The following is a 57,671-nucleotide window of genomic DNA, read 5'->3' as shown; positions in this document are numbered from 1 at the left end:
GACTATCGGCTACAGGTCAGCGAGCTGGGCGATGTAGCGCGCCCGAAAAGTGCCGCTGCCCCGGTGGCAAAACAGGCCGCGCAGACTGCCGCCATTCCCAGCGAGATCTGGGACAGCCTGGCGCAGGAGTTCTCCATCTCCGATAACCTATCCAGCCGCCAGCAGAATAAAAGTGCAGAGAGCTATGCAAACCCGCTCACCGCGCCCGCTGCCGAAGAGCGTAACCCGGCCGACCCGCTGGCGCATCTGGTGCAGTCCAGCGAGCCGCTCAAATTCGATCGCCGCCAGCAGACGCCGGAGAGCCTGTTCGAGTCTGACCCGCTGTTCAAGCAGGAAAGCATCTTCGATGACAGCACCCCGAGCACGCTGTTCCAGCAGCCCGGTGCTAAAAGTCCGCTGCCGGATAGCAAGCCGCAGGTTGAGCAGGACCCGCTGGCACTGTTTGGCGTAGGCAGCAGCCCTGCGCAGGTTAACAGCGACGACCCGCTGTGTCTGATGATGGGTAGCGCCGTGCCGCTGGCACTGCTGTATGAGGAGCCGGGCCAGCAGAGCGCGCCAGCCGACGATCCGCTGCCGCCGCTCGCCAGTAACTTCTCGCTGTTTGGAGCTGATGCCAGCCAGCAGCCTGACAACGTCACTTTTGCCAGCTCGCCGCTGTTTGATGAGCCTGTCGATGCCGCATCCGCACCGCCGCCGCCGGAGTACAGCGGGATTGCGCTGCCGATCCCGCAGGCGATAGTGCGCCAGAACGCCCCGGTGCCAAAAGGCCGCCTGCGCATTGACCCAGTCGCCAACAGCAGCCAGCAGAGCAGCGCCGCAGCGGGCGGTAAAACCCTGGATGGCGACCTGCTCAATGCGCTCATCAGCGGCATGGGTTTGCAGGACCTGCAGCCGACGCCGCGTTTTGACCACGACTCCATCCAGGAGCTGGGGCAGATGCTGAGCATGTTCTCGCAGGGCACAGTTGCGCTGCTGTCGTCGTGTTCGATCCTTAAGCGCGCGGTGAAAGCAGAGATGACGGTGAGCCTCGACGAGGCCAACAACCCTTTCAAGCTGCTGCCTTCCGGTAAATCGGTGCTGATGCAGATGTTTGGCAGCCGCATGCCCTGTTTTATGCCGCCGAAGCAGTCGGTGCGCGATGCGCTTGTGGAGCTGCAGGCGCATCAGCTGGGGATGATCGCCGGGATCCGCGCGCTGATCGCCTCCATGCTGCAGTTGTTCAACCCGCAGCAGCTGGAGGAAGAAGCATGGGCTGAGGGAGCCACCTCGCGGCTGTCGCTGCCCAGCAGCCGCAAGGCCGCACTGTGGGATCACTTCACCAAACGCTATGGCGAAACCACCGGTGAGATAGAAGACGACTTCCACACGCTGTTTGGCGAAGCCTTTCTCCACGCCTACGACATGGAAGTGAACCAGTACAAAGACACTCAGATCAGATCGGAAGAATGATGAATATCACCATTGCCTGAATGTCGAACCAATATGAACGCGTCAGCAATCAGGATAAGATCGGCGAGATCGTCGGTGGGCGCTCGGCCTGCTTTGTGGTGTGCTATAGCTTTGCGGGGCTTCCGGCGGGCGATATCGCCGCGAGCATGACGCGTAACACCATGATGCAGCGCTTTGACGTGCAGCACTATCTGAATGTCCAGTTGATCCGCCAGCAGCAGAAAAGCGAACTTTTGCCCTCGGTATGGGTGATGAAGACCGCCATGCCAGCTACAGCAACGTGGTGCCGACGGACGAGTGGCTGACGCTGATGCTGCAGGTCACTAAGAAAAACGAACAACGATCGGAGGGCAGCCAGGATAACTAAAGCGCCTTTGCCGTCTGTGTCGGGGAGCCGCAGGACACCATGCTGCTGCACTCTCTGTCGGAAGCGGCGCAGTTTATTGCGCTGCGTGATTGAAACAGGAAAAGGATGTTATGAAATATTTGCTGTCAGGTGCGTTCACATTCCTGCTCGCGTCCAGCGCCTGAGCGCAGGATTATCAGATTGTGCAGCCCCACTCGCTCAAGCTGGATATCTGGATCGACAACGTTAAAAGCAACAGTCCGGAAAACTTGTGTGCGCGCGAGCTGCCGCTGCGCATCATCGCCAACGGCAAGAAAGACACGGCGCTGCTGGGTGATTTTCAGCCGCGCGTTCCCAGCCTGGTGCGGCGGATAAAACGCTGCTGCAAAAGCGCCTGAATGAGATACGCAATCAGTGGTCACCGTACCTGGGTAACAGCACCGACCTGACCAACAAACTGCTTGACGTGCTGCATCCGCAGCTGCAGGACCCGGAAGCCGGGGCATTCAGCACGCTTCATCAAGGAAAGACCATGCACTCATTACAACAGCTCGTGGCCGGACAGTCGCTGAATGAAGCGCTGGCCCAAGTGGAAGGCCAGATCAAACGTCAGCCTGCAGATGCCGACCTGCGCGCCAGCTTCGTCCAGCTGCTGTGCCTAGTTGGGAACTGGAGCCGGGCTCTGACCCAGCTGAAAAGCTGGCGGGCGCTGAAGCCGCAGGCGCAGCCGGCGGTCAACCTGCTGGAGCAGGCGATCGGCGGTGAGTTAAAGCGCGCCCTGGTGTTCAGAGGCCTGGCCACACCGCGTATGCCGGGCGACGATGACCGTTACCGGCTGGGATCGCTGACCGAATGGCGGCCCCTGAGCGGCGATGAGCAGCAGTTGAGCGGGCACGGCCAGAAAAGCTGGCTCAGCGCGCAGGATGACTTTCCGCTGCTGAACCTGGAGACGCTGACCTTTGCTACTGCGGAGTCTGCATCATGAGCCAGCACAGCAGAGACGCGTACGACCTGCTGCATGGCGGCTATCGCCAGCGGTGCCAGCAAAGCTTAAGCGCGCGCGACAAAATGCAGGCCTCGCTGCTCGACCGCCTGACCGATAATGCGCCCGATAAGCAGCAGGAAGCGGCTTACCACACGTTGATCTCACACAGCTCGCTGCGCCGTAACGTACTGCGCGACCTGCAGTGGCTGTTTAACACCATCAACAACGAAGCCCAGCAGGTACTGCAAGCCTTTCCGCAGGTTAAACGCTCCACGCTCAACTTTGGTATCGCGCCGCTGGCCGGACAGCGCATGTCGGACATTGAGTGGCTGGATATTCAGCGCAAGCTGACGGCGGCGATCCTCAACTTTGAGCCGCGCATTCTGCCAGGTGGACTGCAGGTCCGCTGCGTCTCCGACACGGGATCGCTCGACCTGCACAACGTGCTGTCTATAGAGATTAAGGGCCGCCTGTGGTGCGTGCCGTACCCGCTTGAATTCCTGTTTCGTACCGATGTGGACCTGGAAAACGGTCACTTTGAGCTGAAAGATATCGATTAATAAAGAAGGTCATTGTGATGGACAGCAAGCTGCTTGATTACTACAACCGAGAACTGACCTACCTGCGTGAGATGGGGGCAGAGTTTGCCGGGCGCTATCCCAAGGTTGCCGGGCGTCTGGGGATGCGCGGCGATGAAGTGGCGGACCCTTACGTTGAGCGGCTGATGGAGGGTTTCGCCTTTCTCACCTCGCGCGTACAGCTGAAGATGGATGCGGAGTTCCCGCGTTTTTCCCAGCGAATGCTGGAGATGATCGCGCCGAACTATCTCGCGCCGACGCCGTCGATGGCCATCGCCGAGCTGCACCCGGACAGCCGCAAAGGCGATATCAGCGGCGGATTCTGCGTGCCACGCGGCACCATGATGGACAGCCAGATCCTCAAGCAGAGCGGCGTGACCTGCAGCTACACCACCGCCCACGACGTGATGCTGCAACCGCTGGAAATCAAGCAGGTCGAGCTGGGCGGCATCCCTGCTAATATCTCGCTCGGCCAGCTTGGTTTGAGCCAGCTGGGGGCGGTGAGCGCTCTGCGCATCCGCCTGGAGTGCGATGAAGCGGTGACGCTGGCGCACCTTAACTTCGACAGCCTGATGTTTTTCCTCAGCGGCCCGGATATGCAGGCGCAGCAGCTGCTGGAGCTGGTGATGCAGCACTACGTGGGCGGCTTCTGCCAGAGCGTGACGGCCAGCCCGCGCCGCACGCTGCTGGATGATGGCGCGGTGCAGCAGGAGGGCTTCGCGCCGGAGCAGGCGCTGCTGCCGGATGACCTGCGTAACTTTGATGGCTACCGCCTGCTGCAGGAGTATTTTGCCTTCCCGGCGCGCTTCCAGTTTATAAGCATCAGTCAGCTGCGCCCGCTGTTGCAGTGCGCAGGGGATGGGGAGCGTGAATTTGACATCGTGCTGCTGCTGGATAAAAGCAGCGAAGGGCTGGAGCGGGTGATTGACCGCAGCCACCTGGCGCTGCACTGCACCCCGGTGATCAACCTGTTCCCTAAGGTGGCAGCGCGCCAGAAGCTGAATGACAGCGTGCATGAGTATCACCTAGTGGTGGATAACATTCGCCCGCTCGATTACGAGATCTTCTCGGTGCAGAAGCTGTATGCCAGCGGTCATAACCAGCACGAGGAGCAGCTGTTCCGCCCGTTCTGGAGCACCTTCAGCGATGACGGCGGTAACTACGGCGCCTATTTTTCGCTGCGCCGCGAGCAGCGCATGCTGTCGGAACACGCGCAGCGCTACGGCACACGCACCGGCTATGTCGGCTCGGAAGTCTTTCTCTCGCTGGTGGATGAACAGCATGCGCCGTGGCATGAAGATCTGCGCCACCTCAGTGCTGAAGTGCTCTGTACCAGCCGAGACCTGCCGCTGCTGCTGCAGGAGCAGCAGGGCAACTTTGTGATGCCGGACTCGGTGCCGATCCGCCAGCTGACGCTGCGCAAAGGGCCAACGCCGCCGCGTGCAGCGCTGGCCGAGGGCAAAATCGCCTGGCGGCTGATCAGCCATTTGCAGATGAACTACCTCAGCCTGATGGACGGTCATGACGGCGAGGGAGCTGCTGCGCTGCGCCAGATGCTTGGGCTGTACGCCAATCTGGCCGATGCCCCGGTGGCCCGCCAGATTGAGGGCATTCGCCACTGCCAGCTCAAGCCGGTGTTCCGGCGGATGCCGGAGCCGGGACCGATTGTGTTTGCCCGCGGCATTAGCGTTGAGCTGGAGATGGATGAACAGGCGTTTTCCGGCGCCAGCCCCTGGCTGCTGGGCAGCGTGCTGGAGCGGGTTTTCTCACGGCTTGTAGCGATTAACACCTTCACCGAAGTGACGCTCAACAGCCAGCAGCGTGGGGAGGTCGGCTACTGGGCGCCGCGTATGGGTAAAAGGACGCTGATATGACCGCGCAGGCTGCAGAAATTCATCGTTTGAAGCGCCTGCCCGCCGACTTCTGGCACGTGCTGCAGGCCGCGCCCTGGCGTTACGACCTGTTCCAGCTGCTGCGGCGCATCGATGCGCAGGGCGGTGAGCGCTATCCGCTGGGGCGTGCGCCGCTGCCGCGCCATGAACCGCTGCGCATCGGCCAGCTGCCCTCGCTGGCCTTTTCTCCCTCGACCATTGCCAGCGTTACGCCGCGCGACTGCAGCACGCTGCATGAGGTGTCGATCTACAGCTTCGGGCTGTTTGGCCCTAACGGACCGCTGCCGGTTCACCTGACCGAGTACGCGCGCGAGCGCATCTATCACCAGCAGGATTACAGCTTCACCGCCTTTGCCGACATGTTTCACCACCGCCTGACGCTGCTGTTCTACCGCGCCTGGGCCGATGCGCAGCCGACGGTGGCGCTGGATCGCGCTGAGCAGCGCCATTTTGAGCAGTACATCGCCAGCCTGATCGGCATGGGCCAGCCGGGCCAACTGAAAAAGGGCAGCCTGAGCGACCACGCCCGCTTCGCCGTTGCCGGGCACCTGGCGCGTCAGGGGCGCGACGGAGAAGGGCTGGAGAAGGTCCTGCGCCACTATTTTCGCGTGCCGGTAAAGCTGGTGGAGAACGTGCCGCACTGGCAGCCGATTGACGAGCGAGAACGCGCCAGCCTCGGGGCCGGACGACGTAAACCGCGCCTCGGCGAGTCGGCTTTCCTCGGCTTAGCGGTGCGCGACGTGCAGCATAAGTTTCGTATCGAGCTGGGGCCGCTACAGCTGGATAAGTATAATCGCCTGCTGCCCGGCGAACACTGGGCCGTGCAGCTGCGCGACTGGGTGCGCCAGTATCTCGGCATCGAATATGTCTGGGACGTGCGCCTGACGATGGCCGCGTCGGACGTTCAGGGCATCATCCTCGGCAGAAACGGGCGGTTGGGCTACAGCAGCTGGCTTGGCCAGCCCGCGACGCCGCAGCCGCGCAGTGACTTAATCTATAGCCCTGAAGCGCAGGAAGAAACCGTCAGCTGACCCCTTGCCTGAGGGCAGGATCCTATCCCATTAGATCTATAACCACTGAGAATAATCATGTCAGAGATAAGCCGCGCCGTACTGTTCGGCAAACTGGATACGCTGTTATTTACCTCTCTGGAAAGCGCCACCGCCTTTTGTAAGCTGCGCAGCAATCCTTATGTGGAGCTGGTTCACTGGTTGCATCAGCTGATGCAGCACCAGGACGGCGATATACAGCAGCTGATCCGCTATTTTTCACTGGATGAAGAGGCACTGACACGCGACATCGTCGAGGCGCTCGACCGGCTGCCGCGAGGGGCCAGCACGGTTTCTGACCTTGCTGAACATATCGACAGCGCGGTGGAGCGCGCCTGGGTTTACTGCTCGCTGAAGTTTGGTGTGCAGAAGATTCGCGGCGGCCACCTGCTGATCGGCATGCTAAAAACCTTCAACCTCGCCAACCTGCTGAAGGGTATCTCGCCTCAGTTCAGCCGCATCAGCATGGACGTGCTGCTGGATCAGTTCGACGCGGTATTCGACGGCAGCAAAGAGGCGGGGGAGGTTGCTGCCGCGCCGCAGGGAAACGCGGGTGAGGTGCCGCAGCATCAGGGCACGCTGGCGCAGTATGCGCAGGACCTGACTGCGCGAGCGCGCGACCGCAAGATTGACGCGGTGGACGGGCGTGATGAGGAGATCCGCCAGATGGTCGATATCCTGATGCGCCGCCGCCAGAACAACCCGCTGCTGACCGGGGAAGCGGGCGTCGGCAAAACCGCCGTGGTTGAAGGGCTGGCGCTGCGTATTGCTGCCGGCGACGTTCCGGCCCCGCTGCAGGAGGTGCAGCTGTGGCTGCTGGATATCGGCATGCTGCAGGCGGGCGCTGGGATGAAAGGCGAGTTCGAGGCGCGCCTGCAGGCGCTGATTAAAGAAGTGCAGTCCAGCCCGACGCCGATCGTGCTGTTTATCGACGAAATCCACACCCTGATCGGCGCGGGCGGCCAGCAGGGCACCGGTGATGCCGCCAACCTGCTGAAGCCGGCGCTGGCGCGCGGCCAGCTGCGCACCATCGGCGCCACCACCTGGGCGGAGTACAAAAAGTATATTGAGAAAGACCCTGCGCTGACCCGCCGCTTCCAGACCGTACAGGTCCACGAGCCTGACGAAGAGAAAGCGCTGCTGATGCTGCGCAGCACCGTCAGCCCGCTGGAGAAACATCACCGCGTGCTGCTGCTGGATGAAGCGGTGGCGGCGGCGGTGAAGCTGTCGCACCGTTACATTCCTGCGCGCCAGCTGCCGGATAAAGCCGTGGCGCTGCTGGATACCGCCTGCGCGCGCGTGGCTGTCAGCCAAAGCGCGCAGCCGCCGCAGCTGGAAGACTGCCTGCACCGCATCCACGCGCTGGAGATCGAGCGCCATATCGCCGGGCGTGAAGCGCGTCTCGGAATCGGTGAAAGCGGGCGCGTGGCGGCGCTGGAGCAGCAACTAAGCGAGCTGGCCGCCTTGCGTGACCAACTGAGCGCGCGCTGGCAGCAGGAACAGGCGCTGGTCGATGCGATTATCGCCTTGCGGGCGCAGCTGCAGGATAAAAGTGTGGAAGAGCCTGAAGCGCTGCACCAGCAGCTCATAGCCCAGCAGCAGGAGCTGCGCGAGCTGCAGGGGGAAAACCCGCTGCTGTTTGCCGCGGTGGATGCCAACGTCGTGGCGGCGGTGGTTTCCGACTGGACCGGTATCCCGCTGGGACGCATGGTAAAAAATGAGATTGACGCGGTGCTCAAGCTGGCCGATACCCTCAACCTGCGGGTGATAGGTCAGCACCACGGGCTGGAGCTTATCGCCCGCCGCGTGCGCACCTCACGCGCGCGTCTTGATGACCCGAACAAGCCGGTCGGCGTGTTTATGTTGTGCGGCCCGTCAGGGGTCGGTAAAACCGAGACTGCGCTGGCGCTGGCGGAGACGCTGTACGGCGGCGAGCAGAACATCATCACCATCAATATGAGCGAGTTCCAGGAAGCGCACACTGTCTCCACTCTTAAGGGCGCGCCTCCCGGCTATGTCGGCTACGGCGAAGGCGGCGTGCTGACCGAGGCGGTCCGCCGCCGTCCTTACAGCGTGGTGCTGCTCGACGAAATTGAAAAAGCGCACCCGGACGTGCACGAGATCTTCTTCCAAGTGTTTGAAAAAGGCTGGATGGAGGATGGTGAAGGGCGGCATATCGACTTCCGCAACACCATTATCATCCTAACGTCCAACGTCGGCACCCAGCTGATTGACGCAATGTGTGCCGACCCGGAGTTGATACCGGAGCCGGAAGTGCTGGCCGGGGCGCTGCGCCCAACGCTGCTGGAGGTGTTCCCGCCTGCGCTGCTCGGTCGCCTGCTGGTGGTGCCGTACTACCCGCTGAGTGATGCGATGCTGGCGCAGATTGTTCGCATGCAGCTGCAGCGCATTCAGCGCCGCCTGGAGGAGAACCACGGTATCGCCTCGGTGGTCGACGACAGCGTGATTTCGCAGATTGTGCAGCGATGCACCGAAGTGGAGTCCGGCGGCCGCATGGTCGACGCCATCCTCACCAATACCCTGTTGCCGCAAATGAGCCAGATGCTGCTGTCTGCCAGCTCGCGCGACGAACAGTATCGACGCCTGCACGTCTCAGTGCTTGAGGGTGAGTTCCACTGTCAATTTTCTTAAGCCATCAGAGAGTCTAAACATGATAACAAGCGCACGGAGCCGAACGCACTGCCGGTCGGCTACCGCTTCAATGAGTTTGAGATTGAGCAGGTGATGGGCGGCTGCCGCTTTGGCATTTTCTACCGCGCCCGCGACCATCAGCTGGAGCGCACCATCGTTATCAAAGAGTTTATGCCCGCTTCGCTGGCGGCGCGTAACAGCGACCTGACGCTGGTGCAGCGCATTGAGCACTTCAGTAAAACCTTCCACGCCGGGCTGAACAGCTTTATTCAGGAAGTACCACCCGAATCTGCTGCACGTGCTGCGCTTCTGGATGCAGAACGACACCGCCTATATGTGTACTGCCTTTTACAGTGGCACCACGCTGTCGTAGCTGCATCAGCTGCGCCCGCAGATCATCTACGAGGTCTGGATCCGCCGCCTGCTGCCGCTGTTTGGCGCGATTAACGCCATCCACCAGAAGGGCTACCTGCACAGTGATATCTCGCTGGATAACATCCAGACCCAGGATAACGGGGTGCAGGTGCTGCTGCTCGACTTTGGCTCGGCGCCTAAGGTGATCGGCAACCTGGCCGACGAAACCGAAACCATGCTCAAGCTGGTGGCCGCAGGGGTGCTTAAGGGGGCATCCGGCGGCGATGATGCCCCGGTGGGCGCGCAGTCGCCTGGCAACTACCAGTTTGAGGTCAGCAATCGCCGTGAAACCTGCAGTCAGAGCATTACTATTGAGCAGAAAGGTGCGTAGCTGCTGAACCCGCAGAACTGACGCTAACGCCTGCAGCGTGCGGGCACCACATTAAGGGAGCAAGATAATGTTTGATCGTATTACCGCCACTACCCCCGCCGGAGACGGCACCCTGCAGTTCTGGAAGCTGGAGGGGATGGAAGTGGTCTCGCGCAGCTTTGAGCTTACCGTGACGCTGCTCAGCACCGACGCGCGCCTTGACCGCCGGGCGATGCTCGGCCAGCCTATCACGCTGACCATTCCGACCAGCGCGCTGAACGCTGCGCCGCGCTACCTCAACGGCAAAATAACCTCGGTGAAGGTTCACAGCGCCGACCTTAACGGCACGCGCTACGCGGTGTACACCCTGGTGATGGAGTCCGACCTGTGGCCGCTGAAGCGCGACCGCAATCAGCGCATCTTCCAGAACCAGCGCCTGCCGGACATCATTAAAACCGTGCTCGGCGAGTACGGGGTCAACGTGGAGGACAGGCTGGCGGGCGACTACCGGACGTGGGAGTACTGCGTGCAGTACCAGGAGAGCAGCTACGACTTTATCTCGCGTCTGATGGAGCTGGAGGGGATCTACTTCTTCTTCCGCCACGACGCGGAGCAGCACACGCTGGTGATGTTCGACGCACCTCAGCAGCACAAGCCGTTCTCCGGCTATGAGACCATTCCTTATCACGCCACCGCCTCTGGCGGCTCGACGGATGAAGAAGGAATTGGTGCATGGTCGATAGCCGAGCAGGTCACGCCGGGCATCTACAGCCTGGACGATTACGACTTCCGCAAGCCGAACGCGTGGATGTTCCATGCGCGTCAGAACCCGTCGTCGCCGCAGCCGGGCAAGATTGACTACTACGAGTGGCCGGGACGCTTTGTCGAGCACAGCCACGGCGAGTTCTACGCGCGCATCCGCCAGGAGGAGTGGCAGGCAGAGCACCAGCGCATCGACGCTAAGGCGACCTCGACAGGCATCGTGCCGGGCTGCACCTTCACGCTGACCCAGCCGCCGTTCGCCAGCGACGCCGACGACTACCTGATCCTCAGCGCGCTGTACCACTTTGAAGAGAACACCTACGCGTCCGGCGGGGGCGAGAGCAACCACACGGTGTGGCTTACGGTGATCCCGTCGGCCACGCAGTTCCGCTCGGCGCAGCGAACCGCGTGGCCGCGCACCCATGGGCCGCAGACGGCGAAAGTGGTGGGACCGCAGGGCGAGTCAATCTGGACCGATAAATATGGTCGGGTGAAGGTGAAGTTTCACTGGGACCGTCACGCGAAGGGGGACGACACAAGCTCGTGCTGGGTGCGCGTGTCGAGCGCGTGGGCGGGTCAGGGGTTCGGCGGGGTGCAGATCCCGCGCGTCAATGACGAGGTGGTGATCGACTTTATCAACGGTGACCCGGACCGGCCGATGGTGACGGGCCGCGTCTATAATGAATCCAGCATGCCGCCGTGGGCGCTGCCGGCCGCCGCTACTCAGATGGGATTTATGACGCGCAGTAAAGACGGCACGAAAGACAATGCCAGCTATCTGTTTTTTGAGGATAAGCTGGGCAGTGAAAAGCTGGACATGCACGCCGAGAAAGACATGAAAATCTCGGTCGAGAATGATATGGTCGTGACGGTGCATGGCAACCGCATCACTGAAATCAAAAAAGAGCAGAAGGATGCTGTGACCGGAAACGCGACCTTTGATTACAAAGCCCAGCGCACCACCACCGTGGATAAACTGGAGACAAAGATCTTTAAGGAGGGTGAGAAAACCAGTATTACTAACGGTCGTGTGCTGGATATTACCAGCGGAGGGGATAAGATCACAGTCAAAGGCGATAAGACAACTATTGTTGATGGTAACGAAGAGCATCATGTCACCAGTAAGATAACTGAAAATTATGATGGTGGTCAGGATACGACAATTGCTTCAGGTGGCATGAAAGTAAATGTGAACGGCGGTAACTGGGAGCAGAATGTTAATGATGGTACTATTCACATATATAGTCCAAATGAAATAAAACTGACCAGTGGGACTTCAATAACAATGGAAGCTCCAGCTGCCCAGTTTAAGCCTAAACTTCATTCTCTGTCAGTGACAGCATTTAATGAGAGTGTGACGGGACATAATTTATCAGTAACAGGACTTAGTGAGACTGTGACGGTAAATAATGTATCATTTTCGGGAATTAGTTCAAGCCTAGGTATCATGTCTAACTCCGCAAATCTGGCCACATCTTCAATTAAGGTCAAAGACTGGTCAAAAACTCTATTCAAGGCGGAAATTAATAGCGTTAATGTGACCAGAGAGGGGATTAAGATATTCTATTCTGTCACAAATATTATCAATTCCGCATTGCATATAATTACGTAGGTTGATTATGGATATCAAGAAAGTGATCGCATCGATCTCAGGCATTGAATTATTTTTTATGATAGCCGGGATTATTGTTCCTATAATATTTATCGGTTACATTTTTTTCTTTAAGATCAAGTCTAAAGGAGTTGTTGATGATTGCCGATTGATTAAACATGATTCATGGGCAGGAGACCTTATCAGTACAAAAATGGAATCATGGCAAAAAACCAATTTGAGTCATGGGAATAACCTTTTTTTCGATGTATTCTTTTACACAGGTGACGGTTCGGAATTGAAATCAGCCAAGGCACTTGTTGCTCTGAGCGATATGCACCTACTTAAAAAGGGATTAGATATAATTGTGAAACAAGGTGAAAAGGGAAGGGTTGCAGTATTAAAAATAAATTTTTAATACTCAGAGGTTGAATGAAACACGCTAGGGGCGTTGCTTTTTTTTCGATGTTTTGATGGTCGCCCCTCCCTTAATCAATGTAATGTCACCCTAGTTAATAATATAATTTCATTCTTGTTGGATTGATTTGTTAATGGTTTTATTATGGTGATAATTGCCTACTTCATATGTTCAGCATTTTCCTTGACTTTTATTTATGTTTTGATTTCTCTGTATCGCAGAGATCTCAGAAACAAAAATCAAAAACGAAGTCTTGAGGGATGGGGTTGATACCACAGCGGTCATCATGCAGGTTGCCAGTTGCTCTGGCGGTAATTCAGGGTGTATCAATATCTCCATAGAGTTTCGTTATCAAAACTAACGTGGTGAAGAGCTGAACGGGCAGTAACTGGCGGAGATCGACGCCATGGACAGCGCGAAATATTAACTCGGGCAGCGCATCAACATTCGTTATACCCGCACCGATGCACGGAAAACGCTTGTTGATATTCCCAATACCCTAATGAAACGGAAAAACAGATCTTCCTAAGGACGTATTCCATGAAGATTATTAAACCGCTACGCCTCAGCGTGCTAAATCGCCCCTTTCGCCTGCAGGGAAAATACCATCTTGGTGTTACGGTGCTGGCGCTGGCGGATATGGGGACAAAACCCCAGCTGCGCCCGGAAGTTGAAATGTGGCAACTGGCGGCCAGCGAGTTGCAGACCAGCGGCGGAGTGCTGGATATGGCGATCCCCAAGGCCCGCGCCGAATTTCTGGCAACAGGCTTTGCTTATACCCACCATCAGCAGGATAAAACCCTGTGCGCTGCGCGCATAGATGTCGAGTCGCGCAGCAAAACGCTCGTAATCTCCGGCGACCGAATCTGGTCCGGTTCACACCCCACGCCGCCACGCCCGTTTGAGCAGATGCGCCTTGACTGGAGCCGCGCCTTTGGCGGCGAAGGCTATGCCGATAATCCGCACGGCATCGGCGCGCTGGAGGAAACTCAGGATGGCCTCAAGTATCGCCGCCTGCCGAATATTGAACCGCTGCACCAGCGCATTACCTCACCACTCCAGCAGCCGGAACCGGTCAGCTTTGGCCCGCTGGATATGCAGTGGCCGCGCCGCATGAAGCGTATGGGTAAGGCCTATGACGCAAGCTGGATGCAGAACGAGTTTCCCGGCTTCGCGCGCGATATCGACTGGCGGGTATTTAACGCCGCCAGCCCTGACCAGTGGTGGGACGATCGCGACAGCCTGCCCGATGAAGCGGAGTGGCGCATCTGGAATATGCACCCGGAGAAAGCCCTGCTGCATGGCAGGCTGCCGCCGTGGCAGGCGCGCTGCTTTATTAATCGCCAGCGCGGCGATGAGCTGCTGTTTGAAGAGATCCAGCTGCGCGCCACCACCGTCTGGTTCTTCCCGCATAAGGAGCAGATGGTGCTTATGTGGCAGGGCAACCGGCGCATCAACGAAGATGACGCCGCCGACGTGCAGCAGCTGATGCCCGCGCTGGAAACCACTGGTGCTACCCGCTCGCTGAATCACTATCGCAAAGTGCTGGCGCAGCGGCTGGATAAAGAGAAGGGCGCATTGTTTGCCTTCCGTGAAAAAGATCTTGTGCCGGAAAACGCCATCGGACCCTGGCTGGACAGCGAAGCGCAGGCCAGCGAGTGCCCGATGCAGAACAATATGGTAAATCGCGCCAGCCAGCTGTGCGAGCAGCACCGCGCAAGGCTGGAGGCGCAAGGGGGGGATATCAGCACCCTGCTTGCCGAGGTTGAAGAGCCGGAGATGCCAAAGCTGGACGAGCTGCCCGAGTTTATCGAGAAGATGGAGCGTAAAGCGGCAGAGATGCAGCAGCAGGCCGAAGCACGCAAGCGGGAGATGGAAGCAAAATATCCCGATGCAGCCAGCCGCGATAACCTGCCGCGTGGCCCGGAATCAATGCACCGAATGCAGGAGATGCAGCACCAGCATGGCGATAAAATGACGCAGAAGAAACTGCAGCAGAGCCGCGAGGCAATGCACCAGCTGTACCTGATGTCGGTGCAGAGTCAGCAGCCGGCGCTGCGCTTGACCGGCGATCTCGCGCTGATTATCCGCCAGCGCGCAGAACGCACCATGGCGCAGTGTGGCGACTTCAGCGGGCTGGATCTGACAGGGGCGGACTTATCCGGGATGGATCTGCGCGGCGCCAATTTTCATCAAACCCTGCTGGAGTGCGCCGACCTCAGCGGCTGCCAGCTGGACGGTGCCAGCTTCACTGAAGCGATGCTGGCACGTGCCAACCTGCACAATGCTTCGCTGCGCGGCTGCGACCTGAGCAGCGCCAGCCTGGCGCTGGCGCAGTGCCAGAACAGCTGTTTCAGCGGTGCGAAGCTGAAAGAGACGCAACTGGAGCATGCGCTGCTCGACGGCTGTGATTTCAGCCACGCCACGCTGGAGAACCTCCTGCTGCGCGAAAGCGGAATCAGCGGCTGCGGCTTCCAGCAGGCCAACCTTGAGGGCTGCATATTTATGGAGATGACGCTGGCGCAGCCAGACTTCAGTCAGGCAACGCTGCGCAAAACCACCTTTCTGAAATGTCAGCTGCAGGCAGCGCGATTCAGCGGTGCAGATCTTGAGAGCTGCTCCTGGGTGGAGAGCAACGCCGACGGGGCGCGCTTTGACCAAGCGACACTGACTACCTGCGCGCTGGCTGCGGAAAGCTCGCTGGCCGGGGCCGACTTCAACGGTGCAACGCTGAAGCAGAGCAATATGCGCCAGACCGTTCTAAACGGCGCACAGTTTACGCTGGCGAAGTTAGAGAACAGTGACCTCAGCGAAGCCAACTGCCAGGGTGCCAACTTTACGCGCGCCAACTTGGTCGGCAGTTTGTTTATGCGCACCGATTTCCGCCGCGCCGATTTTAGCGATGCCAATCTGATGGGCGCCCTGATGCAGAAAACGCAGCTGGGCGGCGCCCGCTTCCACGGTGCTAACCTGTTCCGCGCCGATCTGTCGCAGTCATTCACTGATGATACAACCTCGCTGACGGGGGCCTTTATCAGGCGGGTCAAAACCTTGCCAAAGCGTGACGGAGAAGTGATATGAATGCAGCCGAACTGCAGCAGAAGATCAAAAGCGGCGAACCGATCAGTGAGATCAATCTGGACGGCCTCGACCTTAGCGGTTGTGATCTCTCCGGCGGAATCTTACAGGAGGTCTCACTGCAGGGGGCTAACCTGCGTGGCGCTAACCTGCATGAAACTGTATTTACCGAGTGCCAACTGGAGGGCGCAGAACTGACGGGCGCTACCCTGCAACAGACTGTATTTAACCAGTGCGGGATGGCGCCGCTGCATAGCAGCGACAGCACGCTTAGCGAATGCGTGTTTAACCAGTGCGCGCTTAGCGGCAGTGATTTTGCGCGCAGCGTTCTGGATAAAACCCAGTTTATGCGCTGCGCGCTGGCGCACAGCCGCTTCAGCCAGGCACGGCTTGAGCGCAGTACCTTTTTCGAATCCCCACTGACAGAAGCGCATTTCAACGGCTGCCGCTCCCTGCTGACCACCTTTTTTGGCATTGACCTGCGCAGCACCGATCTCAGCAGCAGCCAGTTTGAACGCGTTGTGTTCTTTAACTGCGACCAGCGCGGAAAAAACTATGCGCAGCAGCAGTTTACCGGCTGCCAGTTTACCGACAATCAACTGGACGGCGCCAACTTCAACGGTGCCCAGCTGACGCAGTGCAACTTCAAAGGTGCCTCGCTGAAGCAGGCTCAGCTGCGCCAGGTGAATGCCAGTCAGGCGCTGTTTATGGCGGCGGACCTGAGCGGCGCGCAGTGCCAGCATAGCCTCTTTGACCAGGCGCTGTTTGTCGGGGCCACGCTAAGCGGGGCCGACTTCAGCCACAGCCGCCTGTTTCAAAGCATTCTGCAGCAGGTCATGGCATGCAAGACGTCGTTCGCCCTGTGCGACCTAACCTACAGCGATTTTTCCGCCGCCGATTTACGCCAGGCGGATTTTCGCAGCGCCACATTTTCCCGTACCCACATGCACCGTGCACGCCAGGATAATGCCCACTTTTCGGACCGTAAGGGCATTCTTGAATATGATGAAGAGTTACTGGCTGCCGAAGCCTGGAGTATTGAGCGGCAGAGCAGCAGTTGAGGAGAAATTATGAACAATATCAATCACAAACTGGCGCAGGCGGTAATGCTGCCGGTGCAGGCTTCCGGCAGCATTACCCACGTTTTTGCCGATGGAAGCCTGAACGTTGAGAGTGAAGGGCGCGGCTGGCACTGTCAGCGTGCGGTAAGCTGCGTGATTGCCCCACAGGTGGGCGATCGGGTGTTAATCAACCACGTCGATAACCAGATCTGGCTGCTGGCGGTGCTGGAGCGGGTCAATCCGCAGGCGGCGGAGCTAAGCGTGCCCGGCGACCTGCATATTCGCAGCAGCGGTGAGCTGAGCCTGAGCAGCGCTGCGCTGCGTGTTACGGCTGACGAGGGCGACTGCCATGTCAGCACGATGAACTACAGCGGTGACAAGCTCTCCGCGTGGGTCAGCCTGTCGCGCATCGTCGGCAAACGCGCCGAGTCCGTCTGGCAGACGGTAAGCCAGATCAGCCACAACCTGCTGCGCACTACGCGCAACACCGAGCAGGTGCGCGCCGGGCAGCTGGATATGAAGGCCGAGGACTATGCGCGCCTGCATGCGCACAACACTGTGATCACCTCGAAGGCGATCACTAAAGTCGATTCTGAACAGATCCATATGGGCTGAGGAGCTTCTATGTTTGCTAACTGCCAGCTGTCTGGCGTTGACCTAGCTTTTCCCGACGTCTGCCTGACGCCGATGCCGGTGCCGACGCCGGTTCCTTATCCGGATATCGCGCTGGGGCCGACGGCAATACCTAATGCGCTAAATATTCTGTTTATGGGAATGCCCGCGCACAACATGGCAACGGTGACGCCGCTGACGAATGGTGATAACCCCGGCGTGGCGACCGGCGTCGCTTCCGGCACGGTAATGGGGCCGTCGCGCCATCTGACCGGGGCCTTTAGCGTGCTGCTTAAGGGCACCCCGGCCACGCGGCTTACCAGCGTTACCCTGCAAAACTCCACCAATGCTATTGGCATGCGTATTGTGCCCAGCCAGTTCAAGGTGCTGATGCTTGCGCCTTAATTTGCTCCACATCTATTTAAACAACTGTTCGATTTTGCGTGACTAAGATGTGGAGTTAAATTAGGTTACGGCCATGATACGTGCGTTGAACAAAATGATGCTAATCGAGATGTCAGATAGTGTGCGAATTGTCTGAGAACTCAGTGATGCGAGGCGCTTTTTATCTAAATGTGCTAGGAATGACAGCACCGTAGAACCCGGTGTACTGATCTGAAATGAAGTTGTACCAGGTGATGCCACGTCCTTAGCCAAAATTTTTGTTCGGTCCGGCGTTGAGCCTTTCCACCGGCGTGACAAAGCGCATTCCATCAGCTGAAGCCACCTCACCACCGCCCCTGTGGCCGGCAAGCTTCAGTGTCGACGGAAAATCAACCAGCCGGGCATTGGAACTGAACCGCCCCGGGAATCCTGGAGACTAAACTCCTTGAGAGAGGTAAACAGGATGACTAAAAATACTCGCTTTTCCCCTGAGATTCGTCAGCGGGCCGTTCGTATGGTTATTGAAAGCCAGAATGACTATGACTCGCAGTGGGCGGCCATCAGTTCCATCGCCCCTAAAATCGGCTGTACGCCCGAGACCCTGCGTATCTGGCTGCGTCAGTATGAACGTGATGCCGGTGGCGGTGATGGTGGCCTCACCACCACTGAGCGTCAGCGTCTGAAAGAGCTGGAGCGGGAGAACCGCGAGCTACGGCGCAGCAATGATATCCTGCGACAGGCCTCAGCTTATTTTGCGAAGGCGGAGTTCGACCGCCTCTGGAAAAATAGCCCTCCTGGTGGATACCCTGAGCGATGAATACGGGGTCGGACCGGTATGCCATGAGCTGGATATCGCCCCGTCTTCATACTACCGCCACCGTGAATATCAGCTGCATCCTGACAGACGCAGCCATCGCGACCAGCGTGATGAACAACTGAAGCAGGAGATACAGCGCGTGTACGACGAAAACCACAGCGTCTATGGTGTTCGCAAGGTCTGGCGCCAGCTGCTGCGGGAGGGCTTCAGCGTGGCCCGATGCACCATCGCGCGACTGATGAAAAACATGGGGCTTGCCGGGGTGCGCCGGGGCAAAAAGGTCCGGACTACCGTCAGCCGGAAAGAAGCTGCGGCAGGCGACCGGGTCAACCGTCAGTTCGTGGCAGAGCGTCCCAATCAGCTTTGGGTAGCAGACTTCACATACGTGAGTACCTGGCAGGGCTTCGCGTATGTGGCGTTCATCATCGACGTGTTCGCCGGAGCCATCGTGGGCTGGCGGGTGTCGTCATCGATGGAAACCACGTTCGTGCTGGATGCGCTGGAGCAGGCGCTGTGGGCCCGCCGGCCATCAGGCACCATCCATCACAGCGACAAAGGTTCACAGTACGTGTCGCTGGCATAGACACAGCGGTTGCAGGAGGCGGAGCTTCTGGCTTCAACGGGAAGTACGGGTGACTCTTATGATAACGCGATGGCCGAAAGCATCAACGGCCTGTACAAAGCGGAGGTGATACACAGACAAAGCTGGAAAAGCCGTGCAGAGGTTGAGCTGGCGACGCTGGCGTGGGTGGACTGGTACAACAATCGCCGGTTGCTGGAAAGGCTGGGGCATATCCCACCGGCAGAAGCCGAACAGGCATATTATGCTTCCATCGGGAATAAGGATCTGGCAGCCTGAGTTCCCAACCAAAATACTCTCCCGGAAAACCGGGGCAGTTCACAGCGATGTTCGAACCGGGCCACCACAGCACCGTTGATTTCCAGCATCTGATGCCAGATGGTGGTCACCGAACCGGTCAGGGGATCTTCACTGTCCGTCTGCCACGATGAACTGAACAGCAGACCATCAGGATCTCTTCGCAGATGGAAGTTAACGAAGATACTGTTCCTGACGAGCAGGGAATAGTATCCTTCATAGCCCCACACCTGGTAGACAACACAGCCGTTGATTCTGACCGGCATCAGGCCGTCGCGGAGTGACGTCAGGTCCACCGTGATCCCCAGCTCTGCATGCCTGTCAATGTGGTGGGTCAGTTCACGCAGCTCGCTCCCCAGGCGGGTACCGAAGAAAATAAGCGTAAAGCCGTCCTTGTCGGCGGTCATCTCCCTGACATGCTGCAGCAGTTCGTCCACGTTGCGAACGTTTTCGGTCCGCTGCGGCGGCAGATGGCTCAGGATGCGGTAAACGTCATGAAGCATGATAATTTTTGACTTCCTGGAGCGCTTTCAACTCGCCGTATACATTGCTGTTAATGCCCCGGGCAATGATAATTTTTGGCATGGTTCCGCAAACTGACCTGGCCTCCCATGCTGTATCCCTGTTTTCAACGCTGCTGAAGGAAAAACGGGAAAGCAGGGCATCCTGAGCAAGCATGTCAGGCAGCCCGTGACTGAGAGTCAGATCGGTCTTTCTGAGGCGTTCTGTATCGACTTCAGCATGAATAAGTTCATCCCGCATACTCTGACTGAACGCCAGAATATAGGCATCAAGCGTTGTATTGAAAGCCGTTATCTTCGCCTTGAAATCTTTCTCTGGCATTAAATACCCGTCAGAGGGGGCATCTTCACGACGTTTCATTCCCTGTAGCCGACTGATAATTTGCTGCTTTGTATAATACGTGAAGATATTCTCATCCAGCGCATCCTGTACACGCCTGCTGACAGTAAGAGGCCCAGCGGAAAGATAAAAAACAATATCTGCGTAACTGCCGTAAATATTCCTGATATCTTCATAGGTGCCCATATAAATAACACCGGAAATGGTTTCGGTATCACTGAATGATGAAAATGTTCTTATGAGTCCGGTCAGCATTTCGTACCAGCCGTCTTCACTCCCGTTACTTCGGTGTTCCAGCCTGATGATGCTGTCAATAATATCAGTGACTGACTTGAACGAAAACGTCAGGCGACCGTGTGCGCCAGTGGGATAGACAAGGTCTGAATTCAGAAGTCGCCTGACAACCTCTTTCAGGGGCACATTCCTTTTCTGCATCTTTTCGGATCTGCATGGGAGAAAACCCGTAAAGTATATGATTATTTAACAAAACCAATAAAATCATATCTAATATGATAGTTATCATTAGCCATAAAATCATACCTGATATGATGTTTACTTAATTCGTTAAAAAACATTCTAAGTATCATTTTTACTTAACCTGACATTATCAGATGGTGCGTGCAGAATGGACGAAGAAATGATGTTTTCATTCAGCTATGAGCTGCTGACGCAGAAAGCAGAGGAAGAAATCAGGAAATGCGACCTTCGCCAGGATGGCCCCTACTACGTCCAGGAGCTGAACAGGGCGCCAGACTGAATCGCCACGGGTTTAACAGACACCTCAGAGTCATTTAAGATGGCTTAAAGAGAGGTGCCCATGAGCGGTAAGCGTTATCCCGAAGAGTTTAAAACTGAAGCAGTCAAACAGGTTGTTGATCGCGGTTATTCTGTTGCCAGCGTTGCAACACGTCTCGATATCACCACCCACAGCCTTTATGCCTGGATAAAGAAGTACGGTCCGGATTCTTCCACTAATAAAGAACAGTCAGATGCTCAGGCCGAGATCCGCCGTCTCCAGAAAGAGCTGAAACGGGTTACCGACGAACGGGACATATTAAAAAAAGCCGCGGCGTACTTCGCAAAGCTGTCCGACTGAGGTACGCCTTTATCCGTGACAACTCCTGTTGCTGGCCTGTTCGCCTGCTCTGTCGGGTGCTGGATGTTCATCCCAGTGGTTTTTACGCCTGGCTTCAGCAGCCGCATTCACAACGCCATCAGGCAGACCTGAGACTGACAGGACAGATTAAACAGTTCTGGCTGGAATCGGGATGCGTCTATGGTTATCGCAAAATCCATCTGGATCTGCGTGACAGCGGGCAACAGTGCGGAGTAAACAGAGTCTGGAGACTGATGAAACGTGTCGGAATAAAGGCTCAGGTCGGATACCGAAGCCCGCGGGCACGTAAAGGCGAGGCCAGTATCGTGTCACCCAACAGGCTCCAGCGACAGTTCAATCCGGATGCTCCTGATGAGCGTTGGGTAACGGACATAACCTACATCAGGACCCACGAAGGCTGGCTGTATCTTGCCGTTGTTGTTGATCTGTTCTCACGCAAAATTATCGGCTGGTCCATGCAATCCCGGATGACAAAGGACATTGTCCTGAACGCACTGCTGATGGCTGTATGGCGGCGTAATCCCGAAAAACAGGTGCTGGTTCATTCGGATCAGGGCAGTCAGTACACAAGCCATGAGTGGCAGTCGTTCCTGAAATCACACGGCCTGGAGGGTAGCATGAGCCGTCGCGGTAACTGCCATGATAATGCGGTTGCAGAAAGTTTTTCCAGTTGTTGAAACGTGAACGGATAAAGAAAAAGATCTACGGAACGCGGGAAGAAGCCCGCAGTGATATTTTTGATTACATCGAAATGTTTTATAACAGTAAGCGTCGGCATGGTTCTAGCGAACAGATGTCACCCACAGAATATGAAAACCAGTATTATCAACGGCTCGGAAGTGTCTAGATTATCCGTGGCGATTCACCCATGTTGCTCGTTTGCATGGCATTCAGCCCAGCCAGCTATTTAAGTGGAAAAACAGTATCTGGAAGGCAGCCTGACTGCCGTTGCTGCCGGAGAAGATGTCGTTCCGGCATCAGAGCTGTCCGCCGCAAACAAGCAGATCCGTGAGCTTCAGCGCCTTCTGGGTAAGAAGACGATGGAAGTAGAGATCCTGAAAGAAGCAGTGGAGTACGGACAGGCCCGAAAATGGATAGCGCATGCGCCCTTGTTGCCAAAGGACAAGGAATAGCCCAGGTAAGCAGCATCATGGGCGTGTCGCGTGCGCAATTATCACTGCGGGTTCACCGTTCTGCCGACTGGCAGGACGGGCGCACTCTCCGGCGAGACGAGGAAGCAGACGCAGAGGTCCTGTCGCGCATCCTCGGTATCATCAGCGATATGCCCAGCTATGGCTATCGCCGGGTGTGGGGAATAATGCGGAGACAGCTTCGCGATGAAGGTCTTCCCCCGGTGAATGCCAAACGGGTTTACCGTGTGATGAGCGAGCATAATCTGTTGCTGCTGCATGACAAACCACAACGGCCTCAGCGCGAGCATAACGGTAAAATCGCGGTAGCAGAGAGCAACCAGCGCTGGTGCTCAGACGGCTTCGAGTTCGGATGTGACGACGGCGGAAAACTGCGCGTGACGTTCGCGCTGGACTGCTGCGACAGAGAGACCATAGACTGGGCCGCGAGCACCGGCGGCTATGACAGCATAACAGTACAGGATGTGATGCTGGGAGCAGTGGAGAAGCGCTTCGGAGCGACGCTCCCGGACAAGCCGGTGCAGTGGCTGACAGACAACGGTTCGGCGTATACGGCGCATGACACGCGCAAGTTCGCCGCAGATCTGAATCTGGAAGCCTGCACAACGGCAGTGAGCAGTCCACAGAGTAACGGCATGGCCGAACGCAAAGAGCTGGTGCGTCTGCTGGGCAAGAAGACAATGGAAAACGAGCTGCTGAAAGGAGCCGTTGAATATGGCCAACAAAAAGTGGATAGCGCACAAGCCTTTGTTGCCAGAGGATGGCGAATAAGCCTTGTCGTAGCTCCCTCATGGTGTCACGTGCGTAACTGCATGCCATGGTCAGTCGGTCGAAGGACTGGCAGGATCGTCGAGGCATACCGTTATCGGCGATCTGCCAACGTATGGTTATCGTGGGATGTGGCACTGCTTCGCAGACAATCAGAAACTGACTACATGACCGTTATCAACGCCAAACGCGTATACCGCATCATGCGTCAGAATGCGCTGTTGCTTTATGCATTCTAACGAAGATGTGCTGGAAAAACGAGTAAAAGTCTAGTGACAATGTAAAGCATATAAGCATAAGAAAACCCGGGAAATTACAATTTAAAAAAATTTAATATAATTAATATTACAATTAGGAAAATGTCTTGTGGATGAGTTTAAAATCAATCAAACCAAGGGGGGGCTATTATGTACTCTAGCACTCATCAATAAATGAAGTTTAAAGGTTTTCCGTTTAAAAAGATGGATAATAAGGCCTTGAAATATAAAAATTAACAAATGAATATTCACAAGTGACTACCTTATAGTTTCTGGTCGTAGTAAAGTATTATACAAACCCTATTACTTATATGTAATCGATAGCAATTACTGAATCAGCATTAGCGTTTCCGGTCATAACAGGTATCACCAAAGCTTTATATTGCGCATTAAAATTTAAAATTACTTTAGCTCCAGTTATAGAATTTGATATATTATATGTTTTTGGGCGCCCAACAGGTAACCTCATGCCAGAAGAATCAGTTAATAAGATTCCGACTGAGGAGCCAAGCGTGGTGGATAATAACGTTGAATCAATGGCATTACTTTTACCTAACAAGGTTAACTTGATTTGGGAGATATTTTCACAATTTTCTAAGGTTATTGAAAATGGTATTTTCCTTGATTCCCTTCCGGCAAAGTAAAAATAAGATGAAGCCCAACTACCTAAATCAACAAATTGCTCATCACTACCCACAGATATATCACACCCCTTCTCAATCAAGTTTGCCCTTAAAATTACATTTACACTTCCCAAAGTCATAGGGTTCGCTATATAACTAAAAGTTATTGTTGAAGAAAATAAAATTTTTAAAAAAAACTTTTTCATACGATGTCCTATGCAAAATCAACGCGCAAATAACCTAAAGATGTAACTGGCCCAGAAGTCGGTTTATTACCGGTGATGCTTACAGGGTAAATTATAAGAGTTATAGTTGATTTACCCGTCATATCAAGAGTAAAAGGTATAAAGCGATTAATATCATTTGGTGTTAATGGCTTACCGGTCGAATCCTCAATATTGAATCCAACATCAGGATTGTCGGAAACCAATGAATTACCACTAACCTTTTCTGACTCTAATCTCAAAGTTAAATTAGCTTGTGCGGCAATGTTTGTGCATTGAATGTTTACATCTTTCTTAACTGGTAGAACATTTATAGCCTTGACACCAGCTGTTTGGAACGCACTAGTCGGTATGTTCCCAAAGTCGACTGACACTATTGAACCTGTATCAATAATACAGTTCTGTGGAACTATTATCATCCCGGTAATATAAACCGTAGAAACTGGGGGGCCACCAAAAGAACCTTTATTATTAGAACGATAGACATCAAATAATTTCACACTAAAATTGGACTCACCTACAAAGGGTTTAACTATATAAAGAGATATTTTCCCGCTAGCACCTGTATTTGCATACGCAGATACTTTACCATCACATTGAATATAGCTGTCTCCACTAGCCCCATTTGTGGCATTATCCCAAGGTACAGGGACGTAGCTATTCGTAAGGCCGCCTATATAAGCTTTTGCTGATGCCTGCAAATATTCATTTACTGTATACCATACTGTGCTACCATCCTGCCTAGCAATTGGCAACGACGTTTCGGTTTTAAAATATGTGGCACCATCCCCTTCGCCAGCTTTGCAATCACAAGTAACTGGCGAAGGCACTGTGCTTCCCCATGTGTAAATGTTATTAAATAAATAGCCTGTCTGGTTCTGATTTGGATCATTGATATTTTTCGTGAAATTAAAAATATAAGGAATTGTGCCATTTACAGGATGACACCATCCAGTCCCAGCATGTACGTTGGGAAAATGTAAAAATAACAATATCGACGCAAGGATGAAGTGCTTAGCAGCTCTTAGTATTAATTGCATACATTCACCTAAATGATTATTCGTGACAAACTAAAGTAAGTTGAGTTAATTTTTTATTGTCAATGCCAGATAAATTAAATTTTGAGGTGCAGTGCTGCTTTTCTAGCTCGCCCCATTTCACTCTTAAATTACCAGATTGAGTAAGCCCTGATAAAAACACTTTCCCATCTTGATCCACAATACCTGTTGTTTGAGTGTTGGTAACAACCATAGCTCCAAAAGGAATTATATTCCCATTTTTCCTTTTTAGCGTGAAGTATGCCTTTTTCCCGACCTTCGAATCGAAATCAGCACGTACTAATGCATTTTTTGTTGGAATAACATATTTAACTGCTTGATTAACATCAGTGTCATCGTTTAAGTCGGTTAAATCAAGAGCAACACGGTTTTTTCTGTAACTACTAGCATAGGGAACAATAGCATGACCATGAGAATCAGTTCTAACACCAGTGATATTTTCAACAGAAATTCCATCAACTCCTGGAGCAGAAACTATAATAGCTGATCCATAAATTGGTTGCCCAAAAACAATTCCATCATTGAATGCAACAATACTGCCATTTAACATATAGTGTAACTGTCTGTATTTATTGCTATGATTATATCCTAATGATGCTTCTGCTTTAGAACCACGAAAAGTTGAACTTAAAGACATTGAATCTTTTTCACTTTCTGCAGCAGCTTGTTGGAAGCTGTATAAAAGATTATTCTCGGCTAACAAAGTACCACTAACGCCTGTTTGTTGCGAAGCTTTACCATTTCCATCAAGTGTCGTAGTGGAAGTAGCATATAAAGAATTATATTTACCTGCGTAATCATTACCCGATTGCCTGCTGTACATCAATCCCAGGGGGAAAGAAAGATTTAGTGAAAGTAATTTATTAGCTTTATCAAAGTAACTGTTTCTGCTATAAGATATTCCTAGATTATAATTCAAATATTCCCAAAAACCATTAACCCCGATCTGCAAATTCCTATCATATGCAGATTGGCTCCAGTAATTTTCATTTTGGCCTGAGATATATAAATTACCAAGACCACCAACCCTTTGGTTAATGCTTATTTGCGCCTTGCCTTTTTTCCTTTTCCTTAAATCATTAAAGCTGTAATAACTATCATTCATGGAATCACCACTTAGATGGTTATATGAGGCTTCATTAAGAGTATAAAACCCTTCTGTCGAATATCTATAGCCAACAATTTGAATGTTTGTACCATACTTGTTAAGTGATTTAGCATATACAATTTTATAAGATTGACCATTATGTACAGAATCGTCATTTAATACTGCATGAGAAAAAAGTACATCAGAGGAAATAGCTCCGAAATCACCTAAATCATGCGCAAGACCAAAAGCATAACTCTGATATTTTTCAGCTAGCTGGATACCCGTATTCATAGTTATATTATGTGATAAACCCAAACCGTAGGAAGCTTGTAGAATACTTTTCTCAATAGAGCTTTTTGCATCGCTTTTTCCAATTGAAAGTGAATGAACGCTTTTCCCTTCACGTTGTAGATTTGGAACCGTAGAATAAGGAACTGTATAAGAAAAAACTTTCCCGTTTTGCTCAGTAATTTTAACAAACAAATTTCCGCTGCTTGTCGTTGGATAAAGATCATTTATTTCGAAGGGCCCCGCACTAACAGTTGTTGAATATATTAAATTATTATTCTGTGTTACTTCAACCTGAGCAGTAGTGCTGGCTACACCTCTAATTGTCGGTGCAAAACCTCGCAGACTATCAGGATACATTTCCTCGTCCGAAGCAAGTTGAAAACCTTTAATTAAGACGTTTTCAAAAATATGTGACTGAGTATATAATTGGCCTATAGTTAAATGGCTTTTTAGTGAAGGCAAAGGTTTTTCCGCGTATGTGGCAATGTTCTTCCATTTATTGTTCTTCCCATCGTTATAGTTCCAAGTAGAATTATCCCTCAGGCGCCAATCTTGTATGTTTAGACCTGAAGTAAGGTTTAAAAAATAATCATTCGTTTTTTTTGTATTGTTACCGCTAAAGCGATAATTCATCAGAAATGCATTAATACCATTATCCCATTCAGTTGGCGATACGGTACCACGAGCATTGCTTTTTAATAGAAGTGATGGAATTCGAATATTTAAGCTCTGCCTTTCACTATCGTAATCAGCTTTCGCATAAGAATTTATGTCGTTTAAAAAAACGCATTCCTTGTCAATTTTTAAATTGATAAACTCATTTTCTTTTATTAATTTACCTAAGAGAGATTTATTAATGCAAGGATAAACATTTCTTTCATGCGCTTCTTCCTTTATCGAAAAATACACATCATCTTCTATTAGATACTCGTCGTTGACATAGATATCTAGCCGATACACGCCCGGAGCCAAACCATCATGGTCATAGATGGCCAAATCCGCGACCTTTCCTGCCTTAGCATCCAGAAAATTAGGATTAAAAAACTCCTCAGCATATGACAAGTGAGAAATAATTACGGAGATCAGTAATAATCTGGTTTTCATATATTGAGGCTCACAGCTTAACTGATGTAACTGGAGAGTTCCCACCGAAATCATTCACACTTTGAAATGATAAGTTGATTATTTTATCATGTTTTACAAATGGTACCAAGGTTGTACTGTACGGAGAAAACATATGAGTTGAAACTTTTTCATTATTTATTTTGAAGTTAATTAATGTTATGAAATATGGAGTTGGGTTTTTAACTTGCATACCACCTAAAACTGGTAAAAACTGGAGTTTCTTATATGCATCAAGTGAAGAGCCATAAATTCCATTTGGTCTATAAATGAGTTTTATGCGCGACAGCACAGCAATTTGCAATACATTTTTACCATCCATGTCTTTTTTTTCCAATGATGGGATGGCTTTGCTATTCAAATAAAATATTGTTTCTTTACCTGCCGCTTCTCCATCACCGATGTAAGATATTCTAATGGTATTTTCAGATGATGGCTTACTTACAAATAAAGGCGGAGTAAGAATAAAATTATCACTTTTTTTCCCATCTTCAGTTTCTATCCAAGATTGAATCAAAAATCTTTTTTTTTCATCACTATTTGTAATATTCAGTACTGTGCTTTTTTTATCTGCGTTATAAATAATGCGTGTCGAGCCTAATGCGATCCCCCCACACACACCTACTTTAGTAAATGAAAGCAATGCAAAAATAAAAATAAACTTGGCAATATTATTTAGATTCATTATTTATCCTCTAATCCTTAACCCTTCATCCTTCCCTGGACGATAGCATTAATTATAAGGTACTACTGATATTGCATTACAAATGTTGCATCTGCATCAGCTTCACCTGGTGTAACAATTGCAGCTGTTGATTTGTAACGAGCATTAAATATCAAAGTATTTGTACCTGTAATCAAAGTATTTGGAGCAGAAAAAGTTGAACCATCTGGAGTCAAAACGGTTCCTTGTTTATCAGAAATTTCAATTCCTACACCAGCTGCAGCTCCGCCTGCACCACCGCCAAGATTGCTTGTAGAAAGAACAGTTGGATCGTTAGCATCAACTGCACCGCTGAATGCAACTGATGCGCTTTGTGCCACTAAAGTATCACAATCATTCAGAACAATATTGAATGGAATTGCACCAGAACGCACTCCTACTGAGGTAAAGAGAGAGCTTTTGTACTGTCCGAGATTAACCGTCTGGTCTGAGCTTTCAGCACTTACTGAACATGCAGCATTAACGATCTGCCCTTTAAAATGAACAGTACCACCTTGAACAGTTGTGCTTGCTGCACTTGCTACTGCCGAAAATAACATCATACCTAATGAAATCGAAAATAATTTTACCATCTTCTCACCTTTTATTTTGGAAATTTAACCGCATACAGGGAAAATTATTTACCCGATGTTATTTTATTTATTTAAAAAAATTTTGCATCTGAAATAATGGCATGAAAAGGTTTTTTTATGCACCTTTGGATGTCCTATAAAAAACATTGAAAACCATCCGCACAGCGCGCTGGGATATCACTCCCCCGACGGAATACCGGCGGCAGCGGGCATCGCTAACTTAAGATACAAAAGCTGTCCGGAGATGGCGGGTCAAGATCACGACCTATATTTCGACGGCTCTGGCGAAGAATCACTTAGGAGTTAAGAACAAAATTCGGTAATGCCTCTAATTGGTTGAATTCGATGTATAATGCTCGCTTTTGAGGTTTACTCATGGCCAGCGTTACCGTTAATTGCCCCCGTTGTCAGTTTGCTCAGGTTTATCGTCACGTGCAGAACCCGAACGGACACGACCGGTTCCGCTGCCAGGACTGCCACCGCGTGTTTCAGCTCACTTACTCATACGAGGCCCGTAAGCCGGGGGTTAAAGAGCAGATCACCGAAATGGCCTTCAACGGTGCCGGAGTTCGCGATACCGCCCGGACGCTGAAAGTGGATATCAATACCGTCATCCGGACTTTAAAAAACTCTCGCCACGACGAATAACGTCATCGCCAGTGGCCCATGCTGATGTGGCGCTTATCTGTGAACTCGACGAGCAATGGAGTTTTGTTGGCAGTAAGGCCGGGCAACACTGGCTCTGGTATGCGTATAACCCCAAAACAGGCAGTGTACTGGCATACACGTTTGGTCCACGAACCGATGCAACCTGCCGCGAATTACTGGCACTGCTCACCCCCTTTAACATCGGTATGCTGACCACAGATGAATGGGGCAGCTATGTCAGAGAGCTCACGAAAGCGAAGCACCTGACCGGCAAAATCTTTACTCAGCGTATTGAGTGCAACAACCTGACACTGAGAACCCGAATCAAGTGTCTGGCTCGCAGAACCATCTGCTTCTCCCGCTCTGTTGAGCTACATGAAAAAGTCATCGGTGCTTTTATCGGAAAATACATGATCTACTAATTGGAGGCATCACCCCCCCCATCCATATACTGGCATATGTCTCAGCTTTGAAATATAATTAGTGCTGTCTATCTTGATTATTTCCTTTTTATGTGAATATGCAAGCACTGAGACTCTGATAGTCATATGTAATGAAAAGAAAATCACTATACATATCATAAATAAATTATTAATCAGGGTGGGGTGCCTGGTTGAGGATGCAACATATGCAATAACATTTTAGTTTAACCCCGCCGGGCCCACTTCCTCCGTCAACTTTCTTATTTTTGATGGAAATGGGCCGCTATATATTTATGCGTACTCCTATTGCCTGTTATTTAATTTCCATTATATCGTCTGTCCATAGCTTTTCAAAACGTTTAAAGTTGCTCTGGGTATATAAAACAGTGTGCCTAATATTTCGATGCCCAAGGTAATCCTGAATGAGACGCGTGTCTGTTCCTCTGCCAGCAAGATAGTATCCGCATGAATGCCTGAGCATATGAGGGTGAACGTGTAATGAGAGACCACCAATTTCACCGCATTTTTTTATGATTTTCCACGCCTGGGTTCTGGAAATTTTTCGCCCTGACGATGATATGAAAACATTGTTTGTGAAGGCACTTTCTGGTATGAGCCTTCGGATATTAAGCCATTTTTGAAGCATATCATACTCATCTTCAGAACAGGGGTGTGCAACAGAAAAACCATTTTTAAGCCTGTTGATAAAAATTACTCTGGCATTCATATCAATATCAGAAAGTTTAATAGAGAGAAGTTCACTAATACGAAATCCATGGCGGTAAGCCATTAATATCATACAGTAATTTCTTTCTGGGTTGCGGCTTTTATCTGCACCGCACAACAACTTGCTAACTTCATATGGCGTCAAGTATTTTCTCTTATCCATGATGTTACTCCATTAATAAAAAACCGATCAAATGTTAAATGTGCTGTGTTTCGTGGCGAATATTTTCAGTCAAATTTTCCGAGGCTTTAAAATTATCTGAAGAAGATAAATCTTGCGAATTTTACGCCTGCTAACCTCAACTCATACAGTTGTGGAAATAACTGTACGATGGAGATCGTCTTAATTCTAAAGAGACCTGTAGTAACATGAACTTTGATAGCGCAAAACACCTTATAAATATAACAGGTTAATGCTATTTCACAATCTCCGACAAAAATATATTCATATTCTGTGATATACCAGTCATTAATAGCTTATGATAACATACCTTATCACTTTTATGCTTACCATTTAGACTTCTCGGTTTTTAATGTAAAGCGAATTTGTTGATTTAAACACTTGTCGGAGTGAGATGTCCAATTTTACAAGCTATTAGCACTGCACTTCATGTGCGTGGGGGGGGGTGTTAAAGATTTAAGAGAGGTTTTAATAAAAGCAAAATTCCTGATTGCCTACCAAATTAAAACATTCACTTAACAGCTTTTTCACCTCTTAACTTACATTCCACATCCTGGCGACAATTTTATACGAAATTCATTATTGTCAGCCCGGCCTCAATATATTATACTTTAGTGCAAATCATTAATTATTATTTTTAGGTGGGTGCTATATGAGTATCCGGCGTTTAACCATACTCATAAAGTAACTCCTGCTTCCTGTAACCCTAAAGTCATCGCATGTAGATATTTAAAGGCTGGTCTCCTGACAAAATATAATCATCCTGATTCAATAATACAGTGGCTTTGTTGAATAAATCGAACTTTCAGGAGATTGGCCGATCTGAACGCTACAGTCGTTTCAGAATCGGATCTTCATGGCAAAGCAAAAGTTTAAAATCACCAACTGGTCAGCCTACAACAAAGCGCTCAGACAGCGCGGTTCTCTGACGGTCTGGCTTGATGAGTCCGCCATTGCCGCATGGACAGAGAAGGCTCAGCCTGAAGGTCGCGGACGACCGCTTCACTACACCGATATGGCTATCACTACAGTTCTGATGATGAAGCGCGTGTTAAACCTGCCGCTCCGCGCTTTACAGGGCTTCGTTGACTCAATTTTTAAACTCATGGAGCTGCCTGTGCTTCCCGGACTACTCTCTGGTCAGCAGACGGGCAAAGAGCGTAAGTATCAGCATTAAGACGCCAACCCGGGGTGAAATCTCGCATCTGGTCATTGATGCTACCGGTCTGAAGGTCTTTGGTGAAGCCGAGTGGAAAGTCAGGCAGCATGGGGCTGACACACGCAGGGTATGGCGCAAGCTTCATCTGGCCGCAGACAGTGTGACGCACGAGATTATCTGTGCCGATTTATCGCTCAGCGCTACGACAGATGCGCAGGCACTGCCGGGGCTGATTAACCAGACTCACCGGAAAATCAGGGAAGCCTCAGCAGACGGTGCTTATGACACGCGCTATTGCCATGATGCGTTGCTGAGGAAAAAATCAGGCCACTGATACCAACACGAAGCGGTGCGCAATACTGGCCGGACAAGTACCGCGAGCGCAACCACGCGGTTGCGAATAAGCATCTGAGCGGCAGCAATGATTCCTGGAAAAAGAAAGTGGGCTATCACCGTCGTTCAGTAGCAGAAACAGCGATGTCTGCATCAAAACCTTGCTGGGTGGCCATTTGAGCCTGCGGAACTATGGCGCTCAGGTAAGTGAAGCGATGGCGATGGTCAAAGCGCTAAACCGGATGACGTTGTTGGGTATGCCGCACAGTGTCAGGATCGCATAACGAGTGTATAGGTGGGAGTCCTGCATCTTACCGTTGGCTGGTTCTGAATTATTCAACAAAGCCCAATACAGTAAATTTTTATTAATGACTGGCTTTGATGCTGAAAATAAAATGGATGCCATGATTTATTTTTGAATTAAGCGTGAGAGAGATACTTATAATAATTTGTTTCTTAGTGTGCGGTTTTTATTTTTAAAAGGCGGTGTATTGTTATTTCATTATATAATCACCATGCTTTGGAGGGTTTTATTCTGATTTTCATATTGATGTCGACTTTCTTATTTGTGTAAAGGTGGCTATCTTATTTGAGTAATAAAATTTATGCTATGATATAACATTTTTTATATGGAAAAATCCTAAAATCACCTTCACAGTTGATTTCGCATTTATTGTTTAATGTTAATTCTGCCTTCCTGATTTAGTATCTGATTGCATTTGGTTATAAGTAATTTTTGGACGGGTAATGTGAGCCCGTAATTCATATAAGAGGTATATATGACAGAGCGTAATTTTTTGACTATGCGTGAAGTACAAGAGCTCATTAGCGCCGCTCAATATGGGCGGACAGGCGCACGTGATTGCTGTCTCATTCTGCTTGCCTTTCGTCATGGTTTCAGGATCAGTGAACTGTTAAACCTGAGCTTTAAAGATCTGGATATGGATGAAGGTCGTATACTAATTCGCCGTCTTAAAAACGGTCTGTCGACAGTTCATCCTCTATTAAAAGACGAGCTAGACGCTATAAAAAAATGGAAGGAGCAACGAACCATGTGGTCAATGGACGTTGAACCTGAGAGAGTATTTATATCGTGCAGAGGTTCCAGGCTTTCCCGACAGCAGGCCTGGCGTATTATCAGCAATGCTGGAATGAAAGCAGGCACTGTAGTTGGGACATATCCACATATGCTGAGGCATGCGTGTGGTTATGAGCTGGCTGAGCGCGGTACTGACACGCGTCTCATTCAGGACTATCTTGGCCATCGTAATATAAGACATACTGTACGATATACCGCCAGTAACGCCGCCAGGTTCGTAGGCATCTGGGATAAAAAAAATATTCTTTACAGGAATAAATAATTCAAATTTTGAGTCTATTTAGTTGATTTCTGCTCGTTTTTGGAGCGCAGTGGGAACATTTGGGGCCAAATTGTTTCATTATATTCCTGGGCATTTAGAGGCTGCCTGGCAGAGTTAAATTCTGTATGTGGAGCTAGACTATCCAATAGGTAGTATAATATTCTACTGTATGACGTACATAGACATGCTCAATCTGTGCCGGAGAGTACATGGTGTGTGTGGGGGGGGTGGGGGGGGCTGATTGGAGGTGTCAATCAATGTAAACTTTTTAAAATTAAAAGGTAAAAAAAACAATAAGTTAAAAAAAAACAAACAGGAGTTTTGATTAATTGTTGCAAAAATTTAAGCCTTAAACCAAAATCTTAACAGTTTGGCCCCAAATGTCTCATCATGAAGTGTCCCATCATGAAGACAAAAGCCAACTGAAACGCATAAAAGTAGCCGTGTCATTTACTTTGTGCTTTATACGACGCCTGTCCTAAATCAATACTGAATGTATGAAATTTATACGAGGAAATATATGAAAAAATTACTAATTACGTCAGCGGTGGTGACAGCTCTGACTTCTTATGGGGCGATGGCTATTGACGCTAACATCAACTTCAAGGGTGCTGTAAGTTCCACTACCTGCACGCTGAATGCTGCCGATGCCGCCAAGACGCTGACCATTCCGAACGTGACAGCGAAAAACCTGATGGATTCGGGTAATAGTGCTCAGTACTCCGCAAGTGGCAGTTTTAACTTTACGGACTGCCCGGCGGGCCTGACCAAGGTGACCAGCGCCTACACCTATCAGGGGATAACCCATTCCCTTAACAATGACTGGGGGCTGGCAAATGGTGTAGATAATGTATCTTTCCAGGTTATGCAGAGCCCTAAGACTGATCTCTCAAAAAGACTGCATCTTGACGGAAGATCAAACAATCTTAATGAGGCCACCATTACCAACGGTGTTGCCACCGTACCGGTGACGGTCGGGATTTCGGCTTATAACAAAAACACCCAGTTTGTGACGCCATCAGCGGGCACCTATAGCGGGACCTTTCTCGTGGCCTTCACCTACTCCTGATGATGCCGCGCCTTCCGTTAAACACAGAACCTCCGTTTCTGAACACAAAACCTTTTTCGTTTAAGGACTTATTAATGAATAAATTCAACGCAGCCAAACTGGCACTCGCCGCCGCAGTGCTCTCCGCCACGTACGGTGCCTCCGCTGCCGTACTGACCGTCAACGGCAACATAACCCCGCAGACCTGCACCGTCGGCGTGGACAGCATTAACCAGATCGTCACCCTTCCGACCGTCGGTCCGTCTGACCTGCTTAACGCCAACAACCTGTCACCCGTGACCTTCAAGTTAGACCTCCAGAGCTGCGATGCGGCCTACGACACAGCCGCCGTGACAATCGGGGGTACCTCCATAACTTCTGACGTAGCCGGCTTCTCCTCCGTCATCGCCAGCACCGGCGACGCGACCAACGTCGGTATCGGCATCATCGGCGGCACCAGCGTCGGTACCTTCCCGGCCGGCCCCCTGCCGGTGGGCACCCCGAGTGCCACCGCTACGCTTAAAGAAACCAACGGCTTGAAGGACGGTACCCTGTACCTGCGCGCGCAGATTGTGCCGCTGAAGCAGGGAGAAGCGGTTGGTGCCGGTACGGTGGTCGGTGCCGCCACGGCAACCTTTACCTACGTTTAATGCGTGAGTTCCCCCCCTGCCTGATGCAGGGGGGCTTAAAAACTGGGCACGTCCGGCTGTATACCGCCCGATATTTAGTGCCGTTTGTTTACAGCGCTTTTTCTTATTGTCTAAAATCATGTTGGGGTCGATATGTTTTTACGCTGGAATCTTCCTGTTCACCGGGGTCGTACCCTGTTTTCGTCCCGCGCCGGGACAACCCTGCCGGCCTGTCTGGTGGCCCTATTTTCCGCGCTGTTGACACTGGCGGCCCCAGCAGGAGCCGCGGAGCCCGCTTCCCGGGCTGGTAAAGTGACCGGCGGAATCGCCGTCGGCGCCACGCGTGTCATTTACAATGAAGCCGATAACGGAGCAACTGTACGCGTTATCAACACCTCATCCATTCCCTTCCTTATCCAGACCTGGGTGGAGAGCTATAAAGGCTATGGCGCCGAAAAAACCGCAGAACTGCCGAAAGGCACCTTTATCACCACACCGCCGCTTTACCGCCAGGACACAGGGGAGAACAGCGTGCGGATCGTCAGGGCAAGCGGTGATTTTCCCCGCGACCGGGAATCCGTGTTCTGGCTGAACATCAAATCCATTGCCGCCAGTGAAAAACCGTCCCCGGACACGAACTACGTGCAGTTTGCGTTCAACACCCGGATCAAGCTTTTTTACCGTCCTGCAGGGCTGGCAGGAAAACCGTCTGAGGCGTACAGCGCCCTGACCTTCTCCCGCGCTGGCAACACCCTCACTGCTACCAACCCCACGGCCTATAACGTGACCGTTAACAGTCTGAAAGTGGGTGGCGTTACGGTTGAGGATGCGGATAAGCGCATGGTGCCGCCGAAGGGAACGCAGTCCTGGACGCTGCCGGAAAAGGCGCACGGAAACAGCGTCACGTATGTGTCGCTTAACGACTTTGGCGGGCTGACTCCGCCGCTTACGGTAACAGCACGGTGATGCGGTCTGCGGGGGAGGGGGCTGCGGGAATACCACTTTTATGCTGAATAGGATCCAGACTATGCATGATCTCTTTTTCCCGGGTGCGATGGCCCGGAATTATCCCGCAGGCCGTCTGCACCGGCTTGCTGTTCTGATAATGCTGCTCTGCGGGACCGCTGCCCGGCCGGTTCAGGCGGAAGACTATTTTAACCCGGCCCTGCTGGGGCTCGGGTCGTCCGGATCGGGAACCGGAGCTGCCGCACGCGCAGTTTACTCGGCGGCTCCGGAGGAGGTTGACGAGGCGGCGCTGGCACGTCTCGCCCGCGGCGAACAGCTGCCGGGTATCTACCCGGTTGAGCTGTGGCTTAACGGTACCTATGTTGAGTCGCGCGATGTGGCCTTTAGCCAGGTGCCGGGAACGGGGCGTCTCGCTGCCTCGTTGTCGGTGAACGATGCCCTCTTTCTGGGGATCCGCGCGTCAGCTTTTGACGGCAGCGGGATTCAGACCGATCCGGAACATGCAGCCATACCGGTCGCCGGTCTGCTGGATGCAGTTCCGGGCGCACGGGCCCGTTTTGACTTCTCCCGTAGCCGACTTGACCTGACCGTCCCGGAAATCTATCTGGCCCGTGAGGAGAGCGGTGCGGTGGATGCACGCTTCTGGGACGAGGGGCTGACTGCGGCCATGACCGACTACAACTTCAGCGCCAGCCATACCCGCGCGCGGGGAGCGGGCAGTGCAGATAGCGACGGGGGCGGCAGCTACTTTCTGTCGCTGAACAACGGCATCAACCTTGGGAGCTGGCAGCTGCGTAATTTCTCCACCATGACCATCAAGACGCTGACGCGGAGTACCGACAGGAGTGAAAGTACCGTAAGCCGGACCTCCCGTAACTGGACTGCGATCAACACCTGGGCCCAGCGCCCGGTCGCGCCGCTGAAAGGGCTGTTGACCGTGGGGGACGGTTATACCCCGTCCGAGGTGTTTGACAGCGTGCAGTTCCGCGGTGTGCAGCTGGCATCCGATGAAGAGATGTATACCGATTTGCAGCGTAACTTTGCCCCGATCGTACGCGGAACGGCGAGGAGTAACGCCCGGGTGACAGTGAGACAGAACGGCAACGTGATTTATGAGACAACGGTGGCACCGGGGCCGTTCGAAATCCGTGACCTGAACTCCTCCTCACTCAGCGGAGACCTGTATGTCACTGTGCGCGAGGCAGATGGGGCCTCTACCAGTTTTGTACAGGGATTTTCTTCAGTGGCGGTGATGCAGCGTGAAGGGCAGTTACGTTATGGCCTGACTGCCGGCCGCTACCGCAACAGCGGCCAGGAAAGCAGGACACCGCAGTTTGCTCAGGGTTCCCTCATCTACGGTCTGCCCTACGATCTCACCCTTTATGGCGGGGGACTTCTCAGCAGCGACTATCAGGCGTGGAGTCTGGGAAGCGGTGCGGGACTGGGGGTGCTGGGTGCCCTGTCCGCCGACGTGACGCAGTCGCATACCGTCCTGCCGGGGACTGAGGCGCGTGACGGCCAGTCCTGGCGGCTGCGTTATTCAAAGGGGGTACCGGAAACCGGTACCACGGTCACTCTGGCCGCCTACCGGTATTCCACGCAGGGGTACTATAGCTTCCGGGATGCCAGCGTGCTGGTCGGGAAAAACAGCACGGTCACCTCCTGGACACCTGATGGCGTGTGGAGCACACCTGTCATCAACGGCCGTTCCCGTCAGGCGCTGGAGCTTAATCTGACCCAGCGCCTCGGAGATATCGGGTCCCTGTCGCTGAGCGGCAGCCGTAAAACCTACTGGGATCTTGCCGACGACCAGCGGTCCGTCTCCCTGAACTACAGCGTGACCGCCCAGCGGGTGAGTTACAGCCTCGGGTACATGCTGAGCGCCTGGCCCGGAACGGACCGTAAAAACGACCGCCAGTTTAGCCTGAACGTCCAGCTTCCCCTGCAGGACTGGCTTATGGGGAGCGAGTGGCGGCACAGCCTGTGGGCCAACTACGGCATGACGCATGACGACACTGGCCGTACGGCACACAGTGCCGGTATAGGGGGAACCGCGCTGGAGGATAACCGCCTGTCCTGGGGGGCAACGCAGTCTCTGGTCTCGGGGGGGGGGGACGGCGTGAAGGACACGAAAAGCGGTTCTCTAAACGGGAATTACAGCGGCGGACGGGGGAAGGTATCGGCAGGTTACAGCTACGGGCGTGACCAGCAGCAGCTCAGCTATGGCGTGCAGGGCGGTGTAGTTGCCACCCGCTATGGCGTGACACTATCCCAGTCGCTGGGGGACACCATGGCGCTGGTGCGGGCGCCGGGTGCGGACGGGGTACGGGTGGAGAACACCACCGGAGCCCGCACAGACTGGCGTGGTTATACGGTCATGACCAGCCTTCAGCCCTACCGACGTAACCGGATCAACCTTGATCCACTGTCTGCCGGTCCGGATGTTACGCTGGGGCTTAACAGTCAGACTGTGACGCCTCTGCGTGGTGCCGTCGTGCTGGCAAACTTTACCACGTCTGTAGGCCGCCAGGTGCTGTTCACCCTCACCCGGCAGGGTAGACCGTTACCGTTCGGCACGACGGTAACGCTGGTACAGAATAAAACCGAAGGCCATGCACAAGGACAGCGTATGGGGATCGCTTCTGATTTCGGCCAGGTGTACATGAGCGGCATGCCGGATGAGGGCCTTCTCGACGTCACGTGGGGCGACGGGCATGATGCCCGGTGCCGTATCCCTTACCGGCTTAGTACCGCTGACATCGCTGCAGCTGGTGCTGAGCGCTTACCTGTAATTCATCAGGGAGAATGCACGTGAAACTTTATCAACTGATATCCCTCCCCGGTGCCTGTCTGCCCGCTGCGAGTACCGTACTGCTCCTGACCGCACTGTTCCCGGGTAGCGCCGCGCAGGCGGCTGGCTGTACCGGGTGGGGCACGGATACTGAGCGTTACCTGGACATTAGTATCGGTGATCTGAGTATTCCGGCGGGCTCATCTAAGGCCTCAGCCTCCTGGTCGGAAGCGATGAGCGGCTCTTCTGCTGCTGCTGCGCTTTCCTGTACCGATGATAGCGGTAAGGCGATTACGAACACCACCTGGAATTGGCTTGCAGGTGGAAGCACCGGAGATCTGTGGACGCGTGCGGGTGAGACTGCGGGGATTGGTCTGCGCCTTACTGCAACCCAGACTGACGGGGCTCAGGTCGACATCAATGCAGCGGACGGGGTCAAAACAACCAGCGGATTTAACTGGAGTTCACTGACCTGGCGTGTGGTCCATACCAGCGGTGCGGTGGATATCTCACAGGCCATGTTCAGTCCGGGGCCCCTGCTGAAAGGCACCCTGACTTTGTCAGACGGTACCACCCGGACATTGACAATCCGTAACACAACGACGCCACGGGTGGTGCCTGAGTGCGTGGTGGACACCATTCCTGCTGTTGAATTTGGGAATGTCAGTATGCTGCGTTTTCCAGCTGTCGGTGATACCGGTCCGCAGAAACCTTTTACTGTTGGGGTGACTTGTCCGGTCAACGTTCAGACCAGCGGAATGACGCTGAGTATGTCGGCCTCACGAACCGATGCCTCTGACCCTCGCCTGCTGGGGAATAGCGGTACAGCAACAGGTATCGCGGTCGAGGTGCTGGACGGCAGCGGTAAACGGGTGAATGCGAATGGCAGCGTTGCCGGGGATGGGTTTGTCACCTCGACGTCACAGATATGGGGTGTGCGTTTTGTTCGGACCGGGACAGTGAGTGCAGGGACTGTGCGTGCCACTGCAACAATTAATGTGACCGTTCAGTAACAGAGCATCAGTAAAAGGTGGACAGGACGCGGTCGTATGCGTTCTGCCTTTCCTGGATAAGAAAAATACGCTGCTACGTGACGGAAAGCGTTACGCCGCGTTAGTTGTGTTAGGACCGGTACGCCGCAACGACTGCCCTAATATTGCGGTTTAGCTGGTCTGACGCCTGACTTCCGGGGGCATGCGCTCCGCCTGCATCTCTTTTGTGGGCTTACCTGGCATGTTTAGTTATCGAAGATAGTGATAACTATCCTGAAAGTGGTAACAGAAATCAGCACACACTTGTAGAAATATTGTTTCCGGCGCGTAAAATTGGCCAGAATGGAGAATATATGCATTCCGAAAAATTCCTTAGCGAATCCCAAACGCTACAAGCTGTTGAACCCTTGGTTGTTCAGGCTTTCGGTCGGGAATTGCATCTTACACCCGTTTTCGCCCCCATTTGGGATATGGACGGCCGACTTATTGCTCTTGAAATGTTGAGCCGTGTGCAGGATCGTGATACTGGAGCGCTTTGTTCTCCGGAAATGTTTTTTTCCAAATCTCCCCAGAGTGAACAATTCCGTATCTTTTGCTGGCAGCTGGATATCCTTTCCCAACTCGTGAAGTGGTCACGTATTCGCGATATCCCTTTCAGCCTCAATATTAACCGAGGACAAGCTCTCAGCCTGCTCGGTGACCCTTATATTTCAGGTCGTGTACAGACACTGGCCCCTTTACTCCGTCTTGAGATCAGCGAACGCTTTATCAACAAAGATACAGTCCCTGACAATGACCCCATCCTGCAGGGATTGCGTGGACTGACTACACTATGGCTGGACGATTTTGGTGCAGGCGCGACAGCACTGTCCTGGCTAATGACAGGCTTTTTTGAGGTCGTTAAAATCGACCGTCAGTTATTCAGAGATCTTGTTCTACTGCAAGAAGGAGTGTCCTTCTTTAACTCTTTTTCCTCCCTTGCAAGGGCTCTTAACGCCCGTATTGTTGCTGAGGGGATCGAAAACACTTCGCTTATGCACAAAGCCCTGTCCGCAGGTATGGACTACTGTCAGGGTTTTATGTGGCCAGAGGTATCACTGGACGAACTTTCCACAACGCCAATATTCTTACCTCAGAAGGAAGGTGAATAATGGGAATGAGGATCAGAAAGCTCTCTGTATGTCTTCTGGCTCTTCTGGCTTTAAGCTACATTGTGCATCAATTGAGTTCACTGCTGTCCGGACATGAGCGTCCACTTCAGCCTACTGCTGATTTTACTGTTCCTGCTTTCGAGTTCATCCTGTCAACAACGCAGTATAAGATGAGCTTACAGACAGTATATATCGGCAACGTATCCACCTGGTCTGACAGGCGCCAGGACACTGTGTACTCCCTCTATCCGAAGCGAGAGGGTCATGGTCCACTGTCATTCAGCGTACTTCTTAAGTACCCTGCTGGCTACCATGTGTGAATGCTCGAATTTTCTTTCACTCGGCTTTTTTAATTTCAATATGAATGAATTAAATGACGTGATAACTAAACGAATCGAGCGCTGCATAACTTTGAGCGATGTTGATAACACACATACGCTAATCTGCCGTGTTGTTGAGGTTAAAAAAAGGAGGCCGTATATTGATTTGCTTGTGGAAAAAGAAATGACCATAAGAGAATCATGTGATTTAAGATTTATTGATTAGCAATCAGCTTTTTGGTCATTTTCCTGATGTTGATCAGAATATTTCTTTGAACGTCAGTTGTATCTTAATACGAAAACCATTCTACAGAGTAGAAAACCTTTTCGATATTATTGATAGCGCGAATGTCTGCAGAACCGTAGGCCTTAATACAGAGATGCTGTAACATTCACAATCAACTCCGTTATGCGGGAGTGTGGCGATTATAATCAATAATTATATCCAAAGAATGGTGTCGCGATCGTAAGTTGCCTTAGGTTTTGTTTTTTATGATTATTTGAATGTTTATATTTGCACTTTGCATTTTTGTGTTTATGCGATACAGTTTTACTGTAAATGCATAAAGGGTCTTATAATGGCGAAAGAACTGTTTTATAGCATTGTGATGTTATTGTTATTGTTTGCAATAATAATATCCTGCTTCAGGAGGCACTATAAATTTAAATGTGCTAAAAAAATTGGGGAGACAGACGGTAATAGTCGTTCAAAAATCATTGCAGTCGTTAAAGACATTATATCACCATGATGTGTGCATGGCTCAGGAAAATGGAAAAGTTATATCGTTTGATAGCTAAATACTTTCAACTCCTGATTCAGATATGTGAATTACATTATTCACACTTTTTAGTCGGGGGAGGGCGTATCCATTAATGAGGATGTGACTTTGATTAAATTTATTTTAATTAGTGATAATCAATACCTTAACTTAGGTCTCGTTGGCATTCTGAATGCTGTTTTCAATGAATCCGTAATTAAAATAACCAGAACCAACTACGAAAACTACAAAAGTTGCATTTATGATAGTGAAAGTGATTCCCTCGCTTCCTTTTGTAATTATATTCTTTGTGAAGGGGTTATATTTAATCATTTGAAAGCTGATTTACGTCTGTCTCACTTTAAGGTTATTGATATTTCTTATTCAATAAATGATTTTTATTCGCAGCTATTCAGCTCTGGATACCATCATGACAGTTTTATCAGAGCGAAAATATCACCTACTGAACATAGACTATGCGAATTTTTTAAAATGGGATATTCAGATGAAAAAATATCACAGTTGTTGAGTATAACAAAGACGACTATTAGTTGCCATCGTCGAAATTTACTGAAAAAGTTTCAGTTTAAAAATAAGCAAGAACTTTATGTTTTATGCAAAATGCTATGAATTATTTTAATGGCCTGTGCTGAGCTGTCGTAAATTTCCAGCTTCCTGGCTTATATGCAAAAGCCATTTTCATTCATGAATCCACACTGATAGTAAGAGTGGTATTTGCTGTTGAGAGGGTGTCGTTTTTATGTAACTGAAAGGCTAACTTATTCAGGTGGGCTTGTGACACAATAACCAAGCGTGAACTTTTAAATTTCCTTGAGGATTGTCTAGTGGATATTTTTATTATATCAGATAATCAATATTATATAGCAGGGGTTAAAGGGTTATGTGATATGAAATTAAGTAATGGATATCCAATCAGATATAAAACAATGTCTTATCAGGGGGTGAAAAACAAATTTCGGTCTTATGATTTAAGTGAGGTATATACAACAGATGTGTTATTTATTGAGGTTTCAAGATCTCTGAATCTTATTGGCCAAAGGTTTACGTTAAGGAAAGTCTTCACTGGTGTCGTTCATCCTGATGAGATTGATGAACGTGTGATGAAAAATAATTATTACAACCTAAACTGCAGTTCATTAATTTCAGAAAAGCTTAGTTCTAGAGAGTTATATGCTCTATATCTATATAGGTCAGGTTTCTCAGATGAGATGATTGCAATAAAGATGAATATCAGTAAAAAAACGGTAAGCTCGCACCGGGTAAATATAATGTCAAAGCTTAATGTACCAAACAGATATTCACTCTACTTACTATGATGCTTAATTTTAACTTTTATTTTCGGTCGGCTTGTGATTGCGTAATGTTCATTCCAGGTTGCTTTTTAATGGCTGTGAAGAATATCGCAAAGCATCAATTTTGTGGCTACTAAAGAATATATGGCTGCAATATTAAATAGGAAATTAATAATGGAAATGAAATATAATGTTGATGCCCTGCAGAAACTGACTGATACTTTATTTATGAGTCATCCTCATCATGTTATATACGCGGCACCCAAACAGAAATTAAGCTTCAAGGATGAATCGTGTTCTTATGTTTATATACTTACTAAAGGTATGGTAGACATAAGAAGGAATAGTGATGGGGTTATTGTTTTCACAACAAAAGGGAAAGCTTTGCTGGGTCTTGAAAGTATTTTTACAGGATTATATTTTCATCATCTTACATGTGTGACCGAATCTCAGATTATAGCTATAGATAGGCTTGCTGCTCTTGATTTGTTTAATGCAAAAAATTCATGGCAAGCGGTTTCCGTTATCTTATCACAAGCGGCAGAATACCATTACAGAAGAGATTCAATGGTGTCAGGCTGCACTACCTATGATATCATCAGAAATCATCTTGAAATGATCTGGTCTTACCCTGAAGAGGATAGGGTTAATATTTCTGTTTTCGATTTCATTTTGAACAGAACCAGAATTTCCCGTAGTTCTCTCAATAAAGTTCTTAAGGATTTAACATTGGGCGGGTATATATACTTGCGCAGAGGCAGGCTTATTAATGTAGTTAAAATACCCAAATCATACTGACAGCATGCTTTTTGCCCATGGAGTAATTATGGCTTGATTTTCTTTATTTTAACATGAAATTTATCATAAATTGCAATAGAATGCGGTTTGATTTTAACTACCGGTTAACAATAATACAATATTTCGAACTGTTACAAGAAAATAATATCATGCTCATCTTTTATATTTGAATGTCTATTTGGTGATGCCTCCAATTAGTAGAACATGTATTTTCCGATAAAAGCACCAATGACTTTTCCATGTAGCTCAACAGAGCGGGAGAAGCAGATGGTTCTGCGAGCCAGACACTTGATTCGGGTTCTCAGTGTCAGGTTGTTGTACTCAATACGCTGAGTAAAGATTTTGCCGGTCAGGTGCTTCGCTTTCGTGAGCTCTCTGACATAGCTGCCCCATTCATCTGTGGTCAGCATACCGATGTTAAAGGGGGTGAGCAGTGCCAGTAATTCGCGGCAGGTTGCATCGGTTCGTGGACCAAACGTGTATGCCAGTACACTGCCTGTTTTGGTGTTATACGTATACCAGAGCCAGTGTTGCCGGGCCTTACTGCCAACAAAACTCCATTGCTCGTCGAGTTCACAGATAAGCGCCACATCAGCATGGGCCACTGGCGATGACGTTATTCGTCGTGGCGAGAGTTTTTTAAAGTCCGGATGACGGTATTGATACCCACTTTCAGCGTCCGGGCGGTATCGCGAACTCCGGCACCGTTGAAGGTAAGCGTCCAGAGAGAGCCGTCTGGCCATAATCGGATGTATTCGACAAAGTGGTGTACACCAAATAATGGTGGGAACCAAAGGGTCAGATATGCAGAAAAATGTGACTTCCGGCAGGCGTAAAGGCTGCCCTAATTATTCTCCTGAGTTTAAGCAGCAGCTCGTTGCGGCCTCGTGCGAACCCGGTATATCCATCTCAAAACTGGCGCTTGAAAACGGCATCAACGCCAATCTGTTGTTTAAATGGCGCCAGCAGTGGCGCGAGGGAACGCTGCTATTACCTTCTTCAGAAAGTCCTCAGCTACTTCCTGTGACTCTCGATGCCACCGCCGTACAACCAGAACCGCTCGCAGAGAACCCTGAGGCTCTTAGTATCAGTTGTGAGGTAACGTTCCGGCACGGAACGCTCCGACTGAATGGCACAGTCAGTGAAAGTCTTCTGACTCTGCTGATACAGGAACTGAAGCGATGATCCCGTTACCAACAGGCGCCAAAATATGGCTGGTTGCCTGCATCATCGATATGCGCAACGGCTTCAATGGCCTGGCCGCAAAGGTGCAGATGGCGCTGAAAGATGACCCGATGTCCGGCCACGTCTTCATCTTCCGGGGCCGCAGCGGTAGTCAGGTCAAACTCTTGTGGTCTACCGGCGACGGGCTGTGCCTGCTGACCAAGCGGCTGGAACGCGGCCGCTTCGTCTGGCCCTCGGCCCGCGATGGCAAAGTGTTCCTGACACCGGCGCAGCTGGCAATGCTGCTGGAAGGCATCGACTGGCGACAGCCGAAGCGGTTTCTGACCTCCCTGACCATGCTGTAGGCCTCTTTATCCTATAAGCCTAGTAAAATGTTGGCTTATGAACAACACCTCTTCTGACGATATCCTTCAGCTGAAACAGCGCCTTGCCGAACAGGAAGCACTGAACCGCGCCCTGCTGGAAAAGCTTGCCGACCGGGAGCGCGAAATAGACCATCTGCAGGCGCAGCTTGATAAGCTTCGCCGGATGAACTTCGGCGGCCGTTCCTAAAAGATATCCCTTCGTATCGCACAGATGGAAGCCGACCTGAACCGGCTGCAGAAAGAAAGCGATACCCTTACCGGTCGGGTTGATGACCCGGCCGTGCAACGCCCGTTGCGTCAGACCCTTACCCGCAAACCGTTCCCTGAATCACTTCCCCGTGACGAAAAGCGGCTGCTGCCGACAGAGCCGTGCTGTCCGGAGTGTGGTGGTGCGCTAAGCTACCTGGGTGAAGATACCGCCGAACAGCTGGAACTGATGCGCAGCGCCTTCCGGGTTATCCGGACTGTGCGGGAAAAACACGCCTGCACAAAATGCGATGCTATCGTGCAGGCCCCCGCACCTTCACGCCCCATCGAGCGGGGTATCGCCTGACCGGGGCTGCTGGCCCGCGTGCTTGGCTCAAAGTATGCAGAGCATACCCCACTGTACCGTCAGTCAGAAATATACAGCCGCCAGGGTGTGGAACTGAGCCGTTCATTGTTGTCGGGCTGGGTGGATGCATGCTGCCGGCTGCTGTCCCCGCTGGAGGAAGCGCTTCAGGACTATGTCCTGACCGACGGCAAACTCCATGCCGATGATACCCCAGTACAAGTGCTGCTGCCGGGCAATAAGAAGACAAAGACCGGGCGGTTGTGGACGTATGTTCTTGATGACCGCAACGCTGGATCAGCAGTCGCGCCGGCGGTGTGGTTCGCTTACAGCCCGGACAGAAAAGGCATCCATCCGCAGACCCATCTTGCAGGGTTCAGTGGTGTGCTGCAGGCGGATGCGTACGCCGGGTTCAACGAGCTGTACCGCGATGGCCGGATAACGGAAGCCGCCTGCTGGGCTCACGCCCGCCGTAAAATCTACGATGTGCACGCCCGCACACCGTCGGCGCTGACAGATGAAGCCCTGAAGCGTATCGGCGAGCTGTATGCCGTTGAGGCGGAAATAAGGGGAATGCCGGCGGAGCAACGCCTTGCTGAACGTCAGCAAAAAGCTAAACCACAGTTGTAAGCCCTGGAAAACTGGCTGTATGAAAAGATGAAAACGCTGTCGCGACACTCTGAGCTGGCGAAGGCGTTCACGTACGCCCTGAACCAGTGGCCGGCACTGACGTACTATGCGGAAGACGGCAGGGCCGAAGTCGATAACAACATCGCTGAAAATACGCTGCGGATGGTCAGTCTGGGTCGTAAAAACTGGTTGTTCTTCGGCTCGGACCACGGTGGTGAGCGTGGAGCGTTGCTATACAGTCTGATCGGTACATGCAAACTGAATGGAGTTGATCCAGAAAACTACCTCCGTCATGTGCTTGATGTCATAGCTGGCTGGCCGAACAATCGGGTCAGCGAACTGCTACCCTGGTAGACTGGCCTGATGTAGCCCCCTGAAACACCAGACAGTAGCTGTATCTCCAGATAAGAGATAGGCTTGAATATATGTCTAACACTAACGCCAATTTTGAGATGACCGGGATCCTGTTAGGGCAAGAAGCCCGCAAACGTAAGACTCCTCAGGAGAAAATCGCTTTTATCCAGCAGACGATGGAGCCAGGAATGAATGTCTCCCACGTCGCTCGTCTGCATGGTATCCAGCCCAGCCTGCTGTTCAAGTGGAAGAAACAATACCAGGAAGGCAGCCTCACTGGCGTTGCGGCCGGGGAGGAAGTCGTTCCTGCCTCTGAGCTTGCAGCAGCACTGAAACATGTTCGGGAACTCCAGCGCCTTCTGGGCAAGAAGACAATGGAAGTTGAGATCCTGAAAGAAGCAGTGGAGTACGGTCAGTCGCGAAAATGGATAGCGCACGCGCCCTTGCTGCAAAAGGACGGGGAATAGCCCTGGTCAGCCGCACCATGGGCGTGTCGCGTGCGCAGCTGTCACTGCGGATGAACCGTTCTGCCGACTGGCTGGACAGGCGCGGTAACCGGCGTAATAACGAAGCTGACGCTGAAATACTGTCGGCTATCCTCAACATTATCAGCGATATGCCGAGTTATGGTTATCGACGCGTGTGGGGCATCCTGCCCAAGCAACGTCGCTCAGAGGGACATCCACCTGTGAATGCCAAACGTCTTTACAGGATAATGAGCCAGCATAACCTGTTGTTGTTGCATGACAAACCAGAGCGCCCGAAGCGTGAACATAAGGGTAAAATCGCAGTTGCAGACAGCAATATGCGCTGGTGTTCAGATGGCTTCGAGTTCGACTGTGACAACGGCGGAAAACTGCGTGTAACGTTCGCGCTGGACTGCTGCGACCGCGAGGCCATAGACTGGGTAGCAAGCACGGGATGCTATGACAGTTCGACCGTGCAGGATGTGATGCTGAGATCGGTGGAAAAACGCTTCGGCGACAGGTTGCCCGACACACCGGTGCAGTGGCTGACGGATAACGGTTCAGCGTATACCGCGCATGAAACGCGGAAGTTCGCGATAGAACTGAATCTGGAGCCCTGCACAACAGCGGTGAGCAGCCCGCAGAGTAATGGCATGGCCGAACGGTTCGTGAAAACGATGAAGGAAGACTATATCGCGTTCATGCCCAAACCGGATGTGAGAACAGCCCTGCGAAACCTTGCAGCAGCGTTCACGCATTACAATGAAAACCACCCGCACAGCGCGCTGGGATATCCGAGGGAATACCGGCGGCAGCGGGCATCGTTAACTTAAGATACAAAAGCTGTCCGGAGATGGCGGGTCAAGATCATTAGGATTTAAGTACAAACTCTCTGCTATGCTCGATAATCCATTCCTTAAAAACATTAAGTGCTTCACTATTATGATTAACCCGAGATTTCTGTAAAGTCAGCCAATAACCGCCAAGCGTGGCATAAATTTCAAAAGGTTTTGCTACGGAGCGCTCATTTAATTCTTTTTGAAACATATGATAAGGAACTAATGCTGCATAATCACCTAATTTTACAGCATCTATCATATGTCTGGTAGAATCAAAGATAGGCCCATTAACAGTCCAAGAGTCGATCCCAGCAGCTTTAAACCAATTATTCCATTCATCCTTTCGATAGGAGCGCAGTAAGCAAACTTTTTTTAAGTCTGATGGAATACACAGTTTCTTGGATGTTTCCGGGGAACACAATACTGTATGCGGCGCCTGAAAGAGTAAAACATTTTCCGTATTAATCCAGCCGCCTAATCCAAATCTAATAGATGCATCAATACCTTCTGCAGCAAGATTGACAACGTTATTATGCGTTAAAATTCTAATATCAATCCATGGATTTTCATTAAGGAACTCAGTAATCCGAGGAAGGAGCCAACCTATTGCAAAAGTCCCAACGACAGCAATAGTAAGCACTTCTTTAATCTTACCTTCATGGAATTTATCCATGGCAGAACTCATCATCTGCAAAGCTTCTGTAATCGAAGGCAAAAGATGCAAGCCTTCGTCTGTCAACTTTAACCCACGCGGTACTCTTGTAAAAAGAGCCACACCAAGCATCTGTTCAAGTGTTCTGACCTGCTGACTTATGGCAGCCTGGCTTACATGAAGCTCTAGTCCGGCTTTAGTAAAATTTAGATATCTTGCAGAAGCTTCAAAAGCTCGTAATGCATTTAAAGGTAATCTGGCACGCATAGTAACCCAAAGGAAAAGTTATGGCTGTATAAAAATTATATTGCTTCAAAGGAAAAAAAACAACTGTACAATCACCCCCTGTTGAAAGTTAATACCCGCCACGTCCTAGTTAATATAGAAAATTGTATATAAGGTAAAACCATGTCACTTAATGTAAAACCAAGTAGAATAGCCATCTTGTTTATCTCTTGTTTATTTTCAATATCATTTTTCTCACAGGCCAATACAAAGGGTATCGATGAGATTAAAAACCTTGAAACAGATTTCAATGGTAGAGTTGGTGTCTACGCTTTAGACACTGGCTCAGGTAAATCATTTTCGTACAAAGCAAATGAACGATTTCCATTATGTAGTTCTTTCAAAGGCTTTTTAGCTGCTGCTGTATTAAAAGGCTCTCAAGATAATCAACTCAATCTTAATCAGATCGTGAATTACAATACAAGAAGTTTAGAGTTCCATTCACCCATCACAACTAAATATAAAGATAATGGAATGTCATTAGGTGATATGGCTGCTGCCGCTTTACAATATAGCGACAATGGTGCTACTAATATTATTCTTGAACGTTATATCGGTGGTCCTGAGGGTATGACTAAATTCATGCGGTCGATTGGAGATGAAGATTTTAGACTCGATCGTTGGGAGTTAGATCTAAACACAGCTATTCCAGGCGATGAACGTGACACATCTACACCTGCAGCAGTAGCTAAGAGCCTGAAAACTCTTGCTCTGGGTAACATACTTAGTGAGCGTGAAAAGGAAACCTATCAGACATGGTTAAAGGGTAACACAACCGGTGCAGCGCGTATTCGTGCTAGCGTACCAAGCGATTGGGTAGTTGGCGATAAAACTGGTAGTTGCGGAGCATACGGTACTGCAAATGATTATGCGGTAGTCTGGCCAAAGAACCGGGCTCCTCTTATAATTTCTGTATACACAACAAAAAACGAAAAAGAAGCCAAGCATGAGGATAAAGTAATCGCAGAAGCTTCAAGAATCGCAATTGATAACCTTAAATAAACCTAACTGTCGCCATCACTTCATTGTGATGGCTTATAAATTCAATCAGGAAAACAATGGAAAACTTCATCTATTTATCATTAGCTATGAGTAGTTTTTCTACATATGCTCAGTGTGATTTTATCACCGGAAATTCGACAGTGATAGATATTTTAAAAAACCTTGAATGGCAGGCTTGCACTTTCGGCATGCAATGGAATAAAGAGAATGGATGTACTGGAGAACCAACTCCCCTTACGTTGAGTACAGCTATTGGTGAAGCAACAAAACAAGGGAATGGGTGGAGACTGCCAGGTATCGAGGAATTATCTTTACTATCATCAAATATCTGTCTTAAAAATGACCTTTTTAAATCATATTTTGACATACCCCAAGATAATGGTGAAGGAGCATCGCCTTATTGGAGTTCAACACAAATTCAAAGCAAACCTTACTTGTATTATACATTTGACATGATCAATCTAAAAAACAAAACAGCATGGTGCCCTGTAAGCGCTCCGTCATGAACGTGGTGTAAGGATTATTTTACGGAGGAGAGGTTCCAGGGCAGCAGCTCATCTACCCGGTTTGAAGGCCAGTCGTTGATCTTGCTTATCACCTCACGCAGCCAGCCTTCCGGCTCCACGCCGTTTAGTTTGCAGGTGCCGAGCAGGCTGTAGATGATCGCCGCGGCCTCACCGCCGTTATCAGAGCCGAAGAACAGATAATTTTTTCTGCCAACCGCCACCGTGCGCAGCGCGTTTTCACCTATGTTATTGTCGATCTCTACCTGACCGTTGCGGCAGTATTCGTTCAGCGCATCCCATTGTTTCAGCATAGACTGGCCCCATGAATCTCCAGACAGTTGGTATCACTTAAGTTAGTGATAGTCTTAATACTAGTTTTTAGACTAGTCGTTGGAGTTCGGATGATTGATGTTTTAGGTCCTGAGAAGCGCAGACGGCGCAGCGTTCAGGAAAAATCGCCATTGTTCAGCAGAGTTTTGAACCCGGAATGACCGTGTCGCTGGTCGCCCGTCAGCATGGTGTTGCTGCCAGTCAGCTGTTCCTGTGGCGTAAACAATATCAGGAAGGCAGCCTCACAGCCGTTGCCGCAGGAGAACAGGTTGTACCCGCGTCGGAGCTGGCATCTGCGATGAAGCAAATTAAAGAGCTGCAGCGCCTGTTGGGCAAGAAAACCATGGAAAACGAGCTGCTAAAAGAAGCCGTTGAATATGGCCGACAAAAAAAGTGGATAGCGCACGTGCCCTTGTTGCCGGAGGATGGCGAATAAGCCTTGTCAGTCGTTGCCTCCGGGTCTCACGTGCGCAACTGCATGCCATGGCCCGTCGGTCGAAGGACTGGCAGGATCGTCGGTGCAAGCGCAAGCCTGATGATACTGACGCGCTGGCCCGTATCCATACCGTCATCGGCGATCTGCCCACCTATGGTTATCGTCGGGTATGGGCACTGCTGCGCAGACAATCAGAAACTGACGACATGGCGGTGATCAATGCCAAACGCGTATACCGCATCATGCGTCAGAATGCGCTGCTGCTTGAGCGTAAACCGGAAATACCGCCATCGAAGCGGGCGCATACAGGGAAAGTGGCCGTTGGAGAAAGTAACCAGCGGTGGTGCTCTGACGGCTTCGAGTTCAGCTGTGATAACGGTGAAAAACTGCGGGTCACGTTCGCTCTGGACTGTTGCGATCGCGAGGCACTTCACTGGGCGGCCAGTACTGGTGGATATGACAGTGAAACCGTGCAGGACGTCATGCTGGGTGCCGTGGAGCGTCGCTTCGGTAACAGCCTGCCGACATCCCCCGTTGAGTGGCTGACAGACAACGGTTCAGCCTACCGTTCTTATCAGACGCGTCAGTTCGCCAGAATGGTAGGACTGGAGCCTAAGCATACGGCGGTACGTAGCCCGGAAAGCAACGGGATGGCAGAGAGCTTCGTGAAAACGATGAAGCGCGATTACATAAGTATCATGCCGAAACCCGACGGGTTAACAGCGGTAAAGAACCTCGCGGAGGCCTTCGAACATTACAACGAATGGCATCCGCATAGTGCACTGGGGTATCGTTCGCCACGGGAATATCTGCGGCGACGAACCAGTAATGGGTTAAGTGATAAAAAGTGTATGGAAATATAGGGGCCAATCCACTGCAAATTCTCTTTGAATCCGGCACTCTGTTTAATCCTCAGGTTAGACAGATTTCGCATGCGAAATCTGTCTGTTTTTAATCACGCCGATGCAGCTGCATAAGAGCCTCGGATGGACGATAGTGCTGTTTTGCCCACCGCCCGTAATTATTTACGGACTCGTACTTGCGTTCATCAGCACCATCCCGGTAATACAGTATATGGATAATTCCGTGTAGCTGCAGATAGCTGGCTACCGTAGTTACATTATTGCGAACAAAGCGCGTGTGGCTCTGGAAAGTATCAAGATCAACTCCGTTCTGTCCGTCATCAAGCGCATCAAGAAGAAAAGCAATTAACGTTGAAGCGATAGAACGTCTGCCAGAGCCTGCGATACACGCATCAAGCTCTTGAAATGTCATCTGGATTTCCTGTTGTAACGGAAGTGAGCATCCTCTTCGATTGCAGCCACGAACCATCCGGTAGCAGTTTGCCTGTCTATACTATCAGGCAAAGAAGCGACTAGCTGCTCAAGTGAAAGTGCACGATTGGATCTGAATATCAACGCCGACATTCCACACCATTCCTGGTTGCTTTCTGGCTTCCAGCCGTTACTGAGCATCAATGTTAACGCCGTCTCAGCAGCCCACAACGGCGTTTCAGCCGGGTTAGAAGCCCATGAAAGTAACGCCGCGCCGGGGACGGGTCTGCTTCTTGTAACATATCCAAGAGTGATAGCCGCTTCTGTTAATGCGGCAGCAGCTTCGGATTGGGTTCCGGAATATCGAAGCGCCCAGATGCGGACAATTTGGCCACGGAATGCAGTGGCCATTTGGGTGAACGGGGTTGGTTTCATCACAGAGAACGCATCCCTTTGATACGTAGTTCCGAAGCCTCAACTGAAATCTCACCAATTTCCAATTTAACCCACACATATCCCTCTTCATCAGGTGCGCGGTCAGTCATAATTACCCCTAGCTGACCGTGACCGTCTATCTCGACAACTACCTGCCAGGTTTTTACACCTGAATTGCTGTCCAAAGCCTTGGTTGGCTTTTTGCTCTGAACTTTAGATTTCGCATGCGAAATCACATCTTTGCTTTTGTTCTTAACTTCATCTAGAACCGCTTTAACCTGCGCACGTGAAATACCAGACTCCCGTGCAGCTGCGATAAGCTTTTCAGCCTCTTCGGGAGATTTTTCATTTATCTGGACCAGTGTGTAAGCCAGATCAATATCAGATGTAACTTTATCCCGGAGCAGGGCGGTAACATTTTCGGGCGCATCAATCAGGCGCAGGTGTTTACTGACAAAAGAGGTTGGTTTACCCATTGTCTTCGCGATCTGCTCACCCGTCATATTGAAATCCCGCTTGAGCTCATAAAACGAATGTGCTGTTGCCAGGGGTTTAAGCCCTGACTGCTGCAGGTTCTCGATGAGCTGGCCAATGATGCGTTCTTTTCTGTCTTTCGGAGGCTTGCCGACATATATATCGATATGTGTGTCGCCACGCTTACGCGCTGTACGCACACGAGTTTCACCCATCCAGATCTGATAACCACGCCTGTCTCGTGGATAACAGCGAGGAGGTGTCAGCATGCCAATGGTCTCGTAGGTATCAGCCATACCATCGATGACTTCCTCGTCAAAATCTTCTTCCGGGCGAACCTGCTTTTCAGCATAAACCAGATTGATATCGACACGGATAATCTGACCTTCAGGTTCAATATCCGGGCGAGCTATATCAGCCATAATCTGATGAGCAGCTGCATCGCGAATTTGCTCATCCGGTTGTTTATTGACAATGACCTGTTCAATATCTGAAACCACTGTCCCAGTTTTCTTACTTTCCTGTTGAGCTTGCAGGCGCTTCAGGAATGGTTTTTTAGCCATTATTTACCTCCCGCAAGCTGAATGATTTTCTGAGTCAGTTCCTTATACTGAACCGCTGGCAGGCATTTTGGATCGTATTCGTTAAACGAAAGCCCAAGCTCAATCGCTTCTTTTGCGGCTGCTGGTACGAAGGATATGTAGGCGAGAATAAACTCTTCGGTGTATCCCTTCTCCTGCAGAATCTCGATAAGTAAATTGAGATTTAAAGTGTCAATTGGTCCCAGATAACCGTCTTTCAAAGGCTTTTTATAGTTTTTGACAGGGGTCTGAGTAACGTATGTACCCATAAACTGCAGCGAAGGGTTATAGTTCCGTTTGATTTTTTGCATGTACGCGAGCTGTTTGCCAACAGCATTACGCGCCTGCTTTTCAAGCAGAGTGGGGATCAGCAAATAATCTGCGGCCATATGCGCAGCAATCATGACATTTGAGTACGACGGTGCAGTGTCTGCAATAATAAAATCAAACTGTGTCTTCAACTCTCCGATGCGATCCCGAAAATCGAACATGCAGTCACTGTTGCGGTAGTTAATTTCGTTAAGTTCGCCTGTAGCCCCCATAATGAAACGTTCACCGGGAAGTTTAATGGGGTTGATTTTTGTGTCCTGGAAGAACAACTGATACGTATTTGCTTCGCCAGGCGAAAAGCTATTGCTCAATGGTTCTCGTTCGATTTCAAGCGGTAACTCATCCGGGAAAGCCCTCTCAGTTAACCCTGTAGTCCAGTCCAGATCGAGTTCAAGAGTGCTGAAGCCTGCTTCTCTGAGATCATGGGCAATCTCACTTGTAGACAGAGACTTCACGATACCGCCCTTTTGACTACTTACAACAATCAGCTTACCCGTAGGTCCAATTTTGAGTTTCATCTAACTATCCTTAAGATTTCGCATGCGAAATGTTTGAGAAGGGGCGGCATGGCTTAAGAGGGCATTCCCGGAGAAGAGGTTGTTCAGGATTTTGATTCATATGCACTCCTGTGAGTCAGGCGTCTCGCCAGATGCAGAAGCAGCTATCTGCGACTGCGTTTGTTGTCATCTATACAGGACAACAAACGCAGTATACAGACAAACAATAAGATATCAATATTGATATGCTATAAATTCCCCGGGCTAAATTCATTCCTAATCTACCTTAACAAAGGTATGAAGGGTGGTGGTTTTTCGGGGGGCACATGACTATGTTCGCCTACTGGTAGAGCTTATATAGCCTCAACATTAGTAGCAGAGGCTAACATGTTTGCCTTTCTTCTATTCACATTGGACACACTGCTTATTTTGTCCACCTGCATAGTAAATAGCAAAAAGACTTTTTAACAGGTCTTTTTAGATGTATTTTAGAGACTTGTTAAACGGTCTCAAAAGGTAATCTATGCCCAACATCATTCTCAGTGACACAAGTGCCAGTGTCAGCGAACTCAAGAAAAACCCTATGGCAACGGTCAGCGCTGGTGATGGCTACCCGGTTGCTATTCTGAACCGCAACCAGCCAGCTTTTTACTGTGTTCCGGCAGAGCTGTACGAGAAGATGCTCGATGCCCTCGACGATCAGGAACTGGTTAAGCTGGTCGCAGAACGCAGCAGCCAGACGCTTCACGACGTGGATCTGGATAGCTACCTATGACTTATACAGTCAAATTCAGGGAAGATGCATTGAAAGAATGGCAAAAGCTGGACAAGCCCATTCAGCAGCAGTTTGCAAAAAAGCTGAAGAAGTGCAGTGAAAATCCGCATATCCCTTCAGCAAAACTGCGCGGGATAAAGGACTGCTACAAAATCAAACTTCGTGCGTCTGGCTTTCGTCTGGTCTATCAGGTGATTGACGATCAATTAATTATTGCGGTTGTTGCCGTAGGTAAACGCGAACGAAGTGATGTCTATAATCTAGCAAGCAAACGAATGTGAATCGCCACGGGTTTAACAGACACCTCCGAGTCATTTAAGATGACTTAAAGAGAGGTGCACATGAGCGGTAAGCGTTATCCAGAAGAGTTTAAAATCGAAGCAGTCAAACAGGTTGTTGATCGTGGCCATTCTGTTTCCAGCGTTGCAACACGTCTGGATATCACCACCCACAGCCTTTATGCATGGATAAAAAAGTACGGTCCGGATTCTTCCACTAATAAAGAACAGTCAGATGCTCAGGCTGAGATCCGCCGTCTCCAGAAAGAGCTAAAGCGGGTTACCGATGAACGGGACATATTAAAAAAAGCCGCGGCGTACTTCGCAAAGCTGTCCGACTGAGGTACGCCTTTATCCGTGACAACGCCTGTTGCTGGCCTGTTCGCCTGCTCTGTCGGGTGCTGGATGTTCATCCCAGTGGCTTTTACGCCTGGCTTCAGCAGCCGCATTCACAACGCCATCAGGCAGACCTGAGACTGACAGGACAGATTAAACAGTTCTGGCTGGAATCGGGATGCGTCTATGGTTATCGCAAGATCCATCTGGATCTGCGGGACAGCGGGCAACAGTGCGGAGTCAACAGAGTCTGGCGACTGATGAAACGTGCCGGGATAAAGGCTCAGGTCGGATACCGGAGCCCGCGGGCACGTAAAGGCGAGGCCAGTATCATGTCGCCCAACAGGCTCCAGCGACAGTT

45 protein-coding genes, 12 pseudogenes and 1 other annotated feature (2 of these 58 cut by a window edge) are annotated in these 57,671 nt (G+C 50.7%); of the genes and pseudogenes, 41 read left to right on the top strand and 16 right to left on the bottom strand.

Annotated features, from left to right (window positions below; genetic code table 11):
- The 15 genes and pseudogenes from tagH to V4835_RS00845 form a co-directional block, all read left to right on the top strand.
- Positions 1–1,449 carry the 3' portion of a type VI secretion system-associated FHA domain protein TagH gene (tagH, locus tag V4835_RS00915; RefSeq protein ID WP_172687059.1) on the top strand. Its footprint begins 285 nt before the window's first position, so only the last 1,449 of its 1,734 coding nucleotides appear in the window; its start codon lies beyond the left edge, outside the window; the stop codon is at positions 1,447–1,449.
- 20 nt (positions 1,450–1,469) lie between these two features.
- A pseudogene (locus V4835_RS00910) lies at positions 1,470–1,909 on the top strand (hypothetical protein).
- 89 nt (positions 1,910–1,998) lie between these two features.
- Positions 1,999–2,193: a hypothetical protein gene (locus V4835_RS00905; RefSeq protein WP_331411014.1), complete on the top strand. Its 195-nt coding sequence runs from the start codon at positions 1,999–2,001 to the stop codon at positions 2,191–2,193.
- Between the two features lie 134 nt (positions 2,194–2,327).
- Positions 2,328–2,780: a type VI secretion system accessory protein TagJ gene (locus V4835_RS00900; RefSeq protein ID WP_172687060.1), complete on the top strand. Its 453-nt coding sequence runs from the start codon at positions 2,328–2,330 to the stop codon at positions 2,778–2,780.
- The gene (gene tssE / locus V4835_RS00895; RefSeq protein WP_172687032.1) at positions 2,777–3,340 is read left to right on the top strand and encodes a type VI secretion system baseplate subunit TssE; all 564 of its coding nucleotides are present in this window, start codon (positions 2,777–2,779) and stop codon (positions 3,338–3,340) included. Before V4835_RS00900 ends, tssE begins: the two co-directional genes overlap by 4 nt.
- Before the next feature lie 17 nt (positions 3,341–3,357).
- Positions 3,358–5,232, top strand: coding sequence for a type VI secretion system baseplate subunit TssF (gene tssF / locus V4835_RS00890; RefSeq protein WP_172687033.1), 1,875 nt, complete (start codon positions 3,358–3,360; stop codon positions 5,230–5,232).
- Complete coding sequence (gene tssG, locus V4835_RS00885) at positions 5,229–6,281, top strand: type VI secretion system baseplate subunit TssG (RefSeq protein ID WP_172687034.1); 1,053 nt, start codon at positions 5,229–5,231, stop codon at positions 6,279–6,281. The genes tssF and tssG overlap by 4 nt, the downstream gene beginning before the upstream one ends.
- 57 nt (positions 6,282–6,338) lie before the next feature.
- A complete protein-coding gene (tssH, locus tag V4835_RS00880; RefSeq protein ID WP_172689055.1) occupies positions 6,339–8,951 on the top strand; it encodes a type VI secretion system ATPase TssH in 2,613 nt (870 codons plus the stop codon).
- 3 nt (positions 8,952–8,954) lie between these two features.
- Positions 8,955–9,549 (top strand): annotated as a pseudogene (locus V4835_RS00875) (protein kinase domain-containing protein); the annotation flags it as partial.
- A gap of 214 nt (positions 9,550–9,763) precedes the next feature.
- Complete coding sequence (locus tag V4835_RS00870; protein ID WP_172687036.1) at positions 9,764–12,049, top strand: type VI secretion system Vgr family protein; 2,286 nt, start codon at positions 9,764–9,766, stop codon at positions 12,047–12,049.
- Positions 12,050–12,056: 7 nt separating this feature from the next.
- Complete coding sequence (locus tag V4835_RS00865) at positions 12,057–12,446, top strand: hypothetical protein (RefSeq protein WP_172689056.1); 390 nt, start codon at positions 12,057–12,059, stop codon at positions 12,444–12,446.
- A 540-nt stretch (positions 12,447–12,986) separates the two neighbouring features.
- On the top strand, positions 12,987–15,527 hold the full coding sequence (locus tag V4835_RS00860; RefSeq protein ID WP_172689057.1) for a DUF2169 family type VI secretion system accessory protein: 2,541 nt from the start codon (positions 12,987–12,989) through the stop codon (positions 15,525–15,527).
- The gene (locus tag V4835_RS00855) at positions 15,524–16,585 is read left to right on the top strand and encodes a pentapeptide repeat-containing protein (protein ID WP_172687039.1); all 1,062 of its coding nucleotides are present in this window, start codon (positions 15,524–15,526) and stop codon (positions 16,583–16,585) included. Before V4835_RS00860 ends, V4835_RS00855 begins: the two co-directional genes overlap by 4 nt.
- 9 nt (positions 16,586–16,594) lie before the next feature.
- Positions 16,595–17,200 carry a DUF3540 domain-containing protein gene (locus V4835_RS00850; protein ID WP_172687040.1) on the top strand — a complete coding sequence of 202 codons (606 nt, stop codon included), beginning with the start codon at positions 16,595–16,597 and terminating at the stop codon, positions 17,198–17,200.
- 9 nt (positions 17,201–17,209) lie between these two features.
- Positions 17,210–17,602 carry a DUF4150 domain-containing protein gene (locus tag V4835_RS00845; RefSeq protein WP_172689058.1) on the top strand — a complete coding sequence of 131 codons (393 nt, stop codon included), beginning with the start codon at positions 17,210–17,212 and terminating at the stop codon, positions 17,600–17,602.
- 163 nt (positions 17,603–17,765) lie between these two features.
- Here the strand turns inward: V4835_RS00845 and V4835_RS24345 are convergent.
- Positions 17,766–17,993: pseudogene (locus V4835_RS24345) on the bottom strand (Tn3 family transposase); the annotation flags it as partial.
- Between the two features lie 51 nt (positions 17,994–18,044).
- On the opposite strand from V4835_RS24345, the pseudogene V4835_RS00835 reads away from it, so the two are divergent.
- Positions 18,045–19,257: pseudogene (locus V4835_RS00835) on the top strand (IS3 family transposase).
- Positions 18,326–18,441 (top strand) — a sequence feature (AL1L pseudoknot). It overlaps the preceding pseudogene by 116 nt.
- Here V4835_RS00835 and V4835_RS00830 read toward each other — a convergent pair.
- Both V4835_RS00830 and V4835_RS00825 read right to left on the bottom strand, forming a co-directional pair.
- Complete coding sequence (locus V4835_RS00830; RefSeq protein WP_172687042.1) at positions 19,221–19,778, bottom strand: hypothetical protein; 558 nt, start codon at positions 19,776–19,778, stop codon at positions 19,221–19,223. The pseudogene V4835_RS00835 and the gene V4835_RS00830 overlap by 37 nt on opposite strands.
- On the bottom strand, positions 19,768–20,571 hold the full coding sequence (locus tag V4835_RS00825) for a hypothetical protein (RefSeq protein ID WP_172687043.1): 804 nt from the start codon (positions 20,569–20,571) through the stop codon (positions 19,768–19,770). Before V4835_RS00825 ends, V4835_RS00830 begins: the two co-directional genes overlap by 11 nt.
- Before the next feature lie 382 nt (positions 20,572–20,953).
- On the opposite strand from V4835_RS00825, the pseudogene V4835_RS00820 reads away from it, so the two are divergent.
- From V4835_RS00820 to V4835_RS00810, 3 pseudogenes are all read left to right on the top strand, one after another.
- Positions 20,954–22,100, top strand: a pseudogene (locus tag V4835_RS00820) (IS3 family transposase).
- Positions 22,101–22,123: 23 nt separating this feature from the next.
- Positions 22,124–23,048, top strand: a pseudogene (locus tag V4835_RS00815) (IS3 family transposase); the annotation flags it as partial.
- Positions 23,046–23,399, top strand: a pseudogene (locus V4835_RS00810) (IS3 family transposase); the annotation flags it as partial. The pseudogenes V4835_RS00815 and V4835_RS00810, both read left to right, overlap by 3 nt.
- 337 nt (positions 23,400–23,736) lie before the next feature.
- Here V4835_RS00810 and V4835_RS00805 read toward each other — a convergent pair.
- The 5 genes from V4835_RS00805 to fimA form a co-directional block, all read right to left on the bottom strand.
- On the bottom strand, positions 23,737–24,192 hold the full coding sequence (locus tag V4835_RS00805) for a fimbrial protein (protein WP_406601055.1): 456 nt from the start codon (positions 24,190–24,192) through the stop codon (positions 23,737–23,739).
- A gap of 74 nt (positions 24,193–24,266) precedes the next feature.
- Positions 24,267–25,316 (bottom strand): fimbrial protein, encoded by a 1,050-nt coding sequence (locus V4835_RS00800; protein ID WP_272755940.1) that lies wholly within the window; start codon positions 25,314–25,316, stop codon positions 24,267–24,269.
- 16 nt (positions 25,317–25,332) lie between these two features.
- Positions 25,333–27,819, bottom strand: a complete 2,487-nt coding sequence (locus V4835_RS00795; protein ID WP_320728341.1) for a fimbria/pilus outer membrane usher protein — start codon at positions 27,817–27,819, stop codon at positions 25,333–25,335.
- A 10-nt stretch (positions 27,820–27,829) separates the two neighbouring features.
- The gene (locus V4835_RS00790) at positions 27,830–28,522 is read right to left on the bottom strand and encodes a fimbria/pilus periplasmic chaperone (RefSeq protein WP_172689062.1); all 693 of its coding nucleotides are present in this window, start codon (positions 28,520–28,522) and stop codon (positions 27,830–27,832) included.
- Positions 28,523–28,584: 62 nt separating this feature from the next.
- Positions 28,585–29,133: a type 1 fimbrial major subunit FimA gene (fimA, locus tag V4835_RS00785; protein ID WP_331411013.1), complete on the bottom strand. Its 549-nt coding sequence runs from the start codon at positions 29,131–29,133 to the stop codon at positions 28,585–28,587.
- A gap of 375 nt (positions 29,134–29,508) precedes the next feature.
- Here fimA and V4835_RS00780 point away from each other — a divergent pair.
- A protein-coding gene (locus V4835_RS00780; RefSeq protein ID WP_320734752.1) for an IS1 family transposase occupies positions 29,509–30,203 on the top strand; the annotation gives its coding sequence in 2 pieces (ribosomal slippage) (positions 29,509–29,755 and positions 29,755–30,203; 696 coding nt in all).
- Between the two features lie 313 nt (positions 30,204–30,516).
- On the opposite strand, the gene V4835_RS00775 is transcribed toward V4835_RS00780, so the two are convergent.
- Positions 30,517–31,092, bottom strand: coding sequence for a tyrosine-type recombinase/integrase (locus tag V4835_RS00775; protein WP_172686939.1), 576 nt, complete (start codon positions 31,090–31,092; stop codon positions 30,517–30,519).
- 874 nt (positions 31,093–31,966) lie between these two features.
- Here V4835_RS00775 and V4835_RS00770 point away from each other — a divergent pair.
- The 11 genes and pseudogenes from V4835_RS00770 (at position 31,967) to V4835_RS00725 (ending at position 44,729) form a co-directional block, all read left to right on the top strand.
- Positions 31,967–32,886: pseudogene (locus V4835_RS00770) on the top strand (IS5 family transposase).
- A 495-nt stretch (positions 32,887–33,381) separates the two neighbouring features.
- Positions 33,382–33,963: a tyrosine-type DNA invertase gene (locus V4835_RS00765; protein WP_172686940.1), complete on the top strand. Its 582-nt coding sequence runs from the start codon at positions 33,382–33,384 to the stop codon at positions 33,961–33,963.
- Between the two features lie 520 nt (positions 33,964–34,483).
- A complete protein-coding gene (locus tag V4835_RS00760) occupies positions 34,484–35,032 on the top strand; it encodes a fimbrial protein (protein ID WP_331411012.1) in 549 nt (182 codons plus the stop codon).
- Positions 35,033–35,106: 74 nt separating this feature from the next.
- The gene (locus V4835_RS00755) at positions 35,107–35,661 is read left to right on the top strand and encodes a fimbrial protein (RefSeq protein WP_331411011.1); all 555 of its coding nucleotides are present in this window, start codon (positions 35,107–35,109) and stop codon (positions 35,659–35,661) included.
- A 132-nt stretch (positions 35,662–35,793) separates the two neighbouring features.
- Positions 35,794–36,606: a fimbrial biogenesis chaperone gene (locus V4835_RS00750; protein ID WP_320729456.1), complete on the top strand. Its 813-nt coding sequence runs from the start codon at positions 35,794–35,796 to the stop codon at positions 36,604–36,606.
- Positions 36,607–36,667: 61 nt separating this feature from the next.
- A complete protein-coding gene (locus V4835_RS00745) occupies positions 36,668–39,421 on the top strand; it encodes a fimbria/pilus outer membrane usher protein (RefSeq protein WP_331411010.1) in 2,754 nt (917 codons plus the stop codon).
- A complete protein-coding gene (locus tag V4835_RS00740) occupies positions 39,412–40,410 on the top strand; it encodes a fimbrial protein (protein WP_172689078.1) in 999 nt (332 codons plus the stop codon). Before V4835_RS00745 ends, V4835_RS00740 begins: the two co-directional genes overlap by 10 nt.
- Positions 40,411–40,742: 332 nt before the next feature.
- Positions 40,743–41,540 carry an EAL domain-containing protein gene (locus V4835_RS00735; protein WP_248077560.1) on the top strand — a complete coding sequence of 266 codons (798 nt, stop codon included), beginning with the start codon at positions 40,743–40,745 and terminating at the stop codon, positions 41,538–41,540.
- Between the two features lie 1,201 nt (positions 41,541–42,741).
- Entirely contained in the window at positions 42,742–43,248 is a 507-nt protein-coding gene (locus tag V4835_RS24340) for a helix-turn-helix transcriptional regulator (RefSeq protein ID WP_172686947.1), read from the top strand.
- A gap of 215 nt (positions 43,249–43,463) precedes the next feature.
- Positions 43,464–43,955 (top strand): response regulator transcription factor, encoded by a 492-nt coding sequence (locus V4835_RS00730; RefSeq protein ID WP_272755944.1) that lies wholly within the window; start codon positions 43,464–43,466, stop codon positions 43,953–43,955.
- A gap of 102 nt (positions 43,956–44,057) precedes the next feature.
- Positions 44,058–44,729 (top strand): helix-turn-helix domain-containing protein, encoded by a 672-nt coding sequence (locus V4835_RS00725; protein ID WP_172689076.1) that lies wholly within the window; start codon positions 44,058–44,060, stop codon positions 44,727–44,729.
- Between the two features lie 194 nt (positions 44,730–44,923).
- On the opposite strand, the pseudogene V4835_RS00720 reads toward V4835_RS00725, so the two are convergent.
- Positions 44,924–45,447: pseudogene (locus V4835_RS00720) on the bottom strand (IS1 family transposase); the annotation flags it as partial.
- An 86-nt stretch (positions 45,448–45,533) separates the two neighbouring features.
- Between V4835_RS00720 and tnpA the strand changes: the two are divergent.
- The 4 genes and pseudogenes from tnpA to V4835_RS00700 all read left to right on the top strand — a co-directional run bounded on the left by tnpA (position 45,534) and on the right by V4835_RS00700 (position 49,113).
- Positions 45,534–45,914, top strand: coding sequence for an IS66-like element accessory protein TnpA (tnpA, locus tag V4835_RS00715; protein ID WP_172689075.1), 381 nt, complete (start codon positions 45,534–45,536; stop codon positions 45,912–45,914).
- The gene (gene tnpB / locus V4835_RS00710; RefSeq protein ID WP_172686950.1) at positions 45,911–46,258 is read left to right on the top strand and encodes an IS66 family insertion sequence element accessory protein TnpB; all 348 of its coding nucleotides are present in this window, start codon (positions 45,911–45,913) and stop codon (positions 46,256–46,258) included. Before tnpA ends, tnpB begins: the two co-directional genes overlap by 4 nt.
- 37 nt (positions 46,259–46,295) lie before the next feature.
- Positions 46,296–47,813: pseudogene (gene tnpC, locus V4835_RS00705) on the top strand (IS66 family transposase).
- A gap of 98 nt (positions 47,814–47,911) precedes the next feature.
- A protein-coding gene (locus tag V4835_RS00700) for an IS3 family transposase (RefSeq protein WP_172689114.1) occupies positions 47,912–49,113 on the top strand; the annotation gives its coding sequence in 2 pieces (ribosomal slippage) (positions 47,912–48,233 and positions 48,233–49,113; 1,203 coding nt in all).
- A 37-nt stretch (positions 49,114–49,150) separates the two neighbouring features.
- On the opposite strand, the gene imiR is transcribed toward V4835_RS00700, so the two are convergent.
- Complete coding sequence (gene imiR, locus V4835_RS00695; protein WP_172689074.1) at positions 49,151–50,038, bottom strand: LysR family transcriptional regulator ImiR/NmcR; 888 nt, start codon at positions 50,036–50,038, stop codon at positions 49,151–49,153.
- 141 nt (positions 50,039–50,179) lie between these two features.
- On the opposite strand from imiR, the gene V4835_RS00690 reads away from it, so the two are divergent.
- Complete coding sequence (locus V4835_RS00690; protein WP_063860570.1) at positions 50,180–51,058, top strand: carbapenem-hydrolyzing class A beta-lactamase IMI-6; 879 nt, start codon at positions 50,180–50,182, stop codon at positions 51,056–51,058.
- 56 nt (positions 51,059–51,114) lie between these two features.
- Complete coding sequence (locus V4835_RS00685; RefSeq protein WP_172689073.1) at positions 51,115–51,564, top strand: Lcl domain-containing protein; 450 nt, start codon at positions 51,115–51,117, stop codon at positions 51,562–51,564.
- 14 nt (positions 51,565–51,578) lie between these two features.
- On the opposite strand, the pseudogene V4835_RS00680 reads toward V4835_RS00685, so the two are convergent.
- Positions 51,579–51,875, bottom strand: a pseudogene (locus V4835_RS00680) (transposase domain-containing protein); the annotation flags it as partial.
- A gap of 90 nt (positions 51,876–51,965) precedes the next feature.
- On the opposite strand from V4835_RS00680, the pseudogene V4835_RS00675 reads away from it, so the two are divergent.
- Positions 51,966–53,193, top strand: a pseudogene (locus V4835_RS00675) (IS3-like element ISEc36 family transposase).
- A gap of 88 nt (positions 53,194–53,281) precedes the next feature.
- Here V4835_RS00675 and V4835_RS00670 read toward each other — a convergent pair.
- From V4835_RS00670 to V4835_RS00655, 4 genes are read right to left on the bottom strand one after another with little or no spacing between them, the layout of a single operon-like run.
- Complete coding sequence (locus tag V4835_RS00670) at positions 53,282–53,605, bottom strand: hypothetical protein (protein ID WP_172686954.1); 324 nt, start codon at positions 53,603–53,605, stop codon at positions 53,282–53,284.
- Positions 53,602–54,039: a hypothetical protein gene (locus tag V4835_RS00665; protein ID WP_172687048.1), complete on the bottom strand. Its 438-nt coding sequence runs from the start codon at positions 54,037–54,039 to the stop codon at positions 53,602–53,604. The genes V4835_RS00670 and V4835_RS00665 overlap by 4 nt, the downstream gene beginning before the upstream one ends.
- A complete protein-coding gene (locus V4835_RS00660) occupies positions 54,039–55,076 on the bottom strand; it encodes a ParB/RepB/Spo0J family partition protein (RefSeq protein WP_172686955.1) in 1,038 nt (345 codons plus the stop codon). The genes V4835_RS00665 and V4835_RS00660 overlap by 1 nt, the downstream gene beginning before the upstream one ends.
- Positions 55,076–55,942 (bottom strand): ParA family protein, encoded by an 867-nt coding sequence (locus tag V4835_RS00655; protein ID WP_172686956.1) that lies wholly within the window; start codon positions 55,940–55,942, stop codon positions 55,076–55,078. The genes V4835_RS00660 and V4835_RS00655 overlap by 1 nt, the downstream gene beginning before the upstream one ends.
- A 502-nt stretch (positions 55,943–56,444) precedes the next feature.
- Between V4835_RS00655 and V4835_RS00650 the strand changes: the two genes are divergently transcribed.
- From V4835_RS00650 to V4835_RS00640, 3 genes are all read left to right on the top strand, one after another.
- Entirely contained in the window at positions 56,445–56,696 is a 252-nt protein-coding gene (locus V4835_RS00650; protein ID WP_172686957.1) for a type II toxin-antitoxin system Phd/YefM family antitoxin, read from the top strand.
- Positions 56,693–56,977: a type II toxin-antitoxin system RelE family toxin gene (locus V4835_RS00645; protein WP_172689072.1), complete on the top strand. Its 285-nt coding sequence runs from the start codon at positions 56,693–56,695 to the stop codon at positions 56,975–56,977. Before V4835_RS00650 ends, V4835_RS00645 begins: the two co-directional genes overlap by 4 nt.
- A 60-nt stretch (positions 56,978–57,037) precedes the next feature.
- Positions 57,038–57,671 (top strand): IS3 family transposase gene (locus V4835_RS00640; RefSeq protein WP_320723715.1). Its coding sequence is split into 2 segments (ribosomal slippage): positions 57,038–57,275 and positions 57,275–57,671, totalling 1,149 coding nucleotides; it runs 514 nt beyond the window's last position; the frame shifts between segments, so codons are not numbered across the junction.

The organism is Enterobacter cloacae complex sp. CARB60 (assembly GCF_036487345.1).
GTDB lineage: Bacteria > Pseudomonadota > Gammaproteobacteria > Enterobacterales > Enterobacteriaceae > Enterobacter > Enterobacter asburiae_D.
The sequence above is the reverse complement of the archived record's forward strand: the minus strand, read 5'-3'. Positions and strand labels throughout refer to the sequence as shown.

What these genes read in the sequence shown, in the direction of transcription:
- V4835_RS00900 (WP_172687060.1), top strand. Translation starts at nt 2,328, where the DNA reads ATGCACTCATTACAACAGCTCGTGGCCGGACAGTCGCTGAATGAAGCG.
- tssE (WP_172687032.1), top strand. Translation starts at nt 2,777, where the DNA reads ATGAGCCAGCACAGCAGAGACGCGTACGACCTGCTGCATGGCGGCTAT.
- tssF (WP_172687033.1), top strand. Translation starts at nt 3,358, where the DNA reads ATGGACAGCAAGCTGCTTGATTACTACAACCGAGAACTGACCTACCTG.
- tssG (WP_172687034.1), top strand. Translation starts at nt 5,229, where the DNA reads ATGACCGCGCAGGCTGCAGAAATTCATCGTTTGAAGCGCCTGCCCGCC.
- tssH (WP_172689055.1), top strand. Translation starts at nt 6,339, where the DNA reads ATGTCAGAGATAAGCCGCGCCGTACTGTTCGGCAAACTGGATACGCTG.
- V4835_RS00870 (WP_172687036.1), top strand. Translation starts at nt 9,764, where the DNA reads ATGTTTGATCGTATTACCGCCACTACCCCCGCCGGAGACGGCACCCTG.
- V4835_RS00865 (WP_172689056.1), top strand. Translation starts at nt 12,057, where the DNA reads ATGGATATCAAGAAAGTGATCGCATCGATCTCAGGCATTGAATTATTT.
- V4835_RS00860 (WP_172689057.1), top strand. Translation starts at nt 12,987, where the DNA reads ATGAAGATTATTAAACCGCTACGCCTCAGCGTGCTAAATCGCCCCTTT.
- V4835_RS00855 (WP_172687039.1), top strand. Translation starts at nt 15,524, where the DNA reads ATGAATGCAGCCGAACTGCAGCAGAAGATCAAAAGCGGCGAACCGATC.
- V4835_RS00850 (WP_172687040.1), top strand. Translation starts at nt 16,595, where the DNA reads ATGAACAATATCAATCACAAACTGGCGCAGGCGGTAATGCTGCCGGTG.
- V4835_RS00845 (WP_172689058.1), top strand. Translation starts at nt 17,210, where the DNA reads ATGTTTGCTAACTGCCAGCTGTCTGGCGTTGACCTAGCTTTTCCCGAC.
- V4835_RS00830 (WP_172687042.1), bottom strand. Translation starts at nt 19,778, where the DNA reads ATGCTTCATGACGTTTACCGCATCCTGAGCCATCTGCCGCCGCAGCGG.
- V4835_RS00825 (WP_172687043.1), bottom strand. Translation starts at nt 20,571, where the DNA reads ATGCAGAAAAGGAATGTGCCCCTGAAAGAGGTTGTCAGGCGACTTCTG.
- V4835_RS00805 (WP_406601055.1), bottom strand. Translation starts at nt 24,192, where the DNA reads ATGACTTTGGGAAGTGTAAATGTAATTTTAAGGGCAAACTTGATTGAG.
- V4835_RS00800 (WP_272755940.1), bottom strand. Translation starts at nt 25,316, where the DNA reads ATGCAATTAATACTAAGAGCTGCTAAGCACTTCATCCTTGCGTCGATA.
- V4835_RS00795 (WP_320728341.1), bottom strand. Translation starts at nt 27,819, where the DNA reads ATGAAAACCAGATTATTACTGATCTCCGTAATTATTTCTCACTTGTCA.
- V4835_RS00790 (WP_172689062.1), bottom strand. Translation starts at nt 28,522, where the DNA reads ATGAATCTAAATAATATTGCCAAGTTTATTTTTATTTTTGCATTGCTT.
- fimA (WP_331411013.1), bottom strand. Translation starts at nt 29,133, where the DNA reads ATGGTAAAATTATTTTCGATTTCATTAGGTATGATGTTATTTTCGGCA.
- V4835_RS00775 (WP_172686939.1), bottom strand. Translation starts at nt 31,092, where the DNA reads ATGGATAAGAGAAAATACTTGACGCCATATGAAGTTAGCAAGTTGTTG.
- V4835_RS00765 (WP_172686940.1), top strand. Translation starts at nt 33,382, where the DNA reads ATGACAGAGCGTAATTTTTTGACTATGCGTGAAGTACAAGAGCTCATT.
- V4835_RS00760 (WP_331411012.1), top strand. Translation starts at nt 34,484, where the DNA reads ATGAAAAAATTACTAATTACGTCAGCGGTGGTGACAGCTCTGACTTCT.
- V4835_RS00755 (WP_331411011.1), top strand. Translation starts at nt 35,107, where the DNA reads ATGAATAAATTCAACGCAGCCAAACTGGCACTCGCCGCCGCAGTGCTC.
- V4835_RS00750 (WP_320729456.1), top strand. Translation starts at nt 35,794, where the DNA reads ATGTTTTTACGCTGGAATCTTCCTGTTCACCGGGGTCGTACCCTGTTT.
- V4835_RS00745 (WP_331411010.1), top strand. Translation starts at nt 36,668, where the DNA reads ATGCATGATCTCTTTTTCCCGGGTGCGATGGCCCGGAATTATCCCGCA.
- V4835_RS00740 (WP_172689078.1), top strand. Translation starts at nt 39,412, where the DNA reads ATGCACGTGAAACTTTATCAACTGATATCCCTCCCCGGTGCCTGTCTG.
- V4835_RS00735 (WP_248077560.1), top strand. Translation starts at nt 40,743, where the DNA reads ATGCATTCCGAAAAATTCCTTAGCGAATCCCAAACGCTACAAGCTGTT.
- tnpA (WP_172689075.1), top strand. Translation starts at nt 45,534, where the DNA reads ATGCAGAAAAATGTGACTTCCGGCAGGCGTAAAGGCTGCCCTAATTAT.
- tnpB (WP_172686950.1), top strand. Translation starts at nt 45,911, where the DNA reads ATGATCCCGTTACCAACAGGCGCCAAAATATGGCTGGTTGCCTGCATC.
- imiR (WP_172689074.1), bottom strand. Translation starts at nt 50,038, where the DNA reads ATGCGTGCCAGATTACCTTTAAATGCATTACGAGCTTTTGAAGCTTCT.
- V4835_RS00690 (WP_063860570.1), top strand. Translation starts at nt 50,180, where the DNA reads ATGTCACTTAATGTAAAACCAAGTAGAATAGCCATCTTGTTTATCTCT.
- V4835_RS00685 (WP_172689073.1), top strand. Translation starts at nt 51,115, where the DNA reads ATGGAAAACTTCATCTATTTATCATTAGCTATGAGTAGTTTTTCTACA.
- V4835_RS00670 (WP_172686954.1), bottom strand. Translation starts at nt 53,605, where the DNA reads ATGACATTTCAAGAGCTTGATGCGTGTATCGCAGGCTCTGGCAGACGT.
- V4835_RS00665 (WP_172687048.1), bottom strand. Translation starts at nt 54,039, where the DNA reads ATGAAACCAACCCCGTTCACCCAAATGGCCACTGCATTCCGTGGCCAA.
- V4835_RS00660 (WP_172686955.1), bottom strand. Translation starts at nt 55,076, where the DNA reads ATGGCTAAAAAACCATTCCTGAAGCGCCTGCAAGCTCAACAGGAAAGT.
- V4835_RS00655 (WP_172686956.1), bottom strand. Translation starts at nt 55,942, where the DNA reads ATGAAACTCAAAATTGGACCTACGGGTAAGCTGATTGTTGTAAGTAGT.
- V4835_RS00650 (WP_172686957.1), top strand. Translation starts at nt 56,445, where the DNA reads ATGCCCAACATCATTCTCAGTGACACAAGTGCCAGTGTCAGCGAACTC.
- V4835_RS00645 (WP_172689072.1), top strand. Translation starts at nt 56,693, where the DNA reads ATGACTTATACAGTCAAATTCAGGGAAGATGCATTGAAAGAATGGCAA.